This window comes from Massilia sp. YIM B02763, assembly GCF_030412015.1.
In the GTDB taxonomy this organism is placed as follows: Bacteria; Pseudomonadota; Gammaproteobacteria; order Burkholderiales; family Burkholderiaceae_D; genus Telluria.
On record NZ_JASNRD010000009.1, the window covers coordinates 111,489 to 167,999 of the forward strand.

Below are 56,511 nucleotides of genomic sequence, written 5' to 3' on the forward strand. Positions count from 1 at the left end.
GCATCTTGGTCATCTCGACGCGGCGCGCGGCGATCGTCCCGATGGCGCCGCCCACGACCACGCCCAGCAGCACCAGTCCGAATCCCATGGAACCGGTCTGCATCTGCTCCTTCAGCTTGACCATCAGGGCGATGGTGGTGACGACCGCGATGCCCATGCCGGCCATGCCGAAGGCATTGCCCAGGCGCGCGGAACCGGGGGAGGACAAGCCCTTCAGGGCCTGGATGAAGCACACCGACGCCACCAGGTACAGCAGCGTCACGACGTTCATGCTGACGAAGCTCATGCGGCCTCCTTCGCCTTGGCGGCATCGGGCACGGCGGCGGCTTGCGCCGCGGCGGCCGTCTTCTTCGGCTCCTTCTTCTTGAACATCTCGAGCATGCGCTGGGTGACGAGGAAGCCGCCGAACACGTTGACGGCGGCCAGCGCCACCGCGACGGTGCCGGCCACCTGCCCCGCCAGGCCTTCGGTCAGGCCCGCCGCCAGCATGGCGCCGACGATGATGATGGCCGAGACGGCATTCGTCACCGCCATCAGCGGCGTGTGCAGCGCGGGCGTGACGTTCCACACCACGTGGTAGCCGACGTAGATCGCCAGCACGAAGATGATCAGGTTGATGATCGTGTGACTGATTTCCATTTGCGCTCTCCTGTCTCCGTTTTTGTGGTTCGCGTCATGCCGCCCGCAGCACGTCGCCGCCCTGCGCGACCAGCACGGCGCGCACGATCTCGTCCTCGCGGTCGACGGCCAGCCGGCCCTCCTTGTCGATGACGAGCTTGAGGAAGTCGAGCACGTTGCGCGCATACAGGGCGGAGGCGTCGGCCGCCACCAGCGCCGCCAGGTTCGGTTCGCCGATGATGGTCACGCCGTGCCTGACGACCGTCTTGCCGTATTCCGTCAGCGGGCAGTTGCCGCCCTGGGCGATCGCCATGTCGACGATCACCGAGCCGGGTTTCATCGCGCGCACGGTCTCTTCGCCGATCAGCGTGGGCGCCTTGCGGCCGGGGATCAGCGCGGTGGTCACGACGATGTCGGCCAGCTTCGCCCGCTCGTGCACCAGTTCGGCCTGGCGCCGCATCCAGTCGGCCGGCATCGGGCGCGCGTAGCCGCCCGTGCCCTGGGCGATCTCGCGCTCCTCGTCGGTGACGAAGGGTACATCGATGAACTTGGCGCCCAGCGATTCCACCTGTTCCTTGACGGGCGGGCGCACGTCGGACGCCTCGATCACGGCGCCCAGGCGTTTCGCCGTGGCGATCGCCTGCAGGCCGGCCACGCCCACGCCCATGACCAGCACGCGCGCGGCCTTGACGGTGCCGGCGGCCGTCATCAGCATCGGCATGAAGCGCTGGTAGGCATTCGCCGCCATCATGACGGCCTTGTAGCCGGCGATGTTGGCCTGCGAGGACAGCACGTCCATCGATTGCGCGCGCGTGATGCGCGGGGCCGCTTCCAGGGCGAAGGCGGACAGTCCGCGCCGGGCCAGGGCGCCCATGCCGTCGGCGTCGAACGGGTCGAGCATGCCGACCAGGGCGGCGCCCGGCTGCATCAGGGCCAGTTCCTCGGCGGCGGGCGCGCGCACCTTCAGCACCAGCTCGGCGCCCAGGGCCTCGGCCGCGCTGCCGATGCGCGCGCCGGCGGCCACATAGGCGTCGTCGGTGACGGAGGCGGCCAGGCCCGCGCCGGACTGCACGACCACGTCGTGCGCGGCGGCCAGTTTCTTGACGGTTTCGGGTGTGGCTGCGACGCGGGTTTCGCCTGGCTTCGTTTCGGCCGGCACGCCTATCTTCATGATGTCTCCCTATCATTGATAAACTGTCTAGAATCTAGCATGGCGGGAATCCTCGGGTGGACGAGGCGTCAAGCCTTACCCACGCCACATGGTTTCAGTGGTTTTTCGTAAACAAAAGCCAATTCTGCAATGTTGCCCGTCACAGCTCGTAAAAAGCCCCTATCTTCTTGTCATAGATCAATATTCGCCGAAATCCAACGTGTTGCGTCGCAGCGTGCGCGTAAGCAATGTGCGTTCCATCAAGGTAGAATGTCGGCTCATTTTCAAGGACGCGCATGACCCATACCTTCAGACCGTCAGTCACCGTTGCCGCGATCATCGAACGCGACGGCCGTTTCCTGCTGATCGAAGAGGAGACCAGCGATGGCATCCGCCTGAACCAGCCCGCCGGCCACCTCGACCCGCTCGAATCGCTCGAGCAGGCCGTGATCCGCGAGGCGCTGGAAGAAACGGCGCACGAATTCATCCCGGAAGCGCTGGTGGGCATGTACATGTCGCGCTACCACTCGAAGTCGCGCGGGACCGACGTGACCTACCTGCGCTTCACCTTCTGCGGCAAGGCCGGCAAGTCGTTCGACCAGCCGCTCGACGAAGGCATCCTGCGCACGCTGTGGATGACGCGCGACGAGATCGCCGCGTCCCAGGACCGCCACCGCAGCCCGATCGTGCTGAAATGCGTGGACGACTACCTGGCCGGCAAGCGCACGCCCTTGAACCTGCTGTACACCGACCACTCGGTCTTCGAGGGCGGAATCTAAATAGCGAAGAATTGACATGAGCAAGAAAAAAGTCGTGATCGGGATGTCGGGCGGAGTCGACTCCTCGGTCGCGGCGTGGATGCTGAAGGAACAGGGCTACGAGGTCGTCGGCCTGTTCATGAAGAACTGGGAAGACGACGACGACTCCGAATACTGCTCCACGCGCCAGGACTGGATCGACGCGGCCAGCGTGGCCGACGTGGTCGGCGTGGACATCGAGGCCGTGAACTTCGCCGCCGAGTACAAGGACCGCGTGTTCGCGGAATTCCTGCGCGAATACCAGGCCGGCCGCACGCCGAACCCGGACGTGCTGTGCAACGCCGAGATCAAGTTCAAGGCCTTCCTCGACCACGCGATGAAGCTGGGCGCCGACCTGATCGCCACCGGCCACTATGCGCGCGTGCGCCACAACGGCGCGACCGACCGCTTCGAGCTGCTGAAGGCCTTCGACGCGACCAAGGACCAGAGCTACTTCCTGCACCGCCTGAACCAGGCGCAGTTGTCGAAGGCGCTGTTCCCGCTGGGCGAAATCCCGAAGACGGAAGTGCGCAAGATCGCCGAGAAGCTGCAGCTTCCCAACGCGCAGAAGAAGGATTCGACCGGCATCTGCTTCATCGGCGAGCGCCCGTTCCGCGAGTTCCTGGGCCGCTATCTGCAGCACAAGCCGGGGCCGATCAAGCTCGACAACGGCCAGACCGTGGGCGAGCACGTCGGCCTGTCGTTCTACACGCTGGGCCAGAGGAAGGGCATTGGCATCGGCGGCCTGAAGTCGCACAAGAACGCCGACGGCACCAGCGAGCCGTGGTTCGTGGCGCGCAAGGACATCGCCACCAACACCCTGTATATCGTGCAGGGCCACGACCACCCGTGGCTGCTGTCGCAGGAACTGGGCGCCGGCCAGGCCAGCTGGATCGCGGGCGAGGCCCCCGAACCGCGCGCGCTGTCGGCCAAGACCCGCTACCGCCAGGCCGACGTGGCCTGCAGCGTCGCGCCGCAAGGGCTGGAGCGCTTCACCCTCGATTTCGCCGACCCGCAATGGGCGGTGACCCCGGGCCAGTCGGCCGTGCTGTACGACGGCGACGTGTGCCTGGGGGGCGGGATCATCGACGCGGCCAGCGCAGTCTGAACCCACCGTCGCCCCTGCGCAGGCAGGGGCGGCGCGGGAAAGTGTTGCATCGATCCTGCAAAATGTATCGTTTCCCGCGCCGATTATCATTTCTCCATCGCAACTGCAACGAAAATATCGTAATCTTCGGTTATATTGCCTTACGGAAAAATCCAATCAAGGAAACATCATGGCCGAAGACATCGACAACAATGCAAACGAAGTGCTCTCGTTCCGCCTGGGCGGTGAAGAGTACGCCATCAGCATCCTCAAGGTGCAGGAAATCCGCGGCTACGATGCCGTCACCCGCATCGCCAACGCGCCCGAGTACCTCAAGGGCGTCGTGAACCTGCGCGGCATCATCGTGCCGATCGTCGACATGCGCATCAAGTTCAACGTCGGCGCGCCGACCTATGACGCGTTTACCGTCGTCATCGTTCTGAACATCAACGGCCACACGATCGGCATGGTGGTCGACAGCGTGTCCGACGTCGTGACGCTGACCCCGGAGCAGATCAAGCCGGCGCCGGACATGGGCGCCAGCGTGTCGACCGAGTTCCTGCGCGGCCTGGGCACCGTGGGCGAGCGCATGCTGATCCTGCTGGACATCGACAAGCTGCTGGGCTCCGAGGAAATGGGCCTGCTTGCCGCCGCCCGCGCCGCCGCCTGATCGCGACAACACGCAGTACCAGTAATACGCAGCACCATCCGCAGTATTCGCAGTGCCTCTCCCGGCCACGGCATGACGCCGTGGCCGTCTCCGCCTCACTTCCGACCATTGATATGAAACTGGGAAACCTGAAACTTCGCACGCGCCTCGTGCTCGGCTTCGGCGTCATCTGCGCCATGCTCGTCGTCGCCCTCGCCCTGGGCATCGGCATGCTCCGCCACCTCAACCAGGGCACGAAGGACATCGTCCAGACCCGCCTGCCCAAGATCGAGGGGGCCACCAAGTTCCTCGACCAGGTCAACAACATCTCGATCGCGCAGCGCAACCTGATCCTGAACGAAGACCCGGCCGACCGCCAGTCGCAGATGGCCGTCGTCATGAAGAGCCGCGCCGCGATCGAGGAGCTGCTCGCCCATGACGGCACCGATCCGGAAATCGCGACGATGCGCGAGCTGAACGAACGCTTCCTGAAGGTCCAGCAGGAACTGCTGGCACGTATCGACAGGAACGACCTGGCCGGCGCCAAGACCTACCTCGTCACCGACTTCCGCCCCGTGCTGCAGGACCTCAAGAAGGCCATGAACGCCCAGATCAAGAAGCACCGCGACCTGATCCAGCACGCCGGCAGCGACGCCGAGGCGACCTACCAGCGCGCGCTGACGCTGATGTCGGTGCTCGGCCTGGCGATCCTGGCCGCCGCCGGCGCGGTGGCCTGGCGCCTGTCGCTGTCGATCACGCGTCCGCTGGCGCAGGCGCTGGACGTGGCCAATACCGTGGCCGCCGGCGACCTCACCAGCCGCATCGAGGCAAGCGCGAACGACGAGGTGGGCCAACTGCTGCAAGCCCTCAAACGCATGAACGAGAACCTGGCACGGACCGTGTCCACCGTGCGCGGCGGCACCCGCACCATCGCCACCGCCTCCAGCGAAGTGGCGGCCGGCAGCATGGACCTGTCGAGCCGTACCGAGCAGCAGGCCAGCGCGCTGGAGGAAACGGCATCGTCGATGGAAGAGCTGACCTCGACCGTCAAGCAGAACGCCGACAATGCGCGCCAGGCCAATATGCTGGCGGCCGGCGCCTCCAGCGTGGCCGAGCGCGGCGGCGCCGTGATCGAGCAGGTGGTCGGCACCATGAACGAGATCGACGCCGCGTCCGGCAAGATCGCCGACATCATCGGCGTCATCGACGGCATCGCCTTCCAGACCAATATCCTGGCGCTGAACGCGGCCGTCGAGGCGGCAAGGGCCGGCGAGCAGGGCCGTGGCTTCGCGGTCGTCGCCGGCGAAGTGCGCAACCTGGCCCAGCGCTCGGCCGCCGCGGCCAGGGAAATCAAGGAGCTGATCGAGGATTCGAGCGGCAAGGTGGCGAACGGCAGCAAGCTGGTGGCCGACGCCGGCGCCACGATGACGGACATCGTCGACAGCGTGCGCCGCGTCACGGGCATCATGGCCGAGATCGCGAACGCCAGCCAGGAGCAGACCGCGGGCATCGAGCAGATCAACGCCGCGATCGCCCAGATGGACCAGGCGACCCAGCAGAACGCGGCGCTGGTCGAGCAGACCTCGGCCGCGTCGGCGGCGATGCAGGAGCAGGCCGACAAGCTGGCCCAGGCCGTGGGCATCTTCCGCCTCGACCATGAGGAAGCGGCGGCACCGGCGCCGGCGGTGCGTGCGCAGCCCGTGGCCAGGAAGGCGATCGCGGCGGCCAAGCCGGCTGCCGTTGCGCGCAAGCCGGCCGTGAAGGCCGAACCGGCGCTGCGCAAGCGGCCCGCGATGACGACCGAGAGCGATTGGGAAGAGTTCTAAGCCACGCAATCGACACCGTCGCCCCTGCGCAGGCAGGGGCCAATTTTGTCTGTGCAGGTACGCAGACAACATTGGGTCCCCGCCTGCGCGGGGACGACGTTTTTGGGCTAACGCTATACGAGCACGAGCACCTGCTCAACCTGCTCCCGCTGCTTCGCCACCCACGCCTCGAACGCCTCCGCCTCCAGCGGCCGCGCATACAGATAGCCCTGCGCCTCGTCGCAGCCGGCCCCCTTCAGCACCTCCGCCACCGCGTCCGTCTCGACGCCCTCGGCCACCACGCGGTGCCCCAGGTCGTGCGACAGCGCGATCATGGTCGCGACCAGCGAGCGCTTGCGCGCGTCGCGCTCGATGTCGCGCACGAACGAGCGGTCGAGCTTGACCACCTGCGCCGGCAGGCTTTGCAGGTAGGCCAGGCTGCTGTAGCCGGTGCCGAAATCGTCGATGGCCAGGTGCACGCCGGCCGCGTGCAGCGCCTGCAGCGCCGCCGTCGCGCGGCGCGGGTCCTGCATCAGCGCGCTCTCGGTGATTTCCAGCGCCAGGCTCCCCGGCGGCAAGCCGTGGCGGCGCAGGCCGTCGACCACGCGCACGCAGAAGTCCGGCTCCAGCAGGTTCACGGCCGAGACGTTGACCGACAACTGCATGGCCAGGCCGGCCGCGCGCCATGCGGCCAGCTGGTGCATGGCCGCTTCCAGCACCCAGTTGGTGGTGGCGCGGATCATCGACGTGCATTCGACCACGGGGATGAACTCGGCCGGCGACACGTCGCCCGTCTCCGGATGGCGCCAGCGCAGCAGCGCCTCGGCGCCCGTGCAGGCGCCGTCCGCCAGGTCGACCTTGGGTTGGAACACGAGGCGCAGCTGGCCCTTGCGGCCGGCCGCCGCGCCGTCCAGCGCGGCGCCGAATGCCTCGACCAGCCAGAACCGGCGGCGGTAGGCGGCGTCGCGCTCGGCCGAGAACATGGCCACGCCATCGCCCTGGTCGGACGCCTGCTGGACCGCCGAATGCAGGTCGTGCAGCAGCTCGCCCGCCAGCGTGACGCGCATGCGGAACGGCGCCACCCCGATGCGCGCCGTGGTGACGAAGCGCGCGGTGGTGGACGCGGCGCGGCGGCGCAGCCAGTTTTCCAGCTCGGCGCAGAAGCCGATCGGGTCGGCCGCGCGCGGAGCGACGAAGGCGAACGCGGTCGGCGCCAGGTGGTACACGGTGGTGTCGCAGCCGAAGCTCGCCTTCATCAGGTCCACGGCCTCGGCCACGATCTCGTCGATCCAGGGCGCGCCCAGCGCGCGCACGGCATTGCAGGCCTGCTCGGGACTGGCCAGGCTGACCAGGGCCGCCAGGCGCGCTTCGCCGCGCGGGCAATCCTGGCTCAGGTCCTGGTAGTCCTCGATGAACTGCTGGCGGTTCGGCAGCCCGCTGGCCGGATCGACACGGCCCAGCGCATGGCGCAGCTCGATCTGGGCCATCGCCATCGCCGCCAGGTCGGACAAGGCCGCCCGTTCGGCGTCGCTGATGGCGCGTGCTTCGTGGCCGAGCACGCACAGCGCGCCCAGGCAATGGCCGTCCTGCGTGACGAGCGGCGCGCCCGCATAGAAGCGGATGCCGCCGGCGGCCAGCAGGCTGCCGCGGTAGCGCGCGTGGTGCAGCAGGTCGGGAACGACCAGCATCGTGGCCGTCTCGGCCACCTCGGCGCAGGGCGCGCCCGCGCGCGGGATCGTGTCATGGTCCACCCCCACGCGCGACTTGAACCACTGGCGGTCGCTGTCGGTCAGCGAGATCGCCGCGATCGGCAGCCGGAACAGCGCGGCGGCCATGCGCGTGATGCGGTCGAAGGCTTCGCTGGGCGGCGTATCCAGCAGGTCCAGCCTGCGCAATGCTTCCAGGCGCGCCGCTTCGACCGGAAAGCGTGGGGATAGATCCATGGTAAAACGCAATGCCTTATTTGATGGAATTGACTAATTCGTCGAGTTTGACGATATACTTGCTGTCAGTCAACAACTACTTTCGATAAGTTACTGTTTGTTTTTAAATGATTATGAACACAATCAACCGAACGGTATAACCTTGTATTGGCCGCGCATCGACATCAAATCCATCAGATTTGTTGATGTATGAAAAGTCCCCAAGTAAAATAGATCAATCGTCCTTTTTGGATCAGCCATGTCTCTCTCGACCCAAGTCGACACCCAAGACCCCGTGTTGACGACCGCCGCGGCCGCACGCCTGTTGGGCGTCGCCGTCAGTACCGCCCAGCTGTGGCTGGAAAGCGGAGCCCTTCCCTCCTGGAAAACCCCGGGCGGCCACCGCCGCGTGCGGCTCAGCGCCGTGACCCGCCTGCTCGAGGAAAAGGCGGGGCGCAGCCAGGCTGCCTCGGCGCCCCTCGTCCTTGCTCCCGATCCCGAATTCCTGCCCGTCGCGGCGCCGCGCTATCCGGTGCCCGCCGGCGAGCGCGCGCGCCTGGCCGCGCTGCAGGCCAGCGGCCTGGTCGACAGCGCGCCGGAAGACGTGTTCGACCGCCTGACCTGGCTCGCGACCCAGGTCACCGATTGCCCGATCGCGCTGATGACGCTGCTGACCTCGAAGCGCCAGTGGTTCAAGTCGCGCGTGGGGATCGACATGCCGGAAACCGCGCGCGAGAGCGCGTTCTGCAGTCACACGATCCTGCAGCGGGGTCCGTTCACGGTGGAGGATGCGACGCGCGACGCGCGCTTCGCCGACAATCCGCTGGTAACCGGCGCGCCGCACATCCGTTTCTACAGCGGCGTACCCCTGGTCGATGCGAGCGGCCATGCCTTCGGCACCCTGTGCGTGATCGACCGCGAGCCGCGCCGCCTGCGCGACCGCGAGGCGAAGGCGCTGGCCGAACTGGCGGCGATCGCTTCCGAGGAACTGCAGCGCCGTACCGGCTGAGCGCGCCTAGGCCGGCTGTGCCGGATCGGTTCCGGCGCGGTGCTTCTTGACGATGGCCATGACGGTGCTGCGGATGGTGCGCAGCACCGTGTCGGCCTTGAACGGCTTGACGATGAAGCCGTGCACGCCGCGCGCCACCGCCGCCTGCACGGTGGGGGCGTCGAGCGTGCCCGAGACCATGAAGATCAGGGTCTTGGGCAGTTCGGCGCGCAGGCGCTCGACGATGCCGCTGCCGTCCTCGACCTGTTCGCGCGCGATGCAGGCGATCTGCGGATGGTGCTTGATCGCCAGCGCATAGGCGGCGACGCCGGTATGGGCCTGGCCGACGACGTCGTAGCCGCCGTCGGCCAGGACGGTGTTGAGCAGGCCGCGCGAGATCGCGTTCGAGTCGACAATGATCGCCTTGAGCATCGTTGGATTCCTTGTTCGTTCTATTCAGGCCTCGTAGGCCAGCATGTTCCAGGTGACGCCCAGGCGCACGTCCAGCTTCAAGTGGACCAGCTTGCGCGAGATCTCGAGGATCTCGCGTTCGGCCCGCAGGCGCTCGCCCAGCGGCGTCTTGAGGATGCCCGCGCCGGCGATGACCGCATCCAGGTCGCCGTAGGCGTTGAGCAGGCGCGCCGCCGTCTTCATGCCGATCTTCGACACGCCCGGCACGCCGTCGGTGGGGTCGCCCATCAGCGCCAGCAGGTCGTGCAGGCGCTCGGGCGCGACCCCGAAGCGATTGCGCACCCATGCGTCGTCGTGCCACTCCCCCTTGAAATGATCCCACACCAGGGCGCCGTGGGCGACCAGGATGTGCAGGTCCTTGTCGGTGGTCGCCACCACCGCCTCGCCCCGCCCTTCGGACAGCCAGCGCATCACGCCAGTGGCGATGACGTCGTCCGCTTCCACCTCCGGCAGCGCCAGCACGTGCAGCCCGGCCGCGCGCAGGCGCTCGTGGAATTCCGGCAGCGCCGCGCGCAGCACGTCCGGCATCGGCGTGCGTCCCTCGCGGTAGCGCGGATACAGCGCATGGCGCCAGTTCGGGCCGCCGTAGTCGAAGGCGGCCAGCACGTGCGTGGGCGCATGCGCCTCGAGCAGGTTGCGGAACGACGAGAACGCATGGCGCAGCGCGATGCTCGCCTTCAGGTCCGAGTCCGGCTCGGGGCTCGCCTCGTACACGCGGCGCACGATGTTCAGGCCGTCGATCGCCAGCAGCTTCGCCATGTCCCGCGCCTGCCCTTCCTTACTTCACGAAGTCGTACTTGCCGCCGCGCGCCAGCGCGCGCTGGTAGGCGGGACGCGCATGGATGCGTTCCAGGAAGGCGACCAGGTTCGGGTATTGCCCGTCCAGCCCGCCGCGCGCCGCCGCGGCTTCCAGCGGGAAGCTCATCTGGATGTCGGCGGCCGAGAAGGCGCTGCCGGCGAACCAGGTGCGCTTGCCCAGCTCGCCTTCGAGGAAGGCCAGGTGCTGGCGGATCTGCGGCATCACGAAGCTGTCCTTGACCTTGGCGGCGATGCCTTTCGCGATCGGCCGCACGAAGAACGGCGCCGGGCCGCTCTCGACGCGGTCGAATACCAGCTTCAGCAGCAGCGGCGGCATCATCGAGCCTTCCGCGTAGTGCAGGAAATAGGTGTAGTGCAGGCGCTCGGGCGTGCCGGCCGCGGGTGCCAGCGGTCCGTCCGCGCGGCCGTCGCCATGGCGGCCGACCAGGTACTCGACGATGGCGCCGGACTCGGCCACCGTAACGTCGCCGTCCGTGATCACGGGCGCCTTGCCGAGCGGGTGCACGGCGCGCAGTTCGGGCGGCGCCAGCATTGTCTTCGGATCGCGCTGGTATTTATTGATCTCGTATTCCAGACCGAGTTCCTCCAGCAGCCACAGGATGCGCTGGGAGCGGGAATTGTTCAGGTGATGGACGACGATCATGGGATTCCGTGCGGTAATGATGGTCGCCAGCATAGCACTGTTGCCGGCCCGCCCAAAATCGATGGGAGAAACATCCACCCTGAACGTAGCCTCTGAGCAACTTTTGTCGCTGCGGCGGCGCCCCGCACTAAACAATGGGGCTGGCGGCGCGCACGATTGCACGCCGCAACACCCTTGGGTACTATGCTTTGATGCAACTTTTGACAACGTTGCTCTTTCAACCCAGCACCCGTGGAGAGTCCATGTCGCGCCTGCCGTCCCTGTCCGTCCTTCCCCTCCTGCTCGCCGCTTTGCACGGCACCGTCCAGGCGCAGACCGCGCCGATGGCCCCCGACATCCCCGCCGCGCCGTTCGCCACCACGGTGCCGAACGCCGACTACGTCAAGCAGGAGTTCATGATCCCGATGCGCGACGGCGTCAAGCTGTACACGGTGGTCGTGATCCCGAAGGCGGTCATGCAAGGCAAGGCGCCGATCATGCTGACCCGCACCCCGTACAACGCGGCCGGCCGCGCCGGCCGCATGAAGAGCCCGCACATCACGTCGATCCTGGGCGACGGCGACGACGCCTTCATCGAGAACGGCTACATCCGCGTGTTCCAGGACGTGCGCGGCAAGTACGGTTCGGAAGGCGACTACGTGATGACGCGCCCGGTGCGCGGCCCGCTCAACAATACCCAGGTCGACCACAGCACCGACGCGTACGACACCATCGACTGGCTGGTCAAGAACGTCCCGCAATCGAACGGCAAGGTCGGCATAGTCGGCTCCTCGTACGAGGGCTTCACCGTGCTGATGGCCCTCGTCGAGCCGCACCCGGCGCTGAAGGCGGCCGTGCCGATGAGTCCGATGGTCGACGGCTGGCGCGGCGACGACTGGTTCCACAACGGCGCCTTCCGCAACCCGAACCTGGCCTATATCGCCGGCCAGAATGCCGCGCGCGGCAAGGGCGAGCAGATCGTCACCGGCGTCTACGACGACTACGAGGCGTTCCTGCGCGCCGGCTCGACCGCCGACTTCGCCCATGCCTACGGCGTCGACCAGCTGAACTTCGTGAAGAAGCTGTTCGAGCATCCGGCCTACGACAGCTTCTGGCAGGAGCAGGCGCTGGACCGCATCCTGGCCAAGCGCCCGCTCGCCGTGCCGACCATGACCGTCGTCGGCCGCTGGGACCAGGAAGACATCTACGGCGCCTACGCCACCTATGCCGCCGTCGAGCCGCAGGACAAGACGAACAAGCTGAACTCGCTGGTCGTGGGCCCGTGGCGCCACAGCGGCGTGAACTACGAGGGCTCGACGCTGGGCGCGCTGAAATTCACCGGCGACACCGCCCAGCAATTCCGCCGCGACGTCATGCTGCCCTTCTTCAACCAGTACCTGAAGGACGGCGCGCCGGCCTTCGACACCCCGCCCGTGTGGTCCTACCAGACCGGCGTGAACCGCTGGCGCCGCCTCGAACAGTGGCCGCTGGCGCAGGCGACGAAGCCGCTGTACCTGAAACCGGGCTTCGGCCTCGGCTTCGACAAGATGGAAGGCAAGGTCGACAAGGCCTCGTCCTTCGACGAATACGTGTCCGACCCGGCCAAGCCGGTGCCGTTCGTGCCGCGCCCCGTGCGCATGGGCGACGGCAACGTCTGGAAGCCGTGGCTGGTGACCGACCAGCGTTCGTATTCGGACCGCACCGACGTCGTTACCTACGTCACCGGACCGCTGTCCGCCCCGCTGCAGCTGGCCGGCCAGCCGATGGTCAACCTGTTCGCCTCGACCTCGGGCACGGACAGCGACTGGGTCGTGAAGCTGATCGACGTGTACCCGGACGAGAGCGCGGCCCAGCCGGACATGGGCGGCTACCAGCTGCCGATCGCGATGGACATCTTCCGCGGCCGCTACCGCCAGGGCCTGGACAAGCCCGTCGCGGCGACGCCCAACAAGGCCGAGCGCTACCGCTTTGCCCTGCCCAACGTCGACCACGTATTCCTGCCGGGCCACCGCATCATGGTGCAGATCCAGTCGAGCTGGTTCCCGCTGTACGACCGCAATCCGCAGACCTTCGTGCCGAACATCTTCCATGCCAAGCCGGCGGATTACCGCAAGGCCACCCAGCGCATCTACCATGCGCCGGGACTGGAGAGCGCGATCGAGCTGCCTGTCGTCGATGCTNGCCGAACATCTTCCATGCCAAGCCGGCGGATTACCGCAAGGCCACCCAGCGCATCTACCATGCGCCGGGACTGGAGAGCGCGATCGAGCTGCCTGTCGTCGATGCTGCTCAGCAGTAAATCCATTCCCTTCCACAACACATTGATTTCATTGGGGAAATTTGAAAGGAAAAATGTCGCAAGCCGGCGACACGGATACTGAACAGCCAGGACTTTCATCGGAGACAAGAGTACGCTTGGCGTGTTGTTCCCCACAGCACGCCAAGTTTCCATCGAGGTCCAAACATGAAGCATCTGATATCCGCCGGCGCCCTGCTCGTCTGCAGCGCCTTCGCCCAAGCCCAAACCACCCACTGGACCTTCAGCTACGTCGGCTTCTACGACCGCGAAGCCGCCACGTTCCTGTCCGACATGCGCATCGAAGGCTCGTTCACGGGCGTCGACGCCAACCTGGACGGCGTCCTCGATCGCAGCGAACTGACCTCGCTGCTGGTCGGCACGCGCGACTACGTCACCTGCGGCGGCGCCAGCCTTCCCGGCAATTACTGCGGCGCCGACAGCTTCCATTTCTCCACCAGCGACGGCCTGTCGTTCAGCCTCGGCGAATACGGCGGCGACCCCGAAGGCTGGTCCGGCGGCGGGCACCTGATCGAGTCCGGCAAGATGAGCTACGAGTACACGTACAACCCGGGCGGCAGCTACGAGCACCACCTGGACTGGACCGACGCCACCACGCTGAACATGGCCTCGGTGGCGCCGAGCATCATCACCTCGGTGCCGGAGCCGGGCGAATGGGCGATGCTGGCCGCGGGCCTCGTGGGCCTGGGCGCCTGGTCGCGCCGCCGCCGTTCCTAGAAATCAGCGCAGGCGTCAGAGCAGGGGTCGGAGCAGGGGTCAGAGCCCGGTGTTGCTTTCCAAGGGCTCTGACCCCGGTGTTCCGCCCGCGGCATAGGAACAGTACGACACCGCACCGAACCAGAACGCGCCCACCCCTAGACTAGGGCACATGGGCGCAATCCACATCGGCATCTCCGGCTGGCGCTACCCGGCCTGGCGCGGCGTGTTCTACCCTCCCGGGCTGGTCCAGGCGCGCGAACTCGACTACGCGGCGCGGCAGCTGCCCACCATCGAGCTGAACGGCTCCTTCTATTCGCTGCAGCGCCCGAACAGCTACGCGGCCTGGTACGAGGCGACGCCGCCCGGCTTCGTGTTCGCCGTGAAGGGCAACCGCTTCCTCACCCACATGCTCAAGCTGCGCGGCATCGAGGCGCCGCTGGCCAATGTGCTGGCGTCCGGCATGTTCGCGCTGCGCGAGAAGCTCGGCCCCATGCTGTGGCAATTCCCGCCGCAACTGCGCTTCGAGCCCGAACGCATCGACGCCTTCCTGTCCCTGCTGCCGCACGACACGGGCCGGGCCCTGGAGCTCGCGCGCGGCCACGACGACAAGCTGGACGGCCGCGCCCTGCTGGAGATCGACGCCGTGCGGCCGCTGCGCCACGCGGTGGAGGTGCGCCACGAGAGTTTCCGCTGTCCCGCATTCATCGCCCTGCTGCGCAAGCACAACGTCGCGCTGGTCGTGGCCGACACGGCCGGCAAGTGGCCGGACTTCGAGGACGTGACGGCGGATTTCGTCTACATCCGCCTGCACGGGGAGCACGAGCTGTATGCGAGCGGCTACGAGGATGCGTCCCTGGAACGCTGGGCGGAGCGGATCCGCGCCTGGAGCGCGGGCGGACAGCCGGAGAACGCGCGCCTGGCGTCGGACGAGGCGCCGGCGCGCAGGAAGAGCCGGGATGTGTACTGCTACTTCGACAACGACATCAAGGTCAGGGCGCCGCAGGATGCGTTGCGCCTGATGGCGTTGCTGGATCTGGCATGGCGGCCGTAGGGTGGACAGCTCCGCTGTCCACGCGTTCGACGATCCCCTGGTTCGCCGCGGCGCATGCTCGTGTCGAACGCGTGGACGGCAAAGCCGTCCACCCTACCTCACGTGCAGCTTGATGACCTTGCGCCCCTGCGCATCGCGCTCCGGCAACGGCGCCGCCGGCGCGCAGGTATTGCAGCCGCCGCTGTCGCAGCCGCCGCCGCAGCTCGAGCCCGTGTCGAGCCACTCGACCAGGCGGCCCTTGCCGGTGCCGTTCGAGAGGGTATAGACGAGGCGCTGGCGCCAGGCCTTGGGCAGGTATTTGGCGCCGGCATACAGGGCCGCCAGCAGGACGACGAATGCGACGATCAGGTATTGGAGCAGCATGTCAGCCTCCCATGGCAAGCGCCACGTGATAGGTGATGAACGAAGCCGCGTAGGCCAGCGCGAACATATAGCCGGCCATCAGCAGCGCGTAACGGGTGCGGCCGGTTTCGCGGCGCACCACCGACAGCGTCGACAGGCACTGCGGCGCGAACACGTACCAGGCCAGCAGCGACAGCGCGGTCGCCAGGCTCCAGGACGACGCGATGATCGGGGTCAGCGCCGTGGCGACGTCGTCGCCCGTGGACGACAGCGCGTACACGGTGCCGAGGGCGCCCACGGCCACTTCGCGCGCCGCCATGCCCGGCACCAGCGCGATGCAGATCTGCCAGCCGAAGCCGATCGGCGCGAAGATCACTTCCAGCGCACGGCCCAGCATGCCGGCCACGCTGTAGTAGATCGGCGGGTGCGTCGCGCCTTCCGGGGCGCCCGGGAAGCTGGACAGGAACCAGACCAGGATCATCAGGGTCAGGATGGTGGTGCCGACGCGGGTCAGGAAGATGCGCGCGCGCTCCCACAGGCCCAGCGCCAGGTTGTGCAGGTGCGGCCAGTGGTAGGCCGGCAGCTCCAGCATCAGCGGCTGGTGGCCCTTGGCGCCCATGCTGCGCTTGAAGAACCAGGCCACGCCCATGGCGCTGACGATGCCGGCCGCGTACAGCAGGAACAGCACCAGGCCCTGCAGGTTGAAGCCCCAGCCGACCTCGCGGTTCGGGATGAAGGCGGCGATCACCAGCGCGTACACGGGCAGGCGCGCGGAACACGTCATCAGGGGCGCGATCATGATCGTGACGAGGCGGTCGCGCGGGTTCTGGATGGTACGCGCCGCCATCACGCCGGGAATGGCGCAGGCGAACGAGGACAAGAGCGGGATGAAGGCGCGGCCGGACAGGCCCACGCCGCCCATCATGCGGTCGAGCAGGAAGGCCGCGCGCGGCAGGTATCCGCAGTCTTCCAGGATCAGGATGAAGAAGAACAGGATCAGGATCTGCGGCAGGAACACGAGCACGCTGCCGACGCCGCCGAAGATGCCGTCCACGATCAGGCTGTGCAGGGGGCCGTCGGCCATGCCCGCGCTGACCCAGCGGCCGAGCGCGTCGACGCCGTCCTTGATGGCGTCCATCACGGGCGCGGCCCAGCTGAACACGGCCTGGAAGATCAGGAACATCAGCGCCGCCAGGATGATGGGACCGGCCACCGGGTGCAGCACGACGCGGTCGATCTGTTCGCTCAGGTTGCCCGTGTCCTTGTCGAAGCTGACGGTGGCGTCGATGATGCGGCGCACCTCGCGCTGGGTCTCCTCGACCGGCACGGCGTCGATGGCGGCCAGGGGCTGCGGCTTGACGCCGCCGGCCAGCGGCATCGCGTCCAGCGCGGCCAGCAGGGTCTTTTCGCCGCCGGCCTGGACCGCCACGGTCTCGACCACGGGCATGCCCAGCTCCTGCGACAGGCGCGCCGTATCGATCTCGATGCCGCGCTTCTTGGCGACGTCGACCATGTTCAGGGCCAGCACCATCGGCAGGCCCAGGCGCTTGATCTCCAGGACCAGGCGCAGGTTCAGGCGCAGGTTGGTGGCATTGACGACGCAGACGATGGCGTCCGGGCTGCGTTCGCCGGCGCGCAGGCCAGCCACCACGTCGCGCGTGATCGCTTCGTCGGGCGTGTGGGCGGTGAGGCTGTAGGCGCCGGGAAGGTCGAGCACGCGCAGGGCGCGCCCGCCCGGCAGCGTGAAGCTGCCTTCCTTGCGTTCGATGGTGACGCCGGCGTAGTTGGCGACTTTCTGGCGCGCGCCGGTGAGGCGGTTGAACAGTGCGGTCTTGCCGCAGTTCGGATTACCCAGCAGGGCGATGAGCGGCGTCGTCGCGGCCGCATGGACCTGCTGTTCTACTACTCCCATTGCATGTTTCCGTTCATTCCGGCTGGATCGAGATCAGCGCAGCCTCGAAGCGGCGCAGGGCGAAGGTGGACTGGCCGACTTTCACGGCCAGCGGGCCGCCCGTCAGGCTGCGCTTGAGCATGCGGATGCGTTCGCCCGGAACGAAACCAAGCTCCATCAGGCGGCGCGATACGTCGATACCGCCGTCGCGCTCGCTCGTCGCGCTCGGCTTGAGCGTGATCACGGTGGCGCTCTGGCCGGCCTTGAGGGCGTCGAGCGTGGTCAGGGTGGGGGCAAGAGTCATGGTGTCGCTTCCGTAAAGAGGTGTAGCGCTGCGGTCACAGATGTGTGCATCATAAACCTAAATGCGAATTATTTCTATTTGCGGTTTGTCTACTTCTTTTTGCAGGGCCCGTTTTCGGCGCGCACGACTGAATAAAAACGCTTGCGTTCGCGCCGCGACTCCGGGAAAATACGAAAGTGAATGAGAATGATTCGCATTATAGACCGAGCAACATTGTCGAGTGCGCATCCCCACTACTCCGGAATCGCCCCATGATCGTCTGCGTCTGCAACAACATCTCCGACCGCGAAATCCGCCAGGCGGTCGACCTCGGCCTCACCTCGATGGCCGACCTGTACAAGGAACTCGGTGTCGGTACCTGCTGCGGCAAATGCGTCAGCTATGCCCGCGAAGTCATGCACGAACACCTGGACAGCAAGACCACGGTCACCGAGCTGCGCCGTACACCGGCTGCTGGCCTGACCGCCTGATATCAGGCAATCCGTCTGATTTGCACCACGGGCGCGGCCTTGCCTGCGCCCGTTTGGCCGGCGCCGCGCCGTCCGCGGCTCCGCTTCCCGCGCCGCCCTGTTCCCACGCCGCCCTGTTCCTACGCTTCCTGCCGTGTTCCCGTCCGCGCCCCTGGCGCGCGGCCGCCTATTGCTCCGCACAATCGCCGCGTGTTCCCGACCGTGGTTTTGCCGCTCTTGGTAGTATGTGGGCTCCGACGCATCCAGGTCCTGTCCCATGCCAGTGATCCCGTTCCGTTCGCCAAGGGCTCCCTTCCGGGTCGAGCCGCCGCCCGCGCCGTCGCGGACCGCCGTCGCCGTCCATTGGCTGCGCCGGATGCACGTCTGGGTCGGCCTGTGGGGTGCCCTGCTCGGCCTGCTGTTCGGCGGCACCGGCATCCTGCTCAACCACCGCGACGTGCTGCCCATCCCGGCCGCCCAGGTCCAGGCGACGACGGTCCAGGTGCCGCTGCCGGCCCCCGCCCCGCGCACCCCGCAGGCGCTGGCGGACTGGCTCAGGCGCTCGCTCCGGCTCGGCCAGGATCCCGTGCGGGTGCAGGCCGAGGCCGCGCGTCCCGTGGCCTGGGGCGACCGCTCCCTCATCCAGCCGGCACGCTGGCGCGCCAGCTTCGCGGCGCCGTCCGGCAGCGTGCAGGCCGAGTACTGGGTCGGCAACAACTACGTCACCGTCACACGCAGCGACAACAATGTTTTCGCCACGCTGTCCAACCTGCACAAGGGAACCGGCATGGGGGCGGCCTGGGTGTTGTTGGTCGACACGCTGGCCGGCTCGATCATCCTGCTGTCGCTGTCCGGCGTGCTGCTGTGGGCGCTCACGGCGCGCGCGCGCACCGTCGGGCTGGCGATCGGCGCGGCCTCGCTGGTCGCGGCGGGCGCGCTGGCGCTGGCTGCGCTGTAGCGCGCGCTGTCGCATTCGCGGCAACAGGAAGGGCCGGGGATGTCCGGCAAGTCCATGGGTTTGCTATGATGCCGGGGTCACATCCACACGAAAATAAAGGCATTCCATGAAGGGCGACCCGAATATCATCCGTCTGCTGAACGCACAGCTGACCAACGAACTCACCGCAGTCAACCAGTACTTCCTGCATGCGCGCATGTACAAGCACTGGGGCCTCGACAAACTCGGCAAGAAGGAATACGAGGAATCGATCGGCGAGATGAAGCATGCGGACAAGCTGATCGACCGCATCCTGATGCTGGACGGCCTGCCGAACCTGCAGGCGCTGCACAAGCTCCTGATCGGCGAATCGGCCCAGGAAATGCTGGAATGCGACCTGAAGCTGGAACGCGCGGCCCAGGACACCGTCAAGGAAGGCATCGCCGCCGCCGAAATCGCGCACGACTACGTGTCGCGCGACCTGTTCCTGATGATCCTGGAAGATACCGAGGAACACATCGAGTGGCTGGAAACGCAGCTGGACCTGATCGTCAAGGTCGGGATCCAGAACTACCTGCAATCGCAGATCGGCGAATAAAAATACCGTCGCCCCCGCGCAGGCGGGAGCCCGATGTAGCGTTACGACGGCGCCAGCAAATCGGGCCCCTGCCTTCGCAGGGCGACGGTTCATGCGCCAAGGTTCATCGAGCGCAGCTCACCGCCAGCGCTTCACCCACTTGTCGTAGAACCCCAGGTCGCGCGGCACCGCGCCCGCCACGGCGCAGATGGCGCCGGCGAATTCGTTGGCGCGCGCCAGCGTCGTCTCCAGGGGCCAGTCGCGCTCCCGTCCCAGCAGCATGATCGCCGCGAAGGCATCGCCCGCCCCCGCCGTGTCGATCACGAACGGCGGCGCCGGATTGTCGCGGTGCGCGAGCAGGCTGCCGTCGGCGCAAAAGGTCACGGAGCCGCGGTGGCCCAGCGTCACCACCAGCGTCTCCAGCATGAAGCGGTCCATCAGCGCGCGGCAGGCCGCATGCACTTCCTCGGTGGCCAGCGGCGGATCGTCCGGGCCGATCTGGAAATACCACTGGAACAGCGCCTGCAATTCCGCTTCGTTGACCTTGACCACGTCGGCCGCCGTCAGCGCGTGCGTGACCAGCTGCTCGCCGGCCTGGCCCGGGCGCAGGTTCAGGTCGAGGAAGCGCCTGGCCGGCGTCGCCTCCAGCACGGCGTCCAGGGCCAGGCGCGAGCATTCCGCGCGCTGGGCCAGGGTGCCGAAATAGACGCTGCGCGCGCCCTGGGCGCCGGCGGCGGCGATGCTGTCGCGGGCCGCCTGCGGGTCGATGAAGTCGTAGGCCTGGCCGGGCAGCAGCGTCAGGCGCTGGCCACTACCGGTCCGTTCGACCAGCATGCGGCCCGTTTCTTCCATGGCGTCGACCTGCACGCCCGTCTCCGGCATCACGAAGCGCTCGAACTCGGCGCGCACGGCCAGGCCGTTGCGGTCGTTGCCGATGCGCGTGATCAGCAGGGGCGGCAGCATGAAGGCGGCCAGGTGGCGCGCCACGTTGAACGGCGCGCCGCCGATGCTTTGTTCCGCCGGCAGCTCCTCGACCAGCGCTTCGCCGAATACGATGGTGGTCATGCGCTCGCGCCCTATTTACGCGGACGGCGGCGCGGTGTCCTTGAACGAGGGGCGTTCGGACAGCTTGTCGAACAGGCGCGCCAGGTTCGGATAATCGCCGCGCCAGTCGATCTCGGGGAAGCGGAAGGCGAGCCAGCCCAGCGTGCAGCCGACGGCGACGTCGGCCAGCGTGTAGTGGATGCCCATGCAGTAGGCTTGCTCGCCGAGCTGCTCGGACAGTTGCTTCAAGCCGGCATGGACCTTGCCCATCTGGCGGTCGATCCAGGCCTGGCTCTGCTGGCCGGCCGGCCGCCAGGTGCGCTCCAGGAAGGCGGCCACGGCCGCTTCCAGCACGCCGTCGGCCAGCGCTTCGCGCACCTTGACGTTGGCACGGTCGCGGCTGTTGGCCGGCAGCAGCTTGCAGACGGGGGTCAGCGTGTCGAGGTATTCGGCGATCACGCGCGAATCGTACATCGCGCTGCCGTCCTCCATCACGAGGCAGGGCACCTTGCCGAGGGGGTTGAATGCGGAGATGCCGGTTTCCGGCGCCCAGACGTTCTCGAGCTCGAACACATAGTCGAGCTTTTTCTCTGCCAGGACGACGCGCGCCTTGCGCACATAGGCACTGGTGAGGGAACCGATGAGTTTCATACATGCTCAGGTGGTGGGGTGACTGACAGTATAGCATCGGGGCATCGCCATCCGCGGGTCCGGCGGCGGCCCTGCAACGCCGTTAAATAAGGGACTTGACAAGGCGGCCGGTGGTAAAATCCACGCTTTTGCACATCCTTCCCTGCCTGCCATGACCTCTACCACCTCCTCGACCCTGTCGGCCCTGTCCCCGCTGGACGGCCGCTATGCCGCCAAGACCGACAAGCTGCGCCCGATCCTGTCGGAAGCCGGTTTCATGCACCATCGCGTGAAAGTGGAGATCGCCTGGCTGCAGGCGCTGTCCCAGGCCGGCTTCGCGGAACTGAAGCCCTTCTCGGCCGGCGCGAACGCCCTGCTCGACAAGCTGGCCGCGGACTTCTCGGAAGCCGACGCCGCCCGCATCAAGGACATCGAAGCCGTCACCAACCACGACGTCAAGGCCGTCGAATACTGGCTCAAGGAGAAGGTGAAGGACGTGCCGGAACTGGTCGCGGCCAGCGAATTCATCCACTTCGCCTGCACCTCGGAAGACATCAACAACACCTCGCACGGCATGATGCTCAAGGCGGCGCGCGACGGCGTGCTGCTGCCGTCGCTGCAGGCGATCGTCGCCAAGCTGACCGAGATCGCCCATGTCAACGCCGACCTGCCGATGCTGTCGCGCACCCACGGCCAGACCGCCAGCCCGACCACGCTGGGCAAGGAATTCGCCAACGTCGTGGCGCGCCTGCAGCGCGCCATCAAGCGCATCGCCGACGTCGACATCCTGGGCAAGATGAACGGCGCCGTGGGCAATTACAACGCCCACCTGTCCGCCTACCCGGGCTTCGACTGGCCGGCGTTCTCGAAGAACGTCATCGAGCAGCGCCTGGGCCTGATGTTCAACCCATACACGATCCAGATCGAGCCGCACGACTACATGGCCGAACTGTTCGACGCCGTCGCCCGCACCAACACCATCCTGCTGGACCTGAACCGCGACATCTGGACCTATGTGTCGCTGGGCTACTTCAAGCAGAAGCTGAAGGCCGGCGAGATCGGTTCGTCGACCATGCCCCATAAAGTCAACCCGATCGACTTCGAGAACTCGGAAGGCAACCTGGGCCTGGCCAACGCGACGCTGCGCCACATGGCCGACAAGCTGCCGGTCTCGCGCATGCAGCGCGACCTGACCGACTCCACCGTGCTGCGCAACATCGGCGTCGGCTTCGGCTACGCCCTGCTGGCCTACGACAGCTGCCTGCGCGGCCTGGACAAGCTGGAAGTCAATCCGGCGCGCCTGGAGCAGGACCTGGACGCGAACTGGGAAGTGCTGGCCGAGCCCGTGCAGACCGTGATGCGCCGCTACGGCATCGAGAATCCGTACGAGCAGCTGAAGGAACTGACCCGCGGCAAGGGCATCACCCGCGAGGCGCTGCAGGAATTCGTCACCGGACTGGCCCTGCCGCAGGAAGCGAAGGACCTGCTGCTGGCCATGACGCCGGCCAACTATACGGGCCTGGCGGCCCAGCTGGCCAAGGCGATCTGATCGCATTGGCAGTGCAGATGAAGAACCGGGGCGCGTCCCCGGTTTTTTTATGCCTGCGCCGATACCGTCGCCCCCGCGCAGGCGGGGGCCCAATTTCTTAGAACGAAGCCGAACAGCATGTAATACGACTTCGGAGCAGAAATTGGGTCCCTGCCTCCGCAGGGACGACGAGCGAGACTGCCGACTGTTCCATTCGCTGAACAATGTTATCCGTCCAGATGGCTTCCTGCCGATATTTGGAACCGCTAAAGTGTCCGTATTGCATTTCCTTTCGAGACGGCAAATCATGTTAGTGTCTTGAAGGAAATTCCAGCGCCTTTCAATGCCTGAAAACATTGGTAATATTTACGCCAGTCGACCTACGGAGCCGCAGCATGCAGCAGCGTTACACGAAGACCGCCATCGCCCTCCACTGGCTGATCGCCATCCTGATCATCGGCGCGTTCACGCTGGGCCTGGTCATGACGAACATCCCCGGCTTCTCGATGACCAAGCTGAAGTATTTTGCCTGGCACAAGTGGGCCGGCGTGACCGTGCTGCTGCTGGCCGCGCTGCGCCTGCTGTGGCGCCTGTTCCACCGCCCGCCGGAACTGCCGGACGGCATGCCGGCTTGGCAGCGCGGCGCGGCCCACGGCCTGCACCACTTGCTGTACGTGCTGATGTTCGCGGTGCCGGTGTCCGGCTATTTCTACACGCTGGCTGCCGGCTTCCCCGTCGTCTACTTCAACCTGTTCCAGCTGCCCGTCCTGATCGAGCGCAACCTGGAGCTGGCGGAAACCCTGAAAGCCGTCCACTACTGGCTCACCATGTCCATGGCCGCCCTCGTCGTACTGCACGTGGCGGCCGCGCTGAAGCACGCCATCATCGACCGCGACGGCACCATGCGCCGCATGCTGCCCGGCCGTTCCCTCTGAAGGAGAAAACCATGCAACTGAATAAAACCGCCGTCGCCGCCATCCTCGCAGGCACCGTCCTGGCCGCGAGCGCCGCCCCGCTCAAGACCGACGTCGCCCACAGCAGCGTCACCGCCACGTTCAAGCAGATGAACGTGCCGGTCGAATCGCCGTTCAAGAAATTCACGGCCGCCATCGACTACGACGCGGCGCATCCGGAAAAAGCCACGGCGCGCGTCGACATCGACACGGCCAGCTTCGACATCGGCTCGGCCGACTACAACAAGGAAATCGCCAAGAAGGAATGGTTCAACTCGGCCCAGTTCCCGAAGGCGACCTTCGTGTCGACCGCGATCAAGCCGGCCGCCGCCGGCAAGCTGAACGTCACGGGCAACCTGACGATCAAGGGCAAGACCGCGCCCGTCTCCTTCCCCTTGAACGTCAAGGCGGAAGGCGGCAAGCAGGTATTCGAAGGCCAGCTGCCGATCAAGCGGCTGACCTACAACATCGGCGAAGGCGAGTGGAAGGACACGAGCATGGTCGCCGACGAGGTCGTCATCAAGTTCCGCGTCGCCGCGGCGCAGTAAGAAATCGCGCAGTAAGCAGTCACCACCACCTATAAAACAGAGGATCCAATATGAAACTGAAGCACCTGAGCATGGCCATCCTGGCAGCCGCTTTCGCATCGAGCGCCTTCGCTGCCGCCGACACCTACAAGATCGACCCGAGCCACACCTACCCGAGCTTCGAAGCCGACCACATGGGCGGCCTGTCGACCTGGCGCGGCAAGTTCGACAAGACCGACGGCACCATCACCCTGGACCGCGCCGCCAAGTCGGGCACCGTCGACATCACCATCGACACCACCTCGATCGACTTCGGCCACGCCAAGATGAACGACCACGCCAAGAGCGCCGAGATCTTCGACACCGCCAAGTACCCGACCGCGACCTACAAGGGCAAGCTGGTGTTCAAGGGCGACGTCCCGACCAGCGTCAACGGCGAGCTGACCCTGCACGGCGTGACCAAGCCGGTCACCCTGACCATCAACAAGTTCAAGTGCATCCAGCACCCGATGCTCAAGCGTGAAGTGTGCGGCGCCGACGCGTCGGCCACCTTCAAGCGCAGCGACTTCGGCGTGAGCTACGGCGATTCGTACGGCTTCAACATGGACGTCAAGCTGGCGATCCAGATCGAAGCCGTCAAGCAGTAATCGGCAATCAGCAGCAAATGAAAAACCCGGCACCGCAAGGTGCCGGGTTTTTTGTAGGGTGGACGGGTTTCCCGTCCACGCGTTCAGGCAACGTCGGCGCTGCCGTAGTGCGAGCGGAGGTTGGACGCGTGGACGGCAAAGCCGTCCACCCTACCCGGCTCACGCAGCCATCACGTGCGGATCAACGGCCGTCGCGGTCCGAATCGCCCGGGATGGCGCGCTCGACGCGGTCCCACGCGGCGCGGCTGGCCGACTTGGCCTGCTGCCACGACAGGCGCGAATGGCCCTTCACGCGATCCCATTCGTCGGCCATGTGCGGCTCGGCCAGGTCGTAGTTCGGGAAGCGGCGGGCATTGTTGTAGCCCAGCGCATAGGCCGGCGAGTAGTCGTCGTAGGTGTAGCCCGGCGTGTAGTACGGCTGGGTCTGGTAGTTGCCGCGCCAGTAGTTGTCTTCCTCGGTCGGGTTGACCAGGTGGCCGGCACCCTTGCCCAGCATGCCGCCGGCGATGCCGCCGATGGCCGCGCCGGCCGCCATGCCCACCGGGCCGCCCACGGCACCCACGGCCGCACCGGCAGCCGCGCCGCCGCCCGCGCCGACGCCGCCGGCCAGATTGTGCTCGTGCAGGTCGTCACCCGCCTTCGGGTTCACGACTTCGGCCGCGCCCTTGCCGGCCATGTCGCCGGCGATGCCGCCCGCGACCGCACCGGCCACCATGCCGATCGGGCCGCCCACGGCGCCCAGTGCGGCGCCGCCCAGCGCGCCGGCGCCGGCACCCGTACCTTGCGCCAGGTTATGCTCGTGCAGGCGGTCTTCGGCTTTCGGATTCACCACTTCGCCCGCGCCGCGGCCGGCAGCACCGCCGGCCAGGCCGCCGATCGCGGCACCAGCGGCCATGCCGACCGGGCCTGCCACCGCGCCCGCGGCGGCGCCCAGCGCGGCACCGGTGCCGGCGCCCACGCCCTTGGCCATATAGTGTTCGCCGAGGTCGTCGCCGGCCTTCGGATTCACGACTTCGCCGACGCCCTTGCCGGCCATGCCGCCGGCGATGCCGCCGATCGCGGCGCCCGCCGCCATGCCGATCGGGCCGGCCGCTGCGCCGATGGCGGCGCCGGTGGCGGCACCTGCGGCGGCGCCGACGCCGGTACCGATCACGTGCGAGCCGCCTTCGTCGTTGAACGCTTTCTCGATGTGCGGCACGTCTTCGTCGTTGCGCACGTTCACGCCCATCAGGATGCCGCCCTTGCTGATGCCTTCCTCATAGTGCTTGACGCGTTCTTCCGGAATGCCGGCGCCGATCAGCGCGCCGATCAGGCCGCCCGTGATGCCGCCCGCGCCGGCGCCGGCCAGCGCTGCCGCCAGCGGACCGGCCACGACCAGGCCCGCACCCGGGATCACCAGCGTGGTGCCCAGCGCGGCCACGCCGGCCAGCACCGCGCCGATGGTGCCGCCGATGCCGGCACCGGCAGCGGCGCCTTCGGCGGCCTTGCTGCCCAACTCGGTCTCGGTATCGTTGAAATGGGTCTTGCGGGTCGAGTCCGACATCATCAGGTTGACGTCGTCCTTGTTGTAGCCGCGGGTGGAGATCGTGTTGTAGGCGCGTTCGGCGCTGGCGCGGTCCGGGAACAGGCCGGTGACCATGCGGTTCTGGTTGTTCGTGCGGGTCGTATCGAAGCTCATGATGTGTCCTTTCAAGGTGGTATGCGCGGAATGCGCACTGCTTGTTGGAAGTGCCCAGTGGGTGCAACGATAGGTCCGCTTACTGCACCGTTTCTGTTCGATGACGCACTCATTCCGGGATATTCCGCTCAGCATTAAATGACCGTCGGATCAGCATTGATGCGACACCGAAGCCTGTTCCAATGCACGTCAGGCGGGTCGCAAGAACGTCGTTGACGTTTGCGCATCTAACGTTCGTTGCCGCACCGACCCCGGGTCGCGGGCATCCCTAGACTGCACACATGGCCTCGTCAATCAATTGGCCTTGGTTATGTGTTCCCAACTTGAGGAGGAAGCAACATGTTGTTCATTATCTGGATCGTCGTCGGTGGCATTCTGGGCTGGCTCGCCAGCATGGTCATGAAAACGGATGCCGAACAAGGCATGATTCTGAACGTCGTGGTCGGTATCGTCGGCGCCTTCCTGGGCGGCTGGCTGCTCTCCCCGCTGTTCGGCACGGGCACCATCAATTCGGACGACTTCAGCGTCTCGTCGCTGCTGGTCTCGTTCCTGGGTGCCGTCATCCTGCTGGCCATCGTGAACCTGCTGCGTCGCGGCCGCGTTCGTTAAGAACGTGCAGCGCGCTTTCTAAAAACCAACGCTCAACGGCGTTGGTTTTTTTACGTCCCGAATTTACCTCCCTGAGTCGAACTCATGCGTGTAAAACGTCCCATGCTCATCGTGATCTCCTGCCTCGCCACGCTGGTGGCCGGCCTGCTCCTGTTGAATTTCGTGCCAGGCGAAAAGAAGATCGAGACGCAGCTCACACGCCAGTACGATACGGACGACGCCCAGTTCCGGCGCTCGCTGGGCGTGCTGCTGGGACCGCCCATCGTCGAGGGCAACAAGGTCGACGTGCTGCTCAACGGCGACCAGATCTTCCCGGCGATGCTCGAGGCGATCCGCGGCGCGAAGAAGACCATCAATTTCGAGACCTATATCTACTGGTCGGAGACGATCGGCCGCGAATTCGCCGACGCGCTGGCCGAACGCGCGCGCGCCGGTGTCAAGGTACACCTGCTGCTGGACTGGGTCGGCAGCATGAAGATCGAGGAAGCGTCGCTGAAGGCGATGCACGACGCCGGCGTCGAGGTGCACCGCTACCACAAGCCCGTGTGGTGGAAGCTGGCGCGCCTGAACAACCGCACGCACCGCAAGATCCTCGTCGTCGACGGCAAGGTCGGCTTCACGGGGGGCGTCGGCATCGCCGACAAATGGCGCGGCAACGCCCAGGATGCCGACCACTGGCGCGACACCCACTTCCGCGTCGAAGGCCCCGTGGTCGGCCAGATGCAGGCCGTGTTCAACGACAACTGGACCAAGGCCACTGGCGTCGTGCTGGACGGCGAAGACTACTTCCCGGCCCTGCCGCCCGTGGGCACCATGCCGGCCCAGATGTTCTCCAGCTCGCCCACGGGCGGCAGCGAGAGCATGCACCTGATGTACCTGATGGCGATCACGGCCGCGCGCCATTCGATCCACCTGTCGAATTCGTATTTCGTGCCGGACGAACTGGCGGTGAAGGCGCTGGTCGCGGCGGCCAGGCGCGGCGTCGACGTGCGCATCATCACGCCCGGCCCCATCATCGATTCCGACGTCGTGCGGGCCGCCTCGCGCGAACGCTGGGGAGAACTGCTGGCCGCCGGCATCAAGATGGCGGAGTACCAGCCCACGATGTTCCACGTCAAATCGCTGGTCGTCGATTCGCTGCTCGTGTCGGTCGGCTCGACCAACTTCGACAACCGCTCGTTCAGCATCAACGACGAAGCGAATTTGAACGTGCTCGACCCCGTGTTCGCGAAACAGCAGGAAGCCATCTTCGAGGACGACTGGAAGCGCGCCAAGCCGATCTCGCTGCAGAAGTGGCAGGACCGCCCGCTGACGGACAAGGCGGCCGGCAAGGTCGCCGACCTGATCGGCGGGCAGCTGTAAGGACGCGGTCCGGGCACGTTAGCGCTCACAAGAAATTAGCGGTTGACGCTGGGTCATCGCTTTGTGGATACTGTCGCGGCTCCCCGGAGCCACGACAACACACCATACAGACACGCGATGAAAAAGACTCTCCTTTCGCTCGCCGTTTTCACGACCTTCGCCGCCCAGGCGGATGAAGGCATGTGGATGCCGCAGCAGCTGCCACAAGTAGCCCAGCAACTGAAAGCCGCCGGCCTGAAGCTCGATCCGGCTTCCCTGACCAAACTGACCGAATTCCCGATGGGCGCGGTGGTGAGCCTGGGCGGCTGCTCCGCGTCCTTCGTCTCGCCGCAGGGCCTGGTGATCACCAACCACCACTGCGTCTACAACAGCGTGGCCGTGAACTCGACGCCCGAGCGCGACCTGCTGACCAACGGCTTCCTGGCCAGGACGCTGGGCGAGGAACTGCCGGCCGCGCCGGGCAGCCGCGTGTTCGTCACCGAGGAAGTCGCCAACGTCAGCGACCGCGTGATCACGCCTGCCGTGGCGAAGATGAAGGGCAAGGCCCGCGTCGAAGCGATGGAAAAGAACCAGAAGGCGCTGGTGGCCGAGTGCGAGAAGGATGCCGGCTACCGCTGCACCGTGGCCAGCTTCTACGGCGGCCTGGAGTTCTACCGCATCAAGCAGCTCGAGATCCGCGACGTGCGCCTCGTCCACGCGCCGCCGTCGGGCGTCGGCAAGTTCGGCGGCGACACCGACAACTGGATGTGGCCGCGCCACACGGGCGACTACGGCTTCTACCGCGCCTATGTCAGCAAGGATGGCAAGGCCGCCGACTTCTCCAAGGACAACGTGCCGTACCAGCCGAAGCACGTGCTGAAGATCGCCAAGGAAGGCGTCAAGGAAAACGACTTCATCATGGTCGTCGGCTACCCGGGCCGCACCAACCGCCATCGCCTGCCGTCGGAAGTGGCGTTCACCTTCGACTGGAACTACCCGGCCTTCGTGAAGGCATCGGGCGAGACGCTGACCATCATCGAGCGCGAGACCAAGAACGACCCGGCCGCCAAGCTGAAATACGCGGGCCAGGTCGCGGGCGTGAACAACTACTACAAGAACCGCAAGGGCATGCTGACCTCGTACGCGGGCAGCGACATCCTGGCGCGCAAGACCGCCGAGCATAACGCCCTGAAAGCCTGGGTCAATGCCGACGCCAAGCGCCGTGCCGAATTCGGCGCCGACATCGAGGCCGTCGAGAAGCTGATCGCCCAGCGCGACGCCGCCACCAAGCGCGAATTCTTCCTGTCCTACGCCACGCCGCGCTTCCTGAACTCGGCGCGCACGCTGTACCGCCTGTCGAACGAGCGCGCCAAGCCGGATGCCGAGCGCAAGTCGGGCTACCAGGAACGCGACCTGCCGCGCCTGACCTCCGTGATCACGGGCCAGGACCGCACCTATGTGGAAAACGTCGACAAGGCGCTGGTGCTGAACTTCCTGAAACAGTACAACGCCCAGCCGGCCAACGAGCATAGCGAAGCCTTCGACGACGCCCTCGGCATCAAGCCGGGCATGGACGAAGCGGCCCTGAAGGCCGCGCTGGACAAAGTCTATGCAGGCTCCAAACTGCAGGACAAGGCATTCCGCACCGCGTGGATGAACAAGTCGCCGGCCGACTTCAAGGCCAGCGACGACAGCTTCATCAAGGCCGCCGTCGCCATGTACGACGCCGACCGCAAGGACGAAGCGAAGGAAGAGGAATTGGCCGGCAACATCCAGAAGGCCTACGCCAGCTACATGAAGGCCAAGATCGCCTACATGAACAGCAAGGGCCAGGCCGTCTACCCGGATGCCAACAGCACGCTGCGCGTCACCTTCGGCAACATCAAGGGCCGCGACTACGGTGCCGACGGCACCGGTTCCTGGACCGCCTTCACCACCGTGAAGGGCGTCGTCGCCAAGGCCACCGGCGAAGGCGAATTCAACGCGCCGCAGAAGCAGCTGGACGCGATCCAGAAGAAGGACTTCGGCCGCTACGTCGATCCGGTCCTGAAGACCGTGCCGGTGAACTACCTGGCCACGCTGGACATCACCGGCGGCAACTCGGGTTCGGCTGCGCTGAACGACAAGGCCGAGCTGATCGGCCTGGCTTTCGACGGCACGCTCGATTCGATCATCTCGGACTGGGACTTCAACCCGCGCGCCACGCGCGACATCCAGGTCGACGTGCGCTACATCCTGTGGAACATGGAGAAGGTCGACCATGCGGACAACCTGCTGAAGGAGATGGGCGTCAATTAAGCGCCCCCGCCCTTTCAAGAAGCCACGCCGCCTTCGGGCCGCGTGGCTTTTTTTCGTTCAGGCCTGGACGTCGACGCCGGCACGCTGCAGCAGCATCCGGCTGCGCGACGACAGGTGCAGCACCTGCAGGTGCTTGCCGGCCTTGTCGTAACGCTGGACCAGGCTTTCCATCGCGGCGATCGCCGAGTGGTCGGCCATGTGCAGGTGGCGGCAGTCGACGACGACGCGCGCCGGGTCGGTCGCGGGCGCGAACAGTTCCTGGAAATGCGCGGCCGATGCGAAGAACAGCGTGCCGTGCGGGCGATAGGTGCGCACGCCGGCTTCGCCGTCGTCGACGTCGGCGCGCATCTCCAGCGCGTGCTGCCAGGCGAAGCTGAGCGCGGCGATCACGACGCCGCACAACACGGCCGTTGCCAGGTCGGTGAACACGGTGACGACGGTAACGGCGACGATGACCAGCGCATCCTGCTTCGGTACCTTGCCCAGCACGCGCAGCGAGCCCCAGGCAAAGGTCTCCTGGGCCACCACGAACATCACGCCGACCAGCGCGGCCAGCGGAATGTGGGCGATCAGCGGCGACAGGAACAGGATGAACAGCAGGATCATGACGCCGCTGGTGAGGCCCGACAGGCGCGAGCGCCCGCCCGAGCTCAGGTTGATCATGGTCTGGCCGATCATGGCGCAGCCGCCCATGCCGCCGAACAGGCCGGAGACGATATTGGCTCCGCCCAGCGCGATGCACTCGCGGTTCGGCTGGCCGCGCGTTTCCGTGATGTCGTCGGTGAGGTTGAAGGTCAGCAGCGTCTCGAGCAGGCCGACCATCGCCATCAGGGCGGCATAGGGGAGGACGATGCGCAGCGTCTCCATGTCCAGCGGCACGGTGGGGACGTGGAAGGCCGGCAGGCCGCCGGCGATCTGCGCCAGGTCGCCCAGCGTGCGGGTCGGCAGCTGGAACGCGTAGCCGAGCACCCCGACGCCGAGGATGGCGACGAGGGCCGGCGGCACCGCCTTCGTCAGGCGCGGCAGCAGGTAGACGATGGCCATCGTCAGCAGCACCAGGCCGCACATGATCATCAGCGGGGTGCCCTGCAGCCAAGCTTCGCCGTGCGGCGTCTTCTCGCGGAAGTGCTCCAGCTGGGCCATCGCGATGACGATCGCCAGGCCGTTGACGAAGCCCAGCATGACGGGGTGCGGCACCATGCGGATCAGCTTACCGAGCCGCAGCAGGCCGAACACGGCCATCAGGATGCCCCCCAGGACGACGGTGGCCAGCAGGTACTGCACGCCGTGCCGGGCGACGAGGGCCACGATCACCACCGCCATCGAACCGGCGGCGCCGGAAATCATCCCCGGCCGGCCGCCGAAGACGGCCGTCAGCGCGCAGATGATGAAGGCGCCGTACAAGCCCATGAGGGGATTGAGCTGGGCCACGAGGGCGAAGGCGATGCACTCGGGGACCAGTGCGAACGAGGTCGTGAGACCGGCGAGGAAGTTTTTTCGTGGGTTCGAGAACCATTCGTCTCGAAAGGCGTGATTGATCATGGGCGGGAGCCTGCTGCAGGCAGGCGATGCATTAACAAACGGTAAAGTGAACGTGCGCGCACCGCGATGCGATGACGCGCACCCATGCGCGAGAACCTCCGTATCGGAAGCCGTATTGGACGGTGTGGAGGTTCGCTTGTCGCTACATGGGTATGGGAGAGAGGATGCGATTGGCCGGCGGGATTATACAAGATAACGCCCGGCCGGCCCGCCGCCGGCAGGTTTCGCGGCAATCGGGCATACTGTCGGGCCGCTTGCCTCGCGGCCGCCGCGCCGGACATCCAACGAATCGCGCCAGCCTGCCGGGCATCGAACGCACGCCGCGGGTCCGCCCCGTGGCCATATTGATCATTACCGAAGAAGATTGTCCATGTCAGCCCTGTTTACCCCTTTCAAACTCAAGGACGTCACCCTGCGCAACCGCATCGCGGTGCCGCCGATGTGCCAATACCAGGCCAATGACGGTTTCGTCAACGAATGGCACCAGGTCCACTACGCCGGCCTCGCGCGCGGCGGCGCCGGCCTGGTGATCGTGGAGGCGACCGCCGTGTCGCCGGAAGGCCGCATCACCCCGGGCTGCGCCGGCCTGTGGAGCGACGCGCAAGTCGAGGGCATGGCCCATATCGCCACCCGCATCAAGGCCGCCGGCGCCGTCGCCGGCATCCAGATCGGCCACGCCGGCCGCAAGGCCAGCGCCAACCGCCCGTGGGAAGGCGACGACCACATCCCGTCCAGCGACGCATACGGCTGGGACACCATCGCCCCGTCGGCGGTCGCCTTCGGCAAGAACCTGCCGAAAGTACCGAAGGAGATGACGCTGGACGACATCGCCCGCGTGAAATCGAACTTCGTCGACGCCGCCCGCCGCGCCCGCGACGCCGGCTTCGAATGGCTGGAACTGCACTTCGCCCACGGCTACCTCGGTCAAAGCTTCCTGTCCCCGCACTCGAACAAGCGCACCGACGCGTACGGCGGCGACTTCGCCGGCCGCAGCCGCTTCCTGCTCGAGACCCTGGAAGCCGTGCGTGAAGTCTGGCCCGCGAACCTGCCCCTGACGGCACGCATGGGCGTCATCGAATACGACGGCAAGGACGAAGAGACGCTGGCCGAATCGATCGAGCTGACCCGCCTGATGCGCGCGCGCGGCCTGGACATGCTGAGCGTGAGCGTCAACTTCACCATCCCGGACGTGAACATCCCCTGGGGCCCGGCCTTCCTGGGCCCGGTGGCCAAGCGCGTGCGCGAGCAGGCCGGCCTGCCGGTGGCATCCGCCTGGGGCTTCGACGGCCCGAACCTGGCCGAGCGCGCCGTCGCCGACGGCCAGCTGGACCTGGTGATGGTGGGCCGCGCCCACCTGGCCGACCCGCACTACCCGCTGCAGGCCGCCAAGGAACTGGGCATCGAGCGCCCGACCTGGGTGCTGCCGGCGCCGTATGCGCACTGGCTGGAACGCTACAGCATGCAGAAGTAAGCGCCTGCTTGCGCACACCACCACGTCGTCTCGCTGCCACCGGCAGATGAACCGTCGTCCCTGCGCAGGCAGGGACCCAAGGTAAAGCACCGAAGTCGCATGCAGCAAAAAGCCGCGTCCTGTTTCAGGTACGCGGCTTTTTTGTTTGCGCCGACTCCGGCATGGACATTGGGTCCCCGCCTGCGCGGGGACGACGTTGTTTTAGTGCGCCGTGTTTAGTGCGTGGTTTCGGAAACGTGCGCCACCTTGTTCAAGCGGCTATGCCGGATCCCGTACCCGAAATACGTCACCACCGCCACCGCCATCCAGATCGTGAACACGACATAAGTCGTGTGCGACAGCCCGAACACGAGGTACAGGCAGGCCAGGATCGACAGGCCGGGGATGAAGTACGGCCCGAACGGCACGCGGAATCCCTTGCGCCCCGTCTCGCCCTGCTTGGCGCGGATGACCGGCACGGCGATCGAGACGACGATGAAGGCCGTCAGCGTGCCCATGCTCACCATGTCCCACAGGAAGGTCGCGTCGACCAGGCCGGCCACGAGGCCGACGACGATGCAGACGATCAGGGTGTTGACGACCGGCGACTTGGTGCGCGGGTTGACGGCCTGGAAGGCCTTCGGGATCAGGCCGTCGCGCGAGATCGCGTACAGGATGCGCGTCTGGCCGTAGATCGTCACCAGCGTCACCGAGAACACGGAGATCACGGCGCCGGCCGACAGCACCAGCGCGGGCCAGGCCTTGCCGGTGACGTTCTGCAGGATCACGGCGAGGCCCGCCTCCTGGCCTTCGAACATGCGGGCCGGCTGGGCGCCCATCGCGGCCACCGCCACCAGCATGTAGAACACGGTGACGATCAGGAGCGCGGCCAGGATCCCGATCGGCACGTCGCGGGTCGGGTTCTTGACCTCCTCGCCAGCGGTGGCGATGGTGTCCAGGCCGATGAAGGAGAAGAACACGGTGCCGGCGGCCGCCGTCACGCCGGCCATGCCGCCCAGGCCGTGGCTGGTGGCGGACGCATAGAACGGGTGGAAGTTGTTGATGTCGAAACCGGTGAACGCGATCGCCGCGAAGAACACCAGGATCGCCAGCTTGATCACCACCATGACCGCATTGGTTGTCGCGGATTCCTTGGTGCCGCGCACCAGCAGCACGCAGCACAGCAGCACCAGCAGGATCGGCGGCAGGTTGATGTGGCCAGCGTGGAGCTCGATGCCGTTCTTGCCCGCGACGATCAGGGGCGAACGCAGCGCGTCCGGGATGTGCCAGCCGAGGGCATTCTGCAGGAAGTTGTTCAGGTAGTCGGACCAGCCGATCGCCGTGGCGCTGGCCGCCAGGCCGTATTCGAGCAGCAGGCAGGCGGCCACGACGAAGGCGCCGAATTCGCCCACGGTGGCATAGGCGAAGGAATACGAGGACCCCGACGCCGGCACGCGGTCGGCCAGTTCGGCGTAGCACAGCGCGGTCAGGCCGGCGGTGATCGCCGCGAACAGGAAGGACAGCACGACGGCCGGCCCGGCCTTGGGCACCGCCTCGACCATCGTGAAGAAGATGCCCGTGCCGATGGTGGCGCCGACGCCGATCATCGTCAGCGGGAACAGGCCGAGCGAACGGCCCAGGCCACCGCCATGGGCATGACCGGCTTCGAACTGGTGCTGGGAATTCTTGGTTCGGAAGAGCTTTTGGCCCAGGGTCTCGTTCACGGGTAGTGTCCTCTGTCGCGGGTCGCGGTCACGCTGTCGTCATGCGGATGAGATATACCCACCCAAAACCTGCGATTATAGGGCTTTTGCCGGGGCTATCTTCAATGCAAGAAAAAATAACTTCAAAAGATGCATTTTCTTAGCATCTTTGATTACAATGGTCGCGTTGCCGCCGGATTCGCCCCGCCGGCGTTTTTTTGGCCATAAATCTGCATTTCAAATGCATCATTAAAGGAACGACCATGATCTCCGAAGCTTCCCGCCCCTATATCGATGCCAGCGTGCCGGTCCTGCGCGAGCACGGCGCCACGATCACCAGCCGCTTCTACGCCGACATGCTCGGCACGCACCCGGCGCTGACCCGCCTGTTCAACATGGGGAACCAGGCGCAGGGCCGCCAGCAGCAGTCGCTGGCGGCGGCGGTGTTCGCGTACGCGGCCAATATCGGCAATCCGGCGGCGCTGGGTCCGGTGGTCGAGCGCATCGTCCACAAGCACGTCTCGGTCGGCATCCGCGCCGAGCACTACCCGATCGTCGGCCACCACCTGATCAAGGCCATCGCCGACACGCTGGGCGACGCCGCCACACCGGCCTTGCTCGATGCCTGGCGCGAAGCCTATGGTTCGCTGGCCAGGCTGCTGATCCAGGCGGAGGCCGAGATGTATGCCACGGCCGGCATCCAGCCGGGCGATACGCGCCCGATGCGCGTGCTGGAGGTGGTGCGCGAGAGCGACAACGTGCTGTCGATCCGCTTCGAACCCGCCGACGGCCTGCCGCTGCCCGCCTTCCGGGCCGGCCAGTACGTCAGCGTCGCCGTCGACCTGCCGGGCGGGCGTCACCAGCTGCGCCAGTACAGCCTGTCGGATGCGCCGGACGGACGCACGATGCGCATCTCGGTCAAGCGCGAAGATGCCGCGGCGGACACGCCGGCCGGCGAGGTGTCGAACTGGCTGCACGCGAACGTGCGGGCCGGCTCAGTGCTGCGGGTCTCGCATCCGTTCGGCGAATTCACGCCGGACACCGAATCCGACCGCCCCATCGTGCTGCTGTCGGCCGGCATCGGCATCACCCCCATGGTGGCGGCCGTCAAGCGCATCGCCCAGGTGGCGCCACGGCGCCGCGTGGTCTTCGCCCATGCGGCGCGCGACGCGGCCCACCACGCGCTGGGCGCGGAGGTCGATGCGCTGCAGGCCGTCATGCCGAACCTGGCGGTGGTGAATTTTTACGAGGACGCGGACGGCCGCATGGACGTGGCAAAGCTGCCGGCATGGCAGCATGAAGAGACCGATGTGTACCTGTGCGGACCGCACAAGTTCATGCAGGCGCAGTGGCTGGCGCTGCTGCAGGCGGGGGTGCCGGCGGCGCGCCTGCATCGCGAGGTGTTCGGGCCGGAACTGCTCGACCATTTGTTGTGATTGAACGCGTGGACGGGGAACCCGTCCACCCTACCCGCGTAGGGTGGACGGCTCGCCGTCCACGCGTTCGACATGCGTTCAATTCACCACTTGCACGCGGTTGCCGTTGACGGAACGCTGCGCCGGGTTGCCGTACACGCGGATGCCGCCCGAACCGCCGTTCTGCGCGATCAGCGACTGCTTGACGTTGGCCGTGATGCCGCCCGATCCCGTCGAGGACAGGTCGGCCTCGTCGCTGGCGAGGTTGGCCAGGTCGAGGTGGCCCGAGCCCGTCGAGCGTGCCGTCAACGCATGCACGCTGCCGCCCACGCTCAGCTGGCCCGAACCGTCCAGGCGCGCGATCGCATAGTCGCCGCGCACCTGGCCCACCTTCACGCGGCCCGAGCCGGTCAGGCGCAGGTTGGCGCTGGCGCTTTCCAGGCTCGCGGCATCGATGCTGCCCGAGCCGTTGCTGTCGACGTCCAGGCTGGCCACGCGGCCGGCCAGCTGCACCGAGCCGGAGCCGCGGCTCGACACCGTCAGCGGCGCGCCGTTCAAGCCCTGCACCGAGACGGATCCGGAGCCGCTATGGCGCACGTCGGTCAGGTTCGGCACCGTATAGATCACGCGGATCGGGTTACGGCTGCGGAAAGAGCCGCTGGTCTCGACGATCAGGCGGTCGCCGCGCACGTCGGTGCGCACCATCGGCAGCAGGTTGCGGTCCGCCTCCACGGCGAGCGAGGTCGCCTGGCCGACGCGCACGTCGACCACGACCGAGCCGTTGGTCTCGAGTCCCTGGACGGTGCCGACGGTGCGCTGCTCGCGCGTGACGACGCCGTCGCCCTCGGTGCCGCCGGAGAACGGGGTACGGACCTGGACGTCGTCGCCATTCGGGGCGACGACGATGGCGCAGCCGCCCAGGGCAGCGCAGGTGAAGGCAAGGACGATGGCGAGCTGGGTACGCATGGATGGACCTTTTCTTGTTGTCGGTAAAAGAGGAGATGCCCGATTTACACTCTAACAAGGTCCACCCGCGCCGGCCTTCCACGTGCGACGATCTGCAGGAAAGGCGGCATGAACGGTCGCTACGCCGGATGAGCGATCAGCGCTGGCCCAGGCGGGTGTCGCCGAACAGGTTCTTGTGCTCGCGCGGCTGCGAGCGCCAGTACTGCGGCGGCGCCGTCACCGTGGCCCCCAGTTCCGCCGCCGCATGCCACGGCCAGCGCGGGTCGTACAGCATGGCGCGTGCCAGCGCCACCATGTCGGCCTGGCCGTCCTGCACGATCGCTTCCGCATGCTTCGGCTCGGTGATCAGTCCGACGCCGATGACGGGCATCGCGACTTCCCCCTTGATGCGCGCGGCGAAATCGATCTGGTAGCCCGGCGACAGCGGGATTTGCTGGCGCGGCGACACGCCGCCGCTGGACACGTGGATGAACTGGCAGCCCAGCTTGTCCAGTTCCTTCGCCAGCACGGCGCTCTGCTCGACGTCCCAGCCGCCCTCGACCCAGTCGCTGGCCGAGATGCGCATGCCCACCACCATCTCGCCCGAGACGGCGGCGCGGATCGCCTGGAACACCTCGAGCGGGAAGCGCATCCGGTTTTCCAGCGAGCCGCCGTACTCGTCGTCGCGCTGGTTCGCCAGCGGCGACAGGAACTGGTGCAGCAGGTAGCCGTGGGCGCCGTGGATCTCGATCGCATCCAGGCCCAGCGCATCGGCGCGGCGCGCGGCGGCGACGAAGCTGTCCTTCACGCGCTGCAGGCCTGCCCGGTCCAGCGCGACGGGCACCGTTTCGCCCTCGGCATGCGGCAACGCGGACGGCGCCACGGTCTGCCAGCCGCGCGCATGGCCGACCGGCACGTTGGCCCCGCCCTCCCAGGGCACTTCGCTCGACGCCTTGCGGCCCGCATGGCCGAGCTGCATGGCGATCTTGATCGGGGCATAGCGGCGCATCGCGGCGATCACCGGCTCCAGCGCGGCCACGTGCTCGTCCGACCAGATCCCGAGGTCGTCGGCCGTGATGCGGCCTTCCGGCTCGACGGCGGTCGCCTCGATGATGAGGAGGGCCGCGCCGGAAAGCGCCAGGTGGCCCAGGTGGATCGTGTGCCAGTCGGTGGGAAAGCCGTCCTGCGCCGAGTACTGGCACATGGGGGCGATGACGATGCGGTTGGGCAGGTCGAGGGGACCCAGCTTGATGGGGGAAAACAGTTTGCTCATGAGGGAAGACTCCCGCTTGGTTCGAAGCGGTTAGTCTAGCGCTCCGGGGAGAATTCTGCTGGACGCGCGGACGGCGGAGCCGTCCACCCTACGTAGGGTGGGCGGGTCCCCCGCCCACGCGTTCAACCTGCGCCCGAACGGACGATACGTGACACGTCCGCGCGCACCACCATGATCCCCGCCCGCAAGCCGACGCGCACGTCCGGATTCGGAAACACGACGAATTCCTCGTCGTGCTGCACGGTGTACACGGTGTCGCCGTCGGTGGCGATCACGTCGCCCTTTTTCAAGGGCGTGAAGTTCTCGGTATCCTTGCCGAACCCCATGCGGAAGGCATCGGACAGTTTCATGATGGAGCGCGCCGTGTCGAACACGATCGGTGCGCTGCCCTGCATATCCTGCTGCGCCGGCGTGCTGCGCAGCAGGCCATGCAGGGCGGACGCCATCGCGGCGAACTGCGACAGGTCGTTCCGCCCCAGCGTGCCGATGCGGCCCAGCTCCACCGTCGTCGCGGCGGCGCCGTGCCGCTGCGCCGTCCAGTAGCTGTAGGTGCCGGCCGATGCGGGATTCATGATGACGGCCTCGATGCCGCCCGTGCCGAGCCAGCCGATCAGGGCGTTGCGCGCGCCCTCCTCGATCAGCTGCGGCACGATGGCAAAGCGCGGATAGCGCGAGCCGCGGATCGCCGTATGCAGGTCCAGGTGCCAGCGGCGCGGACCGGCGCCGTCGAAGAAGGCGGCCGTGGCGGCGATCAGGTCGTCGGCGCGCCCGGCCTCGAAGGTGCCGGCCAGGTCGCCCCGCTCGGCGCGGAACATGCGATTCAGGTCGGCATCGATGAAGCGCTTGCCGGCCGCGATCGCATCGATGTTCCCGACGCACAGCATCAAGTCCACGGCCAGCGCGGACGGTTCGCGCGACAAGGCTTCGATGGCATGCGCCACCATCTCGATCGGTCCCGTCTCGTCGCCGTGCACGCCCACCGACAGCAGCACGCTGGCGCGTTCGTGGGAACGAACCGCGCCGCGGACGGTCAGCACGCCCTTGGCGGGCTGGCCGACCGCGAAGCCGGCTTGCGTGAAACGCCGGGCGACTTCGCCGAAATCGGCCCGGGCCAGGGCCCGGACCGATTCCGGCAGCGCGTCTTGGGAAGTCGCGCTCATCGCCTTACGCCGCCAGGCGTTCCGGGTTCGAACCTTCGGACAGCGACCACACGTCCAGCATGGCCTGCTCGAGGTCCGTCGCCTGGGCATAGCCCGTCAGGCCCATCGATGCGGCCAGGTCGTCGACGCCGGCCAGCATGTCGCCGCCCTTGCTGCGCTCCAGCACCAGCAGCAAGAGGCGCTGCTGCGTACGGCGCAGTGCCTGCAGCGCATAGTTGCGCAGCTGTTCCTGCGACTTGCTGGTGGCCGGCAGCTTCAGGCCGCGCTCCAGCGTGTCGATGCCGGCTTTCGCGCGCAGCGCCATGCCCACTTCCAGGAACTGCGCCAGCGACATGCCTTGCGGACGCTGGACCGAGACGGCCGCGAACAGGAAGGCCGCCAGCGACTCGATCGTGTCGACGGTCTTCCAGGCTTGCGCGAATGCCGGCGACAGGGTGCTCTGCATGTCCGCTTCGGTACGCGCCGGCAGCAGCTTCGCCACCTCGTCCGGGGAACCGAACAGCGCCGACAGCTCGGCCATGCCGCCCGCGCCGCTCTGTTCGGCCGGCAGCGACAGCACGCCCTCGATCACGGTGCGCAGCATCACGCGGGTGCGCGCATCGACCTGTTGCGACACGTCGCGCGGCACCGCCAGCGCGTCGGCGTCGAGCGCGTCGAACACCGGCGCCAGGTGCAGCGCGGCCCAGGCCTGGCCCCAGGCCAGCACCACGGCGGTGTCGTCGATGCGGTGTTCCAGCGCCAGGTCGCGCAGCATCAGCGGACCGCAGCGGTTGACCGCCTCGTTGGCCAGCACGGTCGCCAGGATGGCGTTGGCCAGCGGGTGCGCCAGCGGATCGCGGGTCGCGACCAGCTGCGCCGGGAAATACGGGCGCAGGATGGTCTCGGCCCACGGCTGCTCGGTCAGCGGCAGCGCGGCCAGGGTACGCTTGAAGCGGTTCTTGACGTTGGCGACGACGACGGCCAGTTCCGGCGTGGTGAGGCCCAGGCCCAGTGCCTTGCGGCGCTGCAGCTCGGTCTCGCTCGGCAGCTGTTCCAGCTCGCGCGACACGGCGCCTTCCGCCTCCAGGCTGGCGATCAGGGCGGCATAGCCGTCGACCACGGCGGCGTTGCCCTGCGCCTGCGCTTCGCGCACCAGCAGGTGGGTCTGCAGCGTGTTGTCGCGCAGGACCAGGTCTTCGATGTCGCCCGTCATCTCGTTCAGGATGCGGTTACGGTCCGCTTCCGGCAGTTGGCCGGCATTGACTTCGGTGTCCAGCCAGATCTTGACGTTGACTTCGTGGTCCGAGCAATCCACGCCGGCCGAGTTGTCGATCGCATCGGTGAAGATGCGGCCGCCCGCCAGCGCGAACTCGATGCGGCCGGCCTGGGTCGCGCCCAGGTTGCCGCCCTCGGCCACGACCTTCACGCGCAGCTCGTTGCCGCTGACGCGGATATTGTCGTTGGCGCGGTCCTTCACCTGGGCGTGGGTCTCGGTCGACGCCTTGATGTAGGTGCCGATGCCGCCGTTGTAGAACAGGTCGACCGGCGCCAGCAGGATGCGGTGCATCAGCTCTTCCGGGGTCAGGCTGGTTTCCTGGATGTCCAGCGCGGCGCGCACTTCCGGCGAGATCTCGATGTGGCGGGCGCTACGCGGATACACGCCGCCGCCCTGCGAGATCAGCGACTTGTCGTAGTCTTCCCACGAGGAGCGCGGCAACGCGAACATGCGCTGGCGTTCGGCGAACGAGACGGCGACGTCCGGGTTCGGGTCGAGGAAGATGTGGCGGTGGTCGAACGCGGCCAGCAGTTTCAACTGGCGCGACAGCAGCACGCCGTTGCCGAACACGTCGCCCGACATGTCGCCCACGCCCACCATCGTGACCGGGGTCGTGTTCATGTCGTGGCCCATCTCGTAGAAGTGGCGCTTGACGGCCTCGAAGGCGCCCTTGGCCGTGATACCCATCTTCTTGTGGTCGTAGCCGTTCGAGCCGCCCGAGGCGAACGCGTCGCCCAGCCAGAAGCCGCGCGAGACGGCGATGCTGTTGGCGATGTCGGAGAAGGTCGCGGTGCCCTTGTCGGCCGCCACCACCAGGTAGGGATCGTCCTGGTCGTAGCGCACGGTGGCTTCCGGCGCCACGATCTCGCCGCGCACGCGGTTGTCGGTCACTTCCAGCAGGCTGGCGATGAACAGGCGGTAGACTGCCTCGCCCTCGGCCGCCACCACGTCGCGCGCGGCATTGGCCGGCATCTGCTTGCAGACGAAGCCGCCCTTCGAGCCGGCCGGCACGATCACGGCGTTCTTGACCATCTGCGCCTTCACCAGGCCCAGCACCTCGGTGCGGTAGTCTTCCATGCGGTCCGACCAGCGCAGGCCGCCGCGGGCGACCGGGCCGCCGCGCAGGTGCACGCCTTCGAAGCGGCGCGAGAACACGTAGATCTCGCGGAACGGACGCGGTTCCGGCACCAGCTGCAGGTTGCTGGTGTCGAACTTGAAGATGATCTTCTCGCCGTCGTTCTGATAGTAATTGGTGCGCACGGTGGCCATCACCAGGTCGACCATGGCGGCCATGATCTCTTCGGTGTCGGCGTGGTTCACGCCGGCCAGCGAGGCCTTCAGCGCTTCCAGCTTGGCGTTGCCCGAAGCGCGCTCGTCCTGCGACAGCGCCGGGTTGAAGCGCAGCTTGAAGCCTTCGACCAGTTCGCGCACCAGGTCGGCGCGCACGCGCAGCGTCTCGGCCATGTAGCGGGTCGAGAACTTGCTGCCGGCCTGGCGCCAGTAGCCCAGGTAGGCGCGCACCAGCTGCACTTCGCGCAGCGACAGGCCGCCTTCGACGGTCAGGCCGTTCAGGCGGCCGTCTTCCGCTTCGTCGTTGATCAGCGCGGCGAACAGTTCCTCGGCCGCGTCGCCGATGCCCGGCTTGGCCAGCTTGGCGGCCGATTCGGCGTCGACGATCAGGCTCGTGACGTAGTGGCGGGTGCCGTCGGCGGTGGCGATCCAGAAGCTCTGCTCGCGGTCGATGGCGACGCCGGCGTTCTGCAGCGCCGGCAGGATGCGCGACAGCGAAGGCACGGAGCCAGTCGAGTACAGACGGATCGAGGAACCTTCGCCGGCATCGGCTTCGATGCGCACCGACACGTGGTTCGGCTTGCCGTTGTTCAGGATGGCGACGACGTCGCGGAAGGCGACTTCCGGCGCCGTGGCGGCGACGTAGTTGACGGGCAGCGTCGGCAAGAGCTTACGCAGCGCGTTGCGGGTCGGGACGTCGGCGACGGCATCGGTCAGGGCGGTGTAGCGGTCGTGCCAGCCGTCCAGCACGGACAGCAGCGGCTTCTGGATGTCGGCTTCCAGGTCGAGCGGATTGCGCGCGGCCTGGGCGATCAGGTAGACGCGGGCCAGCGGGCCGTCGGCCACCAGGGTCTGGGTGCGCACGTCGCTGGCGCCCGAGCTGTCCTTCAGGGCCTGCGCCATGGCGGCGACGATGGCGGCGCTGTAGCGCTCGCGCGGCAGGTAGACCAGCACGTTCAGGTGGCGGGCGTAGACGTCGCGGCGCGCGAACACCTTGGCGCGCGGCTGCTTGTACAGCGAGACGACGGCGCTGCAGACCTGGGCCAGCCATTCCGGATCGGCCTCCAGCGCCTCGGTGCGCGGCAGCGATTCCAGGATCTCGATGAATTTCTCGGCGCGGAAGCCTTCCTGGCGCACGCCGGCGATGCCCAGCACCTTGGCCACGCGGCCGCGCGCGAACGGCAGGCGCGCCAGCGGCGTCGAGGTGGCGGCGCGGGTGAACAGGCCGACGAAGCAGTGTTCGCCGACGGTATTGCCCTGGGCGTCGGTGGCGCGCACGCCGATGAAGTCCAGCGGCTGGTCGCGGTGCAGCGTGCCGGCCACGTCGGCGCGCACGATCGACAGCGTCTCGTCGCGCTTGGACAGGATGTTCAGGTCGCCCGGGATGTTCTGCAGGCAGGTGCCGTACACGGGGTGCGCCGTATCCTGCAGCACGCCGATGCGGCTCGGGATGTCGCGTTCCAGTTCGGTCTCGCCCGGCTTGACGAAGTAGTAGGCATAGCCGAACGGCTCGAAGCCTTCGTTCTTGGCCCACTCCAGGAAGGACGAGACTTCCTGGCCGTTCGCGGTGCCCTGGCTGGCCGACGCGGCAGCGACCTGCGTCATGCGGTCGCGCATGGCGAGGTTGTCGCGGTGGACGATGGCGGCGTCGCGCGCCACCATCTGCAGGCGCGCGATCAGGTCGGTCAGTTCCTGCTGCGGCATGTCCTCGGCCAGCAGGCACAGGACATAGGATTCGAGCGGCGCGCCCGCTTCGCCGACGGCGCTCACCTTGCCCGACGCGTCGCGGCGCACCGGCAGCACGGCGTTCATGACGCCCGAGGCGACCACGCGCTGGCGGCGCAGCGCCATCACGAAGGAGTCGACGAGGTAGGGCATGTCCTCGTTCAGGATCAGGAGGGCGGTCGACATGCCGCATGCGCCGTCGGTGTAGCGCATCTGGGCGATCTGGCAGCCCGGCCCGGTGCGCTGGGTCACCTGCGCGAAGCCGTCCCACAGCACCGGCGCGAGGGTGGCGGGCGCGATGCCGGCCAGGTCTTCCTCGTCCAGGGAGCCGAGCCAGGCGCCGATCAGGGCACCGGTCTGCTCGCCCGCATTGGCCGGCTTGTTCTCGTTGACGAGCGCGAGGATATTGCTGCGCAGGTCTTGAGGCATGTCTTTGTTCATTTGCTTCTCCAGAGCTGATTGATTGCGCGGGTTGCGCCGCCGCTTGTGGCGGCCGCGCTTCTCGTTTCGTTTCCCGCTTCTACGGACAGGGTTGTCCCGTTCCGATCTACACGCTTCCTTGTAACCGGAAGCTAATCCGTTATTAGAACATGCCGCCCGGCCGGTCCGCTGGCCGCGGCAGCATCCTTGTGCTTTCTTACGACAGGTCGTACAAACCCGGCAGGCCGAGGATGCGTTCCAGCTCCTCCAGCGCCGCCATGCATTCGCGCGCCAGCTGCGGGTCGGCCAGGTCCTTCGGCTCGACGCGGTCGCGGTAGTGGCGCTCGACCCAGGGCACCAGGCGCGCATACAGGTCGTCGTTCATCAGCACGCCCTGGTGCATGGCCTGGGCCTCGGCATCCGTCAGCACCACGCGCAGGCGCAGGCAGGCGGGCCCGCCGCCGTTGCGCATGCTCTGGCGCAGGTCGAACTCGACCAGTTCGTCGATCGCGCCGCCGGACGCCACCAGCTGCTGCAGGTAGCCCGACACGGCCGCGTTCTCGCGGCATTCGTGCGGCACCACCAGCGCCATGCGGCCGTCCGGCTTGGAGAGCAGCTGGCTGTTGAACAGGTAGCTGGCGACGGCGTCGGCGACCGGCACCGCGGCCGTGTCGACGCGCACGGCCTGCAGGTCCGTGCCCACGCCGGCCAGCGCGCGGCGCAGCGCGTCCAGCGTGCCCGCTTCGTCGGCGAAGGCCTGCTCGTGGTAGAACAGCACGTTGCCGTTGCCGACCGCGATCACGTCGTTGTGGAACACGCCCTGGTCGATCACGTCCGGGTTCTGCGCGGCGAACACGGTGCGCGCGCCATCCAGGCCGTGCAGGCGGGCGATGGCCTGCGAGGCTTCCAGCGTCTGGCGCGCCGGGTATTTCTTCGGCGCGGGCGCGGACGGGTCGAACTCGACGCGGCCGTAGACGAAGAACTCGACGCCGGCGGCGCCGTAGCTGCCCGCGAAGCGCGTGTGGTTGGCGGCGCCTTCGTCGCCGAAGGCCGGGGTCGACGGCAGCGCATCGTGCACGACGAAGCGATCGCTGTCGGCGAACAGGGCGCGCAGCGTGCGCGTGGCCTGCACGTGTTCCTCGGCGCGGTGCAATTTATTGTTCAGGTTCGCCGCCGTGAAGTGCACGCGGCCGTCCGCCGTGTCGGCCGAGGGGCTGACGGTGGCGGCGTTCGCGGTCCACATGGGCGAGGCGGAGTAGGCGCAGGCCAGGATCACGGGCGCTTCGCGGTATGCCCCCGCCAGCACGTCGGCGTCGGTGCCGGAAAAGCCGAGGCGGCGCAGCATGCGGAAGTTGGGACGCGACTGCGGCGGCAGCAGGCCTTGCGCGAAGCCGCGCGCGGCCAGCGCGCGCATCTTGGCCAGGCCCTGCAGCGCGGCCTGGCGCGGGTTCGATGCGCTCTTGACGTTGTTGAAGGAAGCGACGTTGCCGAACGACAGGCCGGCATAGTTGTGCGATGGCCCGACCAGGCCATCGAAGTTGAATTCACGGGCGTTGTACATAGGGGTGGTTCGTCCTCAGAAGCTCAATCCCGGCGACAGCTTGGCCGGCATCTCCAGTTCGGACGTCTCGATCGAGGCGACCGGGTAGGCGCAGTAGTCGGCCGCGTAATAGGCGCTGGGGCGGTGGTTGCCGGACTTGCCGACACCGCCGAAGGGCGCCGAGCTGGCGGCGCCCGTGGTCGGGCGGTTCCAGTTCACGACGCCGGCGCGCGCGCGGATCGCGAAGCGCTTCCACAGGTCTTCGGAAGGCGACAGCAACGCGGCGGCCAGGCCGAATTCGGTGGCGTTGGCGGCGGCGATGGCGGCATCGAAGTCCGGCACGCGGATCACCTGCAGCAGGGGGCCGAACCATTCCTCGTCCGGGATGCCTTGCGCATCCGTGACATCGACGATGCCGGCCGTGACGAAGCCGGCCTGCGGGTCGAGCTGGCGCAGCGGCAGCAGCACCTTGCCGCCCTTCTCTTCCATCATCGCCTGGGCCTTGACCAGTTGCGCGGCCACGGCGGCCGAGACCACCGGACCCATGAACGGCTGCGGCTCGGCGTTCGAGGGGCCGACGGCCAGCTTGGCCGCCACCTCGACCAGGCGCTCGATGAAGGCCTGCCCTTCCGGCGTGTCGTGCACGACCAGGCGGCGCGCGCAGGTGCAGCGCTGGCCGGCCGAGATGAAGGCCGACATCACCGTGTGGTGCACGGCGGCGTCGACGTCCTTCACGTCCCACACCACGAGCGGGTTGTTGCCGCCCATTTCCAGCGCCAGCATCTTGCCGGGCTGGCCGGCCAGCTGCTTGTGCAGGGCCACGCCCGTGTGGCTGCTGCCGGTGAACAGGATGCCGTCGATGTCCGGGTTCTGCGACAGGGCCACGCCCGTGTCGCGCCCGCCGTTGACGAGGTTCAGCACGCCCGCCGGCAGGCCCGCCTGTTCCCACAGCTGCACGGTGCGCACGGCCGTGCGTGGCGCGTATTCGCTGGGCTTGAACACGAGGGTATTGCCGGCGATGAGGGCCGGCACGATGTGGCCGTTGGGCAGGTGGCCGGGGAAGTTGTAGGGGCCGAACACGGCAAACACGCCGTGCGGGCGGTGGCGCAGCACGGCGTTGCCGTCGGCGACCTTGGCATTCGTCTCGCCGGTGCGGGCCGTGTGCGACTGCACCGAGATGTCGACCTTGTTCGCCATCGTCGTCACTTCGGTACGCGCTTCCCACAGGGGCTTGCCCACTTCCTCGGCGATGATGGCGGCCAGTTCCTCGTTGTGCTCCTTGAGCAGGTCGCGGAAGCGCTGGCAGATCGCGATGCGCTGTTCCAGGTCCGTGAAGGCCCAGGCCTCGAAGGCGGCGCGGGCGGCGCCGACGGCTTGCACGATGTCGTCGGCCGTCGACGCATTGCTGGTCCAGGTGCGGCGGCCGGTGGACGGGTCGATGGTGGCCAGTTCCGCGCCGCTGCCGGCGCGCCAGGCGCCGTTGATGTAGTTCGACAGGTTAGCCATGTTCTTCCTCCGTGTTTGCTCCGGGCTTGCGCTCCGGGCTTTGCTTAGTTCTTTCGCGTTTGCGTCTTGCCCGGATTCAGGGTCAGCGTGCGCACCTCGTCGCCAGGCTGGCAGTGCAGCAGCTGCAGCTCGCGCACCGACAGGGCGACCTTGCCGTCCTCGTTGGCGGCATGCGCCAGCACCATGCGGAAATCGTCCAGCCGCGTGTTCGACACCAGCAGCGGCGCCGCATCGGGAGCCGGCTGCCCTTCGTCGGCCACGGCCAGCATCGACTCGCGCACGGCGCGCAGCTCGGCCGCGCGGCCCTGCAGCACGGGACCGGCGTCGAAGATGTCGACATAGCCCTCGTAGTGCATGCCTTCCTGCTCCAGCAGCTTCCTGGCCGGCTGCGTCGAGTTGTGCACCTGGCCGATCACCTGCTGGGCGTCATCCGGCAGGTAGGCCACGTACAGCGGCTGGCGCGGCATCAGCTCGGCGATGAAGGATTTCTTGCCCACGGCCGTCAGGCCGTCGACGTGGTCGAAATCCATCTTGAAGAAGTGCCGGCCCAGGCCTTCGTAGAACGGCGAGGTGCCGTCCTCGGCCTGGTAGCCGCGCATCTCGGCGATGATCTTCTCGGTGAACAGGTGCTGGAACTGGGCGATGAACAGGAAGCGGCTCTTGGACAGCCATTTGCCGTTGTAGCCCTGGCGGTATTCCGGCATCAGGAACAGCGAGCACAATTCGCTCGAGCCCGTGAGGTCGTTCGACAGGTACAGCGTGTCCATGCGCGTGAACACGTTCAGCTCGCGGCTGGAGTGCACCAGCGTGCCGATGCGGTAGTTGTAGAAGGGCTCGGTCAGGCCGACCGCCGCCTTGATGGCGCACACGCCGGCCAGGCGGCCGGTGGCGGTGTCTTCCATCACGAACATGTAGTCGCGCTGTTCGGGCGGGATGGCCTGGGCGAACGAGGCGACGGCGATGGCGACGCGCTCGCCCAGCATGGCGCGGTCGGGTTTCAGCGTCGTCATGCCGCTGCCGACCTGGTGCGCCATCTGGATCAGGGGGTCGACGTCGCCCTGGGTGATTGCACGGATGACGAGCATGGATTCCTCTTTCTTCACAGGCGCACGCAAATGACGTTGTCGCCGGCGGCCACGCCCAGCGCCTCGCGCGCTTGCGGCGGCAGGCCGATCGCGTCGCCGACGTCGAGCGGCGGGCAGGACAGCACGATGGCGCGGAACTTGCGCTCGCTGCTGGCGATGGCATAGTCGACCAGCGCCGGCTTGCCGCCGCGCGCGGGCGGCTGCTGTTCGCTGCCGGCGACCTTGCGCACCACCGCGCCGCGGAACGAGCGCAGGCCGTTCTTGTGCGCCTGCAGGATCGGGCCGCCGTCGAAGATGTCGATGTATTCGTCGGCCTCGAAGCCCTCTTCCGTCAGCAGGTCGAAGGCGAGCTGGCCGTTCGGATGGATCTGGCCCATCGCCGCCTGGGCCGGGCCGGGCAGCAGCGGCACGTACACCGGGTAGTGCGGCATCAGCTCGACGATCAGCGTGCGATTGCGCGCGCCGCCGATGGTGCGCTCGGCATCGAGGAAGTCCATCTTGAAGAACTTGCGGCCCAGCGCATCCCAGAACGGCGACTGGCCGTTCTCGTCGGTCACGCCGGCCAGCGGCACGAAGAAGCGGTCGCCGAAGCGGTGCGGCGCCAGCACGGCGTACAGCAGGCGGGCGCGCGACAACAGGGCCGCTTCACGGGCCGCGTCCTCGCCGCGCTTGATGTAGAAGCCCGAGAGCTGCGAATACGAGGTCAGCTCCGAGCACAGCGTGAGCGCGTGTACGCTGTGGCTGATGTTCAGGTCGCGCGAGACCTGCTGGATGACGTCGTTGCGGAACGCGAAATACGTGCCGTTCGAGCCGGCCGACGCGTGGATGGCGGCGGTGCCGGCCAGCGTGCGCGTGGCCAGGTCTTCCAGCACGAACAGGTAGGACTCTTCGCTGGGAATGTCGACATGGGCCGCGAACGAGGCGACGGAGCGCTCGACGAACGCGGCGATCTTCTCGCGCGTGCGCGGCAGCGTATGCACCCCCGGCGTGGACGCGGCGAGCAGCGTCTCGAGGGCGCCGACATCCGCTGGTTCTACCGGACGGACTACGTACATGGAAACTCCCGGAAAGGCATCGGTCGGAACGACGCGGCCCGGTCGCCCGGGCCGCGCCGCATCATGGCGGGATTACGCTGCCGCGAACTCGTCGGCGGCGGCGCGCATGATGCGGTCCGCTTCCGCGATCTGCTCGTCCGAGACGATCAGCGCCGGCGCCAGGCGCACGACGTCCGGGCCGGCGATCAGCAGCATCAGGCCCAGCTTTTCCGCGACCTTGGTGTAGTCCTTGGCCTTGCCCTTGGTGCCGTCGGCCATCGGCAGGCCGATCAGCAGGCCCTTGCCGCGCGGCTTGGCGAACAGCTGCGGGTAGTCGGCAGCCAGCTTCTCCAGGTTGGCGAAGACCTTGGCGGACGCCTCGCGCACGCGCGCCAGGAAGGCCGGCTGGTTGATCTGCTCGACCACGTTCAGCGCCACGGTGGTGGCCAGCGGGTTGCCGCCGTAGGTGGTGCCGTGCGAGCCGACGTTGAAGTGCTGGGCGATCTCCTCGGTCGTCAGCATCGCGCCGATCGGGTAGCCGTTGCCCAGCGCCTTGGCCGAGGTCAGGATGTCCGGGGTCACGCCCACGTTCATGTAGTCGTACAGGGCGCCCGTGCGGCCCACGCCGGACTGCACTTCGTCGAACACGAGCAGCGCGCCGGTCTGGTCGCACAGTTCGCGCAGCGCCTTCAGGAAGGCCACGTCGCCCGGGATCACGCCGCCCTCGCCCTGGATCGGCTCGACGATCACGGCGGCCACGTCGTCCTTGATCGCGGCGCGCGCGGACTCGATGTCGTTGTAGTTGATGTGGTTGATTTCCGGCGGCAGCGGCTCGAAGCCTTCGGTGTACTTCGACTGGCCGCCGACCGACACGGTAAACAGCGTGCGGCCGTGGAACGAGGAGTAGCACGACACGATGCGCGACTTGTGCGAGCCGAACTTGGTGTGCGCGTACTTGCGCGCCAGCTTCAGCGCCGCTTCGTTGGCTTCGGCGCCCGAGTTGCAGAAGAAGGCGCGGTCGGCGAAGGTCGCCTCGGTCAGCGCGCTCGCCAGGCGCAGCACCGGCTCATTGGTGTAGCCATTGCCCAGGTGCCACAGGGTATTGATCTGGCGCGTCATGGCGTCGACGAGGACCGGGTTGCAGTGGCCCAGGCTGGAGACGGCGATGCCGGAGGTAAAGTCGAGGTAATGCTTGCCGTCCTGGTCCCAGACGTCCAGGCCCGCGGCGCGCACCGGCACCATCGCGGCCGGGGCGTAGGTCGGGACGAGCACCTCGTCGAAAGTCTGGCGTGTGACAGGCCGCGTGGTGACACCCGATTCGAGCTTAGCATTCATGACGTTTTCCTCATCCAAATTAATGTTCGCGCGAACTCCAGCAGCCGCGCCGAGCGCTTCATTATAAGGAAGCCAAACCTCGCCCTTCTTTCCGATCTGCGACAGGCATTTTCATTTTTGGACTGGCAACAAAACCCCGACATTCGGGGTCAGAGCACATTATTTTTGCAACTTCGCCCAAGTTTGGCCGATGCTCGGGCTATGTCGGCCATTGCCGGCCAACCTGCCAACATAATGTGCTCTGACCCCGAATTTTTGCTAGTCGCTGAGCTTGCGCTGGCGTTCTTCGCGGGGGGTGTTGCCGAACAGGGCGCCGAAGGCGGTGGAGAAGTGGGAGCCGGAGGAGAAGCCGCACATCAGGCCGACCTGGACGATCGAGTAATTGGTGTCGCGCAGCAGCTGGCGTGCACGCTTCAGGCGCAGCTCGAGGTAGTAGCGCGAGGGCAAGGCGCCCAGGTATTGCTTGAACAGGCGCTCCAGCTGGCGCCGCGAGATGCCGGCCAGCTGGGCGATCTCGTCGGTGGACAGCGGTTCCTCGATGTTCGCCTCCATCAGCGTCACGGCTTCGGTCAGCTTGGGCTGCAGCACGCCGAAGCGCGCCTGCAGGGCCACGCGCTGGCGCTCTTCCGGGCCGCGCACGCGGTCCACGCACAGGATTTCCTTGACTTGGGCCTGGACCGTGGCGCCGAACAGCAGGTCGACCAGGGTCAGGGCGAAGTCGAGGCTGCCGGCGCCGCCGCAGCAGCTCAGGCGGGTGCCGTCGACTTCGTACAGGTGCGGGCTCAGCAGCGACTGGTCGGCCAGCATGTCGGCGTCCGGATACAGCGACCAGGGCAAGGCGATGCGCACGCCGCCCAGCACACCGGCCTCGGCCAGCCACAGCACGCCGGCGCCGACGCCGCCCCAGCACGGCGCCTCGCGGCAGCGCCGCGCCAGCAGGCGCAGGTTGGCGGGCCGCAGTCCCGCCTCGGCCTCGTCGGCGGCCAGCAGCACCAGGTGCCAGTGGCGCTGGGCCTCGCTGGCGAACTTGTCGGGACTGCGCACGTCCACGTGCAGGCGCTCCGGGCCCAGCACCTTGGCCGCCAGGCGCAGCGGCTGGACCAGGCCGGACCAGGTCAGCGAGTCCGGCTCGCCGCCGTTGACCAGCAGGATGCGCAGCGGCGCCTCCTGCGCCAGGCGGGACAACTCAGCTTGCGCCATGGAGGGACTGCGCGCGGCGGTTCGTGGACATTGCGGTGACGGGATGAGGCTTGCGCCGGAAGTTGGTTCGGTTGTCTATGATACTGGAGAACAACTGCATGGCGGCGGCTATAATCCGCCTGTCCGCCGCCATGGCGGCAGCGATTTCGATGAACTGGACCGCGCGCCAGGCAACACCATAAAGGAACACCCGTGAAAACAGCCCTGCTGGAAGGTAAGAAGCCCGCCCATTTCGACAAGCACATCATCGGCAACCTGCTGCTCGACGTGGCCACGCCCGACGAGGTGCGCGAGGAAGAAATGCGGATCGGCGTGCGCAACGAGGCCGGCGAGATCTATCGCCTGATCGGCGCCACCAAGTTGAACAGCTTCATGAACGCCGTCGAGGAATTGTTCGACCTGGGCCTGGTCGACGAACTGCAGGATACCGAGGAGCCGAAGGACGGCTGCGACGCCATCTTCAGCGAACCCTGACGCCATCGCCACAGCCTGCAATGGATTTTGTTGCAGGCAAAATGTTTCTTGGGAGTATAATTTTTCCCATGGACCGAATCGACGCCCTCAAGAGCATTGCCGCGCAAGCCGGGCGCGGCGACCTCGCCTTTCCTACCCATGTCGACGCGACGCTGAAACTGCAGCGCGCGTTGAACGACCCCGACTGCCACATCGACGAGGCCGCGCGCCTGGTGCAGACCGAGCCGCTGCTGGCCGCCCGCACCGTCGCGATCGCCAACTCGGCCGCCTACAAGCGGACGGGCCAGGATGTGACCAACGTCAAGGCCGCCGTGCAGCGCGTGGGTTTCCGCACGCTCGGCGCCCTGGCCGCGGCCGTCATCGTGCGCCAGCTCGCCAGCGAGATCACCGACCCCGTGTTGCGCGCCAAGGCCGACCGGCTGTGGGAACACTCGGCCCACGTGGCCGCGCTGGCGCAGGTGATCGCGCGGCGCGTCTCGCGCGTCGATCCGGAGACGGCGATGTTCGCCGGGATCGTGCACGAGGTCGGCGGCTTCTACCTGCTGTCGCGCGCGCCGGAATTCCCCGGGCTGCTCGACGGCGACCCGTACGACTGGATCGAGCACGGCGAAACGGCCATCGGCCGCGGCGTGCTGCAGAAGCTGGGCGTGCCTGCCCCCGTCATGGGCGCCATCGAGGCGCTGTGGAACGGCATGCGCGCGCTGCCGCCGGAAACCCTGGGCGACACGCTGCTGCTGGCAAACGACCTGTCCCCCGTCCCCTCGCCCTTGCTGGAACGTCCGGAGCTGTCCGGCCTGCAGGCCTCGGCCACGATCGACTTCGCCGTCGGCGAAGGCAGCCTGACCAGCATCCTGGAAGAATCGGCGGAAGAGGTGCGCAGCCTCGGCGTGGCGCTGTCCTGAGCGCGCAGGGCCGCTGCCGCACGGACAAAAAAAAATCCCGCTACGAGAGCGGGAAAAGTCCAAAACTAGGGATGTCCTGAAAGAGACAGGTCCATCTTAGTTCCCTCGACCTGCCTACTCTGTGCGTTGACTCACATTTGTTAAATTTTTCTGGAAATGTGAACTGACGAGTCGATTTGGCGCAAAAAAAAACCCGCTCCTTGCGGGAGCGGGTGAAGTCCAAAACTAGGGATGTCCTGAAAGAGACGAGTCCATCTTAAGCTTCGCCTAAGCGATCCTCTGTGCGCTGTTTCACTTTCGGCAAAAGAAAAAGCCGCGCGGCTTGCACCGCGCGGCTTTTTCCATGAAGCGAGCCTAGCTCAGACGACGGCGCCGTCCGTCTCGTCGCGCTCCTTGACGGGCTTGATCAGGTCTTCGCGTTTCACGCCCAGCCATTTCGCAATGGCGGCCGCCACGAACACGGACGAGTAAATACCGAACAGGATACCGATCGTCAGCGCCATCGCGAAGTAGTGCAGGCTCTGGCCGCCGAAGAACAGCATCGACAGCACCATCATCTCGGTACAGCCGTGGGTGATGATGGTACGCGAGATGGTGCTGGTGATCGCGTGGTCGATGATTTCCTCGACGTTCATCTTGCGCTGCTTGCGGAAGGTCTCGCGGATCCGGTCGAAGATGACGACCGATTCGTTGACGGAATAGCCCAGCACGGCCAGGATACCGGCCAGCACGGTCAGCGAGAATTCCCACTGGAAGAAGGCGAAGAAGCCCAGGATGATCACGATGTCGTGCAGGTTGGCGATGATCGCCGCCACCGCGAACTTCCACTCGAAGCGCACGGCCAGGTAGATCATCACGCCGACCACGACCATGATCAGCGCGTTCAGGCCGTTCTGGGCCAGCTCGTCGCCGACCTGGGCGCCGACGTAGTCGACGCGCTGCAGGCTTACCACTTCGGCGCCGGCCGCGTTCACGCAGCTGTTGCGGGTGACGTTCTCGCCCTTGGCGGTGGTCTGCTGGACCTGCTTCGGTGCGCCGCTCTCGGCCGCGCACAGCGCGTTGAACACGGCGGTCGACGCGTTGTTGGCATTGCTGCCCGCGCGGATCGGCAGGCGCAGCAGCACGTCCTGGGCCGTGCCGAAGCTCGACACTTCCGGCTGCTCGTAGCCCAGCTTGGTCAGCGAGCCGCGGATCTTTTCCTGGTCGGCCGCATGCGGGTAGCGCAGCTCCATCACGGTACCGCCGGTGAACTCCACCGAGAAGTGCAGGCCCTTGGTCACCAGGAAGAAGACGGCGGCGACGAAGGTCAGCGCCGAGATCACGTTGAAGATCAACGCGTGGCGCATGAACGGGATGTCCCGTTTAATCTTGAAAAATTCCATGTTCTACCCCGGTTTCCTTATTCCTTGGCGGCGGCCTTGCGGGCGCCTCCGGCAGTCATGCCCGGCGTCCAGACGGTGCCGATGGCGATCTTGTTCAGCTTCTTCTTGCGGCCGTACCAGAGGTTGACGACGCCGCGCGACACGAACACGGCCGAGAACATCGAGGTCAGGATGCCCAGGCAGTGCACGACGGCGAAGCCGCGCACGGCGCCCGAACCGAACACGACGAGGGCCAGGCCGACGATCAGCGTGGTCACGTTCGAGTCCAGGATGGTCGCCCAGGCGTGGCTGAAGCCAGCCGAGATCGCGGCCTGCGGTGTATTTCCCGCACGCAGTTCCTCGCGGATGCGCTCGTTGATCAGCACGTTCGAGTCGATCGCCATGCCGAGCGCCAGCGCGATTGCCGCGATGCCGGGCAGCGACAGCGTCGCCTGCAGCGTGGACAGCAAGGCCAGCAGGAACAGCAGGTTGCAGGCCAGCGCCAGCACACTGAAGAAGCCGAACAGCTGGTAGTAGATGATCATGAAGGCCGCGATCGCCACGAAGCCCCACAGCGTCGAGTGCAGGCCCTTGGAGATGTTCTCGGCGCCCAGTTGCGGGCCGACCACGCGCTCCTCGACGAATTCCATCGGCGCCGACAGCGCGCCGGAGCGCAGCAGCAGCGCGAGTTCGGCCGCGGCGGCCGGGCTGGCCATGCCCGTGGTCTGGAAGTTCGCGCCGAATTCGCCCTGGATCGTGGCGACCTGCAGCACCGTGTATTTACCCTTTTCCTTCAGCAGCGTGGCCATGCGCTTGCCGACGCGCTCGCGCGTCATGGCGCGCATCTTGCGGCCGGCCTCGGCGTTGAGCTCGAGGTTGACGGCCGGACGCTGGTTCTGGTCGAAGCCGGCGACGGCGCTGATGATCGAGTCGCCGGAGACGAGCACGTCCTTCGAGACGACGACCGGCGCGCCCGAACCCTGGGTGAACAGTTCCGAGTTCAGCGGGATGGTGGAGGTCAGTTCGGTGCCCGGGGTGATGGTGTCGTCGGTGACGCGGAATTCCAGCGTCGCGGTACGGCCGATGATGTCCTTGGCGTGGGCGACGTCCTGCACGCCCGGCAGCTGGACGACGATGCGGTCGCGG

At 67.0% G+C, this 56,511-nt stretch carries 50 protein-coding genes (2 of these 50 running past the window's edge); 23 read left to right on the plus strand and 27 right to left on the minus strand.

Features of this window, described 5'->3' with window-relative positions:
• The 3 genes in view from QPK32_RS13695 to QPK32_RS13705 are tightly spaced (at most 34 nt apart) and all read right to left on the minus strand, a layout consistent with a single transcriptional unit that may run on beyond the window.
• On the minus strand, positions 1–286 hold the beginning of the coding sequence (locus QPK32_RS13695; protein WP_290413371.1) for an NAD(P)(+) transhydrogenase (Re/Si-specific) subunit beta. 1,172 nt of this gene lie to the left of the window's left edge; only the first 286 of its 1,458 coding nucleotides appear in the window; its start codon is at positions 284–286; the stop codon falls past the left edge of the window.
• Entirely contained in the window at positions 283–639 is a 357-nt protein-coding gene (locus tag QPK32_RS13700; RefSeq protein ID WP_290413372.1) for an NAD(P) transhydrogenase subunit alpha, read from the minus strand. The genes QPK32_RS13695 and QPK32_RS13700 overlap by 4 nt, the downstream gene beginning before the upstream one ends.
• Positions 640–673: 34 nt before the next feature.
• Entirely contained in the window at positions 674–1,789 is a 1,116-nt protein-coding gene (locus QPK32_RS13705) for a Re/Si-specific NAD(P)(+) transhydrogenase subunit alpha (RefSeq protein WP_290413373.1), read from the minus strand.
• Positions 1,790–2,064: 275 nt separating this feature from the next.
• Between QPK32_RS13705 and QPK32_RS13710 the strand changes: the two genes are divergently transcribed.
• The 4 genes from QPK32_RS13710 to QPK32_RS13725 all read left to right on the plus strand — a co-directional run bounded on the left by QPK32_RS13710 (position 2,065) and on the right by QPK32_RS13725 (position 6,127).
• Positions 2,065–2,547, plus strand: coding sequence for an NUDIX hydrolase (locus QPK32_RS13710; RefSeq protein WP_290413374.1), 483 nt, complete (start codon positions 2,065–2,067; stop codon positions 2,545–2,547).
• Between the two features lie 16 nt (positions 2,548–2,563).
• Complete coding sequence (mnmA, locus tag QPK32_RS13715; protein WP_290413375.1) at positions 2,564–3,673, plus strand: tRNA 2-thiouridine(34) synthase MnmA; 1,110 nt, start codon at positions 2,564–2,566, stop codon at positions 3,671–3,673.
• Between the two features lie 169 nt (positions 3,674–3,842).
• Entirely contained in the window at positions 3,843–4,322 is a 480-nt protein-coding gene (locus tag QPK32_RS13720) for a chemotaxis protein CheW (RefSeq protein ID WP_290413376.1), read from the plus strand.
• 113 nt (positions 4,323–4,435) lie between these two features.
• Positions 4,436–6,127 (plus strand): methyl-accepting chemotaxis protein, encoded by a 1,692-nt coding sequence (locus tag QPK32_RS13725; protein WP_290413377.1) that lies wholly within the window; start codon positions 4,436–4,438, stop codon positions 6,125–6,127.
• A 113-nt stretch (positions 6,128–6,240) separates the two neighbouring features.
• Here the strand turns inward: QPK32_RS13725 and QPK32_RS13730 are convergent, their stop codons facing one another.
• Positions 6,241–8,049: a bifunctional diguanylate cyclase/phosphodiesterase gene (locus QPK32_RS13730; RefSeq protein WP_290413378.1), complete on the minus strand. Its 1,809-nt coding sequence runs from the start codon at positions 8,047–8,049 to the stop codon at positions 6,241–6,243.
• 238 nt (positions 8,050–8,287) lie between these two features.
• On the opposite strand from QPK32_RS13730, the gene QPK32_RS13735 reads away from it, so the two are divergent.
• Positions 8,288–9,037, plus strand: coding sequence for a GAF domain-containing protein (locus tag QPK32_RS13735; RefSeq protein WP_290413379.1), 750 nt, complete (start codon positions 8,288–8,290; stop codon positions 9,035–9,037).
• A gap of 6 nt (positions 9,038–9,043) precedes the next feature.
• Here the strand turns inward: QPK32_RS13735 and QPK32_RS13740 are convergent, their stop codons facing one another.
• From QPK32_RS13740 to QPK32_RS13750, 3 genes are read right to left on the minus strand one after another with little or no spacing between them, the layout of a single operon-like run.
• On the minus strand, positions 9,044–9,448 hold the full coding sequence (locus tag QPK32_RS13740; RefSeq protein WP_290413380.1) for an ANTAR domain-containing response regulator: 405 nt from the start codon (positions 9,446–9,448) through the stop codon (positions 9,044–9,046).
• A gap of 24 nt (positions 9,449–9,472) precedes the next feature.
• Positions 9,473–10,246, minus strand: a complete 774-nt coding sequence (locus tag QPK32_RS13745; RefSeq protein WP_290413381.1) for a 5'-3' exonuclease H3TH domain-containing protein — start codon at positions 10,244–10,246, stop codon at positions 9,473–9,475.
• A gap of 19 nt (positions 10,247–10,265) precedes the next feature.
• Positions 10,266–10,949 (minus strand): glutathione S-transferase, encoded by a 684-nt coding sequence (locus QPK32_RS13750; RefSeq protein WP_290413382.1) that lies wholly within the window; start codon positions 10,947–10,949, stop codon positions 10,266–10,268.
• Positions 10,950–11,191: 242 nt separating this feature from the next.
• Between QPK32_RS13750 and QPK32_RS13755 the strand changes: the two genes are divergently transcribed.
• From QPK32_RS13755 to QPK32_RS13765, 3 genes are all read left to right on the plus strand, one after another.
• Positions 11,192–13,309: a CocE/NonD family hydrolase gene (locus QPK32_RS13755; RefSeq protein WP_290413383.1), complete on the plus strand. Its 2,118-nt coding sequence runs from the start codon at positions 11,192–11,194 to the stop codon at positions 13,307–13,309.
• Between the two features lie 83 nt (positions 13,310–13,392).
• The gene (locus QPK32_RS13760; protein ID WP_290413384.1) at positions 13,393–13,962 is read left to right on the plus strand and encodes a PEP-CTERM sorting domain-containing protein; all 570 of its coding nucleotides are present in this window, start codon (positions 13,393–13,395) and stop codon (positions 13,960–13,962) included.
• Between the two features lie 151 nt (positions 13,963–14,113).
• Entirely contained in the window at positions 14,114–14,995 is an 882-nt protein-coding gene (locus QPK32_RS13765; RefSeq protein ID WP_290413385.1) for a DUF72 domain-containing protein, read from the plus strand.
• 93 nt (positions 14,996–15,088) lie between these two features.
• Here the strand turns inward: QPK32_RS13765 and QPK32_RS13770 are convergent, their stop codons facing one another.
• Genes QPK32_RS13770 through QPK32_RS13780 form a run of 3 tightly spaced genes read right to left on the minus strand, consistent with a single transcriptional unit; the run spans position 15,089 to position 17,532 of the window.
• Positions 15,089–15,358: a DUF6587 family protein gene (locus QPK32_RS13770; protein WP_290413386.1), complete on the minus strand. Its 270-nt coding sequence runs from the start codon at positions 15,356–15,358 to the stop codon at positions 15,089–15,091.
• Between the two features lies 1 nt (position 15,359).
• Positions 15,360–17,249 (minus strand): ferrous iron transporter B, encoded by a 1,890-nt coding sequence (locus tag QPK32_RS13775; protein ID WP_290413387.1) that lies wholly within the window; start codon positions 17,247–17,249, stop codon positions 15,360–15,362.
• A 13-nt stretch (positions 17,250–17,262) separates the two neighbouring features.
• Entirely contained in the window at positions 17,263–17,532 is a 270-nt protein-coding gene (locus tag QPK32_RS13780; RefSeq protein ID WP_290413388.1) for a FeoA family protein, read from the minus strand.
• A 251-nt stretch (positions 17,533–17,783) separates the two neighbouring features.
• Here QPK32_RS13780 and QPK32_RS13785 point away from each other — a divergent pair, with 251 nt between their 5' ends.
• From QPK32_RS13785 to bfr, 3 genes are all read left to right on the plus strand, one after another.
• Positions 17,784–18,002: a bacterioferritin-associated ferredoxin gene (locus QPK32_RS13785; RefSeq protein WP_290413389.1), complete on the plus strand. Its 219-nt coding sequence runs from the start codon at positions 17,784–17,786 to the stop codon at positions 18,000–18,002.
• Between the two features lie 256 nt (positions 18,003–18,258).
• The gene (locus tag QPK32_RS13790; RefSeq protein ID WP_290413390.1) at positions 18,259–18,939 is read left to right on the plus strand and encodes a PepSY-associated TM helix domain-containing protein; all 681 of its coding nucleotides are present in this window, start codon (positions 18,259–18,261) and stop codon (positions 18,937–18,939) included.
• Positions 18,940–19,045: 106 nt separating this feature from the next.
• Positions 19,046–19,516 carry a bacterioferritin gene (gene bfr, locus QPK32_RS13795; RefSeq protein WP_290413391.1) on the plus strand — a complete coding sequence of 157 codons (471 nt, stop codon included), beginning with the start codon at positions 19,046–19,048 and terminating at the stop codon, positions 19,514–19,516.
• 117 nt (positions 19,517–19,633) lie between these two features.
• Here bfr and QPK32_RS13800 read toward each other — a convergent pair whose 3' ends face one another.
• Together QPK32_RS13800 and QPK32_RS13805 are read right to left on the minus strand one after the other, a co-directional pair.
• A complete protein-coding gene (locus QPK32_RS13800; protein WP_290413392.1) occupies positions 19,634–20,560 on the minus strand; it encodes a carbohydrate kinase family protein in 927 nt (308 codons plus the stop codon).
• Positions 20,561–20,575: 15 nt separating this feature from the next.
• Positions 20,576–21,190, minus strand: a complete 615-nt coding sequence (locus QPK32_RS13805; protein WP_290413393.1) for a glutathione S-transferase C-terminal domain-containing protein — start codon at positions 21,188–21,190, stop codon at positions 20,576–20,578.
• A 151-nt stretch (positions 21,191–21,341) separates the two neighbouring features.
• Between QPK32_RS13805 and purB the strand changes: the two genes are divergently transcribed.
• The 4 genes from purB (at position 21,342) to QPK32_RS13825 (ending at position 24,824) form a co-directional block, all read left to right on the plus strand.
• Positions 21,342–22,718: an adenylosuccinate lyase gene (gene purB / locus QPK32_RS13810; RefSeq protein ID WP_290413394.1), complete on the plus strand. Its 1,377-nt coding sequence runs from the start codon at positions 21,342–21,344 to the stop codon at positions 22,716–22,718.
• 374 nt (positions 22,719–23,092) lie between these two features.
• On the plus strand, positions 23,093–23,632 hold the full coding sequence (locus QPK32_RS13815; protein ID WP_290413395.1) for a cytochrome b: 540 nt from the start codon (positions 23,093–23,095) through the stop codon (positions 23,630–23,632).
• Positions 23,633–23,643: 11 nt separating this feature from the next.
• Positions 23,644–24,198 (plus strand): YceI family protein, encoded by a 555-nt coding sequence (locus tag QPK32_RS13820; protein WP_290413396.1) that lies wholly within the window; start codon positions 23,644–23,646, stop codon positions 24,196–24,198.
• Positions 24,199–24,248: 50 nt separating this feature from the next.
• Entirely contained in the window at positions 24,249–24,824 is a 576-nt protein-coding gene (locus tag QPK32_RS13825; RefSeq protein WP_290413397.1) for a YceI family protein, read from the plus strand.
• A gap of 181 nt (positions 24,825–25,005) precedes the next feature.
• On the opposite strand, the gene QPK32_RS13830 is transcribed toward QPK32_RS13825, so the two are convergent.
• Entirely contained in the window at positions 25,006–26,502 is a 1,497-nt protein-coding gene (locus QPK32_RS13830) for a hypothetical protein (protein WP_290413398.1), read from the minus strand.
• A gap of 339 nt (positions 26,503–26,841) precedes the next feature.
• Between QPK32_RS13830 and QPK32_RS13835 the strand changes: the two genes are divergently transcribed.
• The 3 genes from QPK32_RS13835 (at position 26,842) to QPK32_RS13845 (ending at position 30,750) form a co-directional block, all read left to right on the plus strand.
• A complete protein-coding gene (locus tag QPK32_RS13835) occupies positions 26,842–27,111 on the plus strand; it encodes a GlsB/YeaQ/YmgE family stress response membrane protein (protein WP_036212790.1) in 270 nt (89 codons plus the stop codon).
• Positions 27,112–27,213: 102 nt separating this feature from the next.
• Positions 27,214–28,473, plus strand: coding sequence for a cardiolipin synthase (cls, locus tag QPK32_RS13840; RefSeq protein ID WP_290413399.1), 1,260 nt, complete (start codon positions 27,214–27,216; stop codon positions 28,471–28,473).
• A gap of 117 nt (positions 28,474–28,590) precedes the next feature.
• Positions 28,591–30,750 (plus strand): S46 family peptidase, encoded by a 2,160-nt coding sequence (locus QPK32_RS13845; RefSeq protein ID WP_290413400.1) that lies wholly within the window; start codon positions 28,591–28,593, stop codon positions 30,748–30,750.
• A gap of 57 nt (positions 30,751–30,807) precedes the next feature.
• Here the strand turns inward: QPK32_RS13845 and QPK32_RS13850 are convergent, their stop codons facing one another.
• Complete coding sequence (locus QPK32_RS13850; protein ID WP_290413401.1) at positions 30,808–32,292, minus strand: SulP family inorganic anion transporter; 1,485 nt, start codon at positions 32,290–32,292, stop codon at positions 30,808–30,810.
• Between the two features lie 370 nt (positions 32,293–32,662).
• Between QPK32_RS13850 and QPK32_RS13855 the strand changes: the two genes are divergently transcribed.
• A complete protein-coding gene (locus tag QPK32_RS13855; protein ID WP_290413402.1) occupies positions 32,663–33,763 on the plus strand; it encodes an NADH:flavin oxidoreductase/NADH oxidase in 1,101 nt (366 codons plus the stop codon).
• A 215-nt stretch (positions 33,764–33,978) separates the two neighbouring features.
• Here QPK32_RS13855 and QPK32_RS13860 read toward each other — a convergent pair whose 3' ends face one another.
• On the minus strand, positions 33,979–35,466 hold the full coding sequence (locus QPK32_RS13860) for an amino acid permease (RefSeq protein ID WP_290413403.1): 1,488 nt from the start codon (positions 35,464–35,466) through the stop codon (positions 33,979–33,981).
• Positions 35,467–35,708: 242 nt separating this feature from the next.
• On the opposite strand from QPK32_RS13860, the gene QPK32_RS13865 reads away from it, so the two are divergent.
• Positions 35,709–36,881: a globin domain-containing protein gene (locus tag QPK32_RS13865; RefSeq protein ID WP_290413404.1), complete on the plus strand. Its 1,173-nt coding sequence runs from the start codon at positions 35,709–35,711 to the stop codon at positions 36,879–36,881.
• A 78-nt stretch (positions 36,882–36,959) separates the two neighbouring features.
• Here the strand turns inward: QPK32_RS13865 and QPK32_RS13870 are convergent, their stop codons facing one another.
• The 10 genes from QPK32_RS13870 to QPK32_RS13915 all read right to left on the minus strand — a co-directional run bounded on the left by QPK32_RS13870 (position 36,960) and on the right by QPK32_RS13915 (position 52,628).
• Positions 36,960–37,826 carry a GIN domain-containing protein gene (locus QPK32_RS13870; RefSeq protein WP_290413405.1) on the minus strand — a complete coding sequence of 289 codons (867 nt, stop codon included), beginning with the start codon at positions 37,824–37,826 and terminating at the stop codon, positions 36,960–36,962.
• Between the two features lie 136 nt (positions 37,827–37,962).
• Positions 37,963–39,078: an NADH:flavin oxidoreductase/NADH oxidase gene (locus QPK32_RS13875; RefSeq protein ID WP_290413406.1), complete on the minus strand. Its 1,116-nt coding sequence runs from the start codon at positions 39,076–39,078 to the stop codon at positions 37,963–37,965.
• Between the two features lie 122 nt (positions 39,079–39,200).
• Positions 39,201–40,238: a succinylglutamate desuccinylase gene (locus QPK32_RS13880; protein ID WP_290413407.1), complete on the minus strand. Its 1,038-nt coding sequence runs from the start codon at positions 40,236–40,238 to the stop codon at positions 39,201–39,203.
• A gap of 4 nt (positions 40,239–40,242) precedes the next feature.
• A complete protein-coding gene (locus QPK32_RS13885; RefSeq protein WP_290413408.1) occupies positions 40,243–44,949 on the minus strand; it encodes an NAD-glutamate dehydrogenase domain-containing protein in 4,707 nt (1,568 codons plus the stop codon).
• Positions 44,950–45,145: 196 nt separating this feature from the next.
• The gene (gene astB / locus QPK32_RS13890; protein WP_290413409.1) at positions 45,146–46,489 is read right to left on the minus strand and encodes an N-succinylarginine dihydrolase; all 1,344 of its coding nucleotides are present in this window, start codon (positions 46,487–46,489) and stop codon (positions 45,146–45,148) included.
• Between the two features lie 15 nt (positions 46,490–46,504).
• Positions 46,505–47,974, minus strand: a complete 1,470-nt coding sequence (gene astD, locus QPK32_RS13895; protein ID WP_290413410.1) for a succinylglutamate-semialdehyde dehydrogenase — start codon at positions 47,972–47,974, stop codon at positions 46,505–46,507.
• 44 nt (positions 47,975–48,018) lie between these two features.
• Positions 48,019–49,059 (minus strand): arginine N-succinyltransferase, encoded by a 1,041-nt coding sequence (gene astA / locus QPK32_RS13900; protein ID WP_290413411.1) that lies wholly within the window; start codon positions 49,057–49,059, stop codon positions 48,019–48,021.
• Positions 49,060–49,073: 14 nt separating this feature from the next.
• Positions 49,074–50,114, minus strand: coding sequence for an arginine N-succinyltransferase (locus QPK32_RS13905; protein WP_290413412.1), 1,041 nt, complete (start codon positions 50,112–50,114; stop codon positions 49,074–49,076).
• Positions 50,115–50,186: 72 nt separating this feature from the next.
• Positions 50,187–51,428 carry an acetylornithine/succinylornithine family transaminase gene (gene astC / locus QPK32_RS13910; protein WP_290413413.1) on the minus strand — a complete coding sequence of 414 codons (1,242 nt, stop codon included), beginning with the start codon at positions 51,426–51,428 and terminating at the stop codon, positions 50,187–50,189.
• Positions 51,429–51,686: 258 nt separating this feature from the next.
• Positions 51,687–52,628 carry a GlxA family transcriptional regulator gene (locus tag QPK32_RS13915; protein WP_290413414.1) on the minus strand — a complete coding sequence of 314 codons (942 nt, stop codon included), beginning with the start codon at positions 52,626–52,628 and terminating at the stop codon, positions 51,687–51,689.
• Here QPK32_RS13915 and QPK32_RS13920 point away from each other — a divergent pair.
• From QPK32_RS13920 to QPK32_RS13930, 3 genes are all read left to right on the plus strand, one after another.
• Entirely contained in the window at positions 52,627–52,824 is a 198-nt protein-coding gene (locus QPK32_RS13920) for a hypothetical protein (protein WP_290413415.1), read from the plus strand. The genes QPK32_RS13915 and QPK32_RS13920 overlap by 2 nt on opposite strands.
• Positions 52,821–53,102: a hypothetical protein gene (locus tag QPK32_RS13925; RefSeq protein ID WP_290413416.1), complete on the plus strand. Its 282-nt coding sequence runs from the start codon at positions 52,821–52,823 to the stop codon at positions 53,100–53,102. Before QPK32_RS13920 ends, QPK32_RS13925 begins: the two co-directional genes overlap by 4 nt.
• A gap of 68 nt (positions 53,103–53,170) precedes the next feature.
• A complete protein-coding gene (locus QPK32_RS13930; protein WP_290413417.1) occupies positions 53,171–54,004 on the plus strand; it encodes an HDOD domain-containing protein in 834 nt (277 codons plus the stop codon).
• Positions 54,005–54,363: 359 nt separating this feature from the next.
• Here QPK32_RS13930 and secF read toward each other — a convergent pair whose 3' ends face one another.
• A complete protein-coding gene (gene secF, locus QPK32_RS13935) occupies positions 54,364–55,386 on the minus strand; it encodes a protein translocase subunit SecF (RefSeq protein ID WP_290413418.1) in 1,023 nt (340 codons plus the stop codon).
• 17 nt (positions 55,387–55,403) lie between these two features.
• On the minus strand, positions 55,404–56,511 hold the 3' portion of the coding sequence (gene secD / locus QPK32_RS13940; protein ID WP_290413419.1) for a protein translocase subunit SecD. Its footprint extends 785 nt past the window's final position; 1,108 of the gene's 1,893 nt are visible here — the last part of the coding sequence; the start codon falls outside the window, past its right edge; the stop codon is at positions 55,404–55,406.

What these genes read in the sequence shown, in the direction of transcription:
- cls (WP_290413399.1), top strand. Translation starts at nt 27,214, where the DNA reads ATGCTCATCGTGATCTCCTGCCTCGCCACGCTGGTGGCCGGCCTGCTC.
- QPK32_RS13765 (WP_290413385.1), top strand. Translation starts at nt 14,114, where the DNA reads ATGGGCGCAATCCACATCGGCATCTCCGGCTGGCGCTACCCGGCCTGG.
- QPK32_RS13920 (WP_290413415.1), top strand. Translation starts at nt 52,627, where the DNA reads ATGGAGGGACTGCGCGCGGCGGTTCGTGGACATTGCGGTGACGGGATG.
- QPK32_RS13835 (WP_036212790.1), top strand. Translation starts at nt 26,842, where the DNA reads ATGTTGTTCATTATCTGGATCGTCGTCGGTGGCATTCTGGGCTGGCTC.
- QPK32_RS13905 (WP_290413412.1), bottom strand. Translation starts at nt 50,114, where the DNA reads ATGTACGTAGTCCGTCCGGTAGAACCAGCGGATGTCGGCGCCCTCGAG.
- QPK32_RS13760 (WP_290413384.1), top strand. Translation starts at nt 13,393, where the DNA reads ATGAAGCATCTGATATCCGCCGGCGCCCTGCTCGTCTGCAGCGCCTTC.
- QPK32_RS13705 (WP_290413373.1), bottom strand. Translation starts at nt 1,789, where the DNA reads ATGAAGATAGGCGTGCCGGCCGAAACGAAGCCAGGCGAAACCCGCGTC.
- QPK32_RS13855 (WP_290413402.1), top strand. Translation starts at nt 32,663, where the DNA reads ATGTCAGCCCTGTTTACCCCTTTCAAACTCAAGGACGTCACCCTGCGC.
- QPK32_RS13915 (WP_290413414.1), bottom strand. Translation starts at nt 52,628, where the DNA reads ATGGCGCAAGCTGAGTTGTCCCGCCTGGCGCAGGAGGCGCCGCTGCGC.
- QPK32_RS13825 (WP_290413397.1), top strand. Translation starts at nt 24,249, where the DNA reads ATGAAACTGAAGCACCTGAGCATGGCCATCCTGGCAGCCGCTTTCGCA.
- QPK32_RS13845 (WP_290413400.1), top strand. Translation starts at nt 28,591, where the DNA reads ATGAAAAAGACTCTCCTTTCGCTCGCCGTTTTCACGACCTTCGCCGCC.
- QPK32_RS13820 (WP_290413396.1), top strand. Translation starts at nt 23,644, where the DNA reads ATGCAACTGAATAAAACCGCCGTCGCCGCCATCCTCGCAGGCACCGTC.
- bfr (WP_290413391.1), top strand. Translation starts at nt 19,046, where the DNA reads ATGAAGGGCGACCCGAATATCATCCGTCTGCTGAACGCACAGCTGACC.
- QPK32_RS13725 (WP_290413377.1), top strand. Translation starts at nt 4,436, where the DNA reads ATGAAACTGGGAAACCTGAAACTTCGCACGCGCCTCGTGCTCGGCTTC.
- QPK32_RS13850 (WP_290413401.1), bottom strand. Translation starts at nt 32,292, where the DNA reads ATGATCAATCACGCCTTTCGAGACGAATGGTTCTCGAACCCACGAAAA.
- QPK32_RS13770 (WP_290413386.1), bottom strand. Translation starts at nt 15,358, where the DNA reads ATGCTGCTCCAATACCTGATCGTCGCATTCGTCGTCCTGCTGGCGGCC.
- secF (WP_290413418.1), bottom strand. Translation starts at nt 55,386, where the DNA reads ATGGAATTTTTCAAGATTAAACGGGACATCCCGTTCATGCGCCACGCG.
- astD (WP_290413410.1), bottom strand. Translation starts at nt 47,974, where the DNA reads ATGGCTAACCTGTCGAACTACATCAACGGCGCCTGGCGCGCCGGCAGC.
- QPK32_RS13730 (WP_290413378.1), bottom strand. Translation starts at nt 8,049, where the DNA reads ATGGATCTATCCCCACGCTTTCCGGTCGAAGCGGCGCGCCTGGAAGCA.
- QPK32_RS13790 (WP_290413390.1), top strand. Translation starts at nt 18,259, where the DNA reads ATGCCAGTGATCCCGTTCCGTTCGCCAAGGGCTCCCTTCCGGGTCGAG.
- QPK32_RS13930 (WP_290413417.1), top strand. Translation starts at nt 53,171, where the DNA reads ATGGACCGAATCGACGCCCTCAAGAGCATTGCCGCGCAAGCCGGGCGC.
- astC (WP_290413413.1), bottom strand. Translation starts at nt 51,428, where the DNA reads ATGAATGCTAAGCTCGAATCGGGTGTCACCACGCGGCCTGTCACACGC.
- astB (WP_290413409.1), bottom strand. Translation starts at nt 46,489, where the DNA reads ATGTACAACGCCCGTGAATTCAACTTCGATGGCCTGGTCGGGCCATCG.
- QPK32_RS13740 (WP_290413380.1), bottom strand. Translation starts at nt 9,448, where the DNA reads ATGCTCAAGGCGATCATTGTCGACTCGAACGCGATCTCGCGCGGCCTG.
- QPK32_RS13785 (WP_290413389.1), top strand. Translation starts at nt 17,784, where the DNA reads ATGATCGTCTGCGTCTGCAACAACATCTCCGACCGCGAAATCCGCCAG.
- QPK32_RS13865 (WP_290413404.1), top strand. Translation starts at nt 35,709, where the DNA reads ATGATCTCCGAAGCTTCCCGCCCCTATATCGATGCCAGCGTGCCGGTC.
- QPK32_RS13710 (WP_290413374.1), top strand. Translation starts at nt 2,065, where the DNA reads ATGACCCATACCTTCAGACCGTCAGTCACCGTTGCCGCGATCATCGAA.
- QPK32_RS13775 (WP_290413387.1), bottom strand. Translation starts at nt 17,249, where the DNA reads ATGGGAGTAGTAGAACAGCAGGTCCATGCGGCCGCGACGACGCCGCTC.
- astA (WP_290413411.1), bottom strand. Translation starts at nt 49,059, where the DNA reads ATGCTCGTCATCCGTGCAATCACCCAGGGCGACGTCGACCCCCTGATC.
- mnmA (WP_290413375.1), top strand. Translation starts at nt 2,564, where the DNA reads ATGAGCAAGAAAAAAGTCGTGATCGGGATGTCGGGCGGAGTCGACTCC.
- QPK32_RS13815 (WP_290413395.1), top strand. Translation starts at nt 23,093, where the DNA reads ATGCAGCAGCGTTACACGAAGACCGCCATCGCCCTCCACTGGCTGATC.
- QPK32_RS13735 (WP_290413379.1), top strand. Translation starts at nt 8,288, where the DNA reads ATGTCTCTCTCGACCCAAGTCGACACCCAAGACCCCGTGTTGACGACC.
- purB (WP_290413394.1), top strand. Translation starts at nt 21,342, where the DNA reads ATGACCTCTACCACCTCCTCGACCCTGTCGGCCCTGTCCCCGCTGGAC.
- QPK32_RS13830 (WP_290413398.1), bottom strand. Translation starts at nt 26,502, where the DNA reads ATGAGCTTCGATACGACCCGCACGAACAACCAGAACCGCATGGTCACC.
- QPK32_RS13780 (WP_290413388.1), bottom strand. Translation starts at nt 17,532, where the DNA reads ATGACTCTTGCCCCCACCCTGACCACGCTCGACGCCCTCAAGGCCGGC.
- QPK32_RS13745 (WP_290413381.1), bottom strand. Translation starts at nt 10,246, where the DNA reads ATGGCGAAGCTGCTGGCGATCGACGGCCTGAACATCGTGCGCCGCGTG.
- QPK32_RS13875 (WP_290413406.1), bottom strand. Translation starts at nt 39,078, where the DNA reads ATGAGCAAACTGTTTTCCCCCATCAAGCTGGGTCCCCTCGACCTGCCC.
- QPK32_RS13885 (WP_290413408.1), bottom strand. Translation starts at nt 44,949, where the DNA reads ATGAACAAAGACATGCCTCAAGACCTGCGCAGCAATATCCTCGCGCTC.
- QPK32_RS13880 (WP_290413407.1), bottom strand. Translation starts at nt 40,238, where the DNA reads ATGAGCGCGACTTCCCAAGACGCGCTGCCGGAATCGGTCCGGGCCCTG.
- QPK32_RS13750 (WP_290413382.1), bottom strand. Translation starts at nt 10,949, where the DNA reads ATGATCGTCGTCCATCACCTGAACAATTCCCGCTCCCAGCGCATCCTG.
- QPK32_RS13805 (WP_290413393.1), bottom strand. Translation starts at nt 21,190, where the DNA reads ATGAAACTCATCGGTTCCCTCACCAGTGCCTATGTGCGCAAGGCGCGC.
- QPK32_RS13720 (WP_290413376.1), top strand. Translation starts at nt 3,843, where the DNA reads ATGGCCGAAGACATCGACAACAATGCAAACGAAGTGCTCTCGTTCCGC.
- QPK32_RS13800 (WP_290413392.1), bottom strand. Translation starts at nt 20,560, where the DNA reads ATGACCACCATCGTATTCGGCGAAGCGCTGGTCGAGGAGCTGCCGGCG.
- QPK32_RS13870 (WP_290413405.1), bottom strand. Translation starts at nt 37,826, where the DNA reads ATGCGTACCCAGCTCGCCATCGTCCTTGCCTTCACCTGCGCTGCCCTG.
- QPK32_RS13700 (WP_290413372.1), bottom strand. Translation starts at nt 639, where the DNA reads ATGGAAATCAGTCACACGATCATCAACCTGATCATCTTCGTGCTGGCG.